This is a genomic window from Nocardia sp. NPDC059177, from assembly GCF_042755165.1.
In the GTDB taxonomy this organism is placed as follows: domain Bacteria; phylum Actinomycetota; class Actinomycetes; order Mycobacteriales; family Mycobacteriaceae; genus Nocardia.
Map to the genome: position 1 here is coordinate 132,285 of NZ_JBHZBX010000014.1, position 42,567 is coordinate 174,851.

At 68.9% G+C, this 42,567-nt stretch carries 48 protein-coding genes (1 of these 48 cut by a window edge); 21 read left to right on the forward strand and 27 right to left on the reverse strand.

Annotated elements, in window-relative coordinates; translation table 11 throughout:
• The 6 genes from ACFXK0_RS19010 to ACFXK0_RS19035 form a co-directional block, all read right to left on the reverse strand.
• Window positions 1–624: the 5' portion of an NADH:flavin oxidoreductase gene (locus ACFXK0_RS19010; RefSeq protein ID WP_379411838.1), read on the reverse strand. 549 nt of this gene lie to the left of the window's left edge; only the first 624 of its 1,173 coding nucleotides appear in the window; it begins with the start codon at window positions 622–624; its stop codon lies off the left edge, out of view.
• Window positions 624–1,205, reverse strand: coding sequence for a TetR/AcrR family transcriptional regulator (locus tag ACFXK0_RS19015; RefSeq protein WP_379411772.1), 582 nt, complete (start codon window positions 1,203–1,205; stop codon window positions 624–626). The genes ACFXK0_RS19010 and ACFXK0_RS19015 overlap by 1 nt, the downstream gene beginning before the upstream one ends.
• Before the next feature lie 197 nt (window positions 1,206–1,402).
• Window positions 1,403–2,578: a PLP-dependent aminotransferase family protein gene (locus tag ACFXK0_RS19020; RefSeq protein WP_379411773.1), complete on the reverse strand. Its 1,176-nt coding sequence runs from the start codon at window positions 2,576–2,578 to the stop codon at window positions 1,403–1,405.
• A 90-nt stretch (window positions 2,579–2,668) separates the two neighbouring features.
• Window positions 2,669–3,886 carry a hypothetical protein gene (locus ACFXK0_RS19025; RefSeq protein ID WP_379411775.1) on the reverse strand — a complete coding sequence of 406 codons (1,218 nt, stop codon included), beginning with the start codon at window positions 3,884–3,886 and terminating at the stop codon, window positions 2,669–2,671.
• A 72-nt stretch (window positions 3,887–3,958) separates the two neighbouring features.
• Complete coding sequence (locus tag ACFXK0_RS19030) at window positions 3,959–4,975, reverse strand: hypothetical protein (protein WP_379411776.1); 1,017 nt, start codon at window positions 4,973–4,975, stop codon at window positions 3,959–3,961.
• Between the two features lie 256 nt (window positions 4,976–5,231).
• Entirely contained in the window at window positions 5,232–6,632 is a 1,401-nt protein-coding gene (locus ACFXK0_RS19035) for an NAD(P)H-quinone dehydrogenase (protein ID WP_379411777.1), read from the reverse strand.
• 240 nt (window positions 6,633–6,872) lie between these two features.
• Here ACFXK0_RS19035 and ACFXK0_RS19040 point away from each other — a divergent pair, with 240 nt between their 5' ends.
• Window positions 6,873–7,334, forward strand: coding sequence for a gamma-glutamylcyclotransferase (locus tag ACFXK0_RS19040; protein WP_379411778.1), 462 nt, complete (start codon window positions 6,873–6,875; stop codon window positions 7,332–7,334).
• Between the two features lie 124 nt (window positions 7,335–7,458).
• On the opposite strand, the gene ACFXK0_RS19045 is transcribed toward ACFXK0_RS19040, so the two are convergent.
• From ACFXK0_RS19045 to ACFXK0_RS19055, 3 genes are all read right to left on the reverse strand, one after another.
• On the reverse strand, window positions 7,459–8,646 hold the full coding sequence (locus ACFXK0_RS19045; RefSeq protein ID WP_379411839.1) for a M20 family metallopeptidase: 1,188 nt from the start codon (window positions 8,644–8,646) through the stop codon (window positions 7,459–7,461).
• Between the two features lie 101 nt (window positions 8,647–8,747).
• Window positions 8,748–9,950: a M20 family metallopeptidase gene (locus ACFXK0_RS19050; protein WP_379411779.1), complete on the reverse strand. Its 1,203-nt coding sequence runs from the start codon at window positions 9,948–9,950 to the stop codon at window positions 8,748–8,750.
• A 49-nt stretch (window positions 9,951–9,999) separates the two neighbouring features.
• The gene (locus tag ACFXK0_RS19055) at window positions 10,000–10,701 is read right to left on the reverse strand and encodes an enoyl-CoA hydratase-related protein (protein ID WP_379411780.1); all 702 of its coding nucleotides are present in this window, start codon (window positions 10,699–10,701) and stop codon (window positions 10,000–10,002) included.
• 235 nt (window positions 10,702–10,936) lie between these two features.
• Between ACFXK0_RS19055 and ACFXK0_RS19060 the strand changes: the two genes are divergently transcribed.
• Genes ACFXK0_RS19060 through ACFXK0_RS19070 form a run of 3 tightly spaced genes read left to right on the forward strand, consistent with a single transcriptional unit; the run spans window position 10,937 to window position 13,446 of the window.
• Entirely contained in the window at window positions 10,937–11,716 is a 780-nt protein-coding gene (locus ACFXK0_RS19060) for a purine-nucleoside phosphorylase (RefSeq protein ID WP_379411782.1), read from the forward strand.
• Window positions 11,717–13,225, forward strand: coding sequence for a phospho-sugar mutase (locus ACFXK0_RS19065; RefSeq protein ID WP_379411783.1), 1,509 nt, complete (start codon window positions 11,717–11,719; stop codon window positions 13,223–13,225).
• Entirely contained in the window at window positions 13,222–13,446 is a 225-nt protein-coding gene (locus ACFXK0_RS19070) for a hypothetical protein (RefSeq protein ID WP_379411785.1), read from the forward strand. The genes ACFXK0_RS19065 and ACFXK0_RS19070 overlap by 4 nt, the downstream gene beginning before the upstream one ends.
• Window position 13,447: 1 nt before the next feature.
• Here ACFXK0_RS19070 and upp read toward each other — a convergent pair whose 3' ends face one another.
• Window positions 13,448–14,071 (reverse strand): uracil phosphoribosyltransferase, encoded by a 624-nt coding sequence (upp, locus tag ACFXK0_RS19075; RefSeq protein WP_379411786.1) that lies wholly within the window; start codon window positions 14,069–14,071, stop codon window positions 13,448–13,450.
• A 142-nt stretch (window positions 14,072–14,213) separates the two neighbouring features.
• On the opposite strand from upp, the gene ACFXK0_RS19080 reads away from it, so the two are divergent.
• Genes ACFXK0_RS19080 through ACFXK0_RS19100 form a run of 5 tightly spaced genes read left to right on the forward strand, consistent with a single transcriptional unit; the run spans window position 14,214 to window position 17,638 of the window.
• Window positions 14,214–14,543, forward strand: a complete 330-nt coding sequence (locus ACFXK0_RS19080) for a hypothetical protein (RefSeq protein WP_379411788.1) — start codon at window positions 14,214–14,216, stop codon at window positions 14,541–14,543.
• Window positions 14,540–15,679, forward strand: coding sequence for a C40 family peptidase (locus tag ACFXK0_RS19085; RefSeq protein ID WP_379411789.1), 1,140 nt, complete (start codon window positions 14,540–14,542; stop codon window positions 15,677–15,679). Before ACFXK0_RS19080 ends, ACFXK0_RS19085 begins: the two co-directional genes overlap by 4 nt.
• A gap of 11 nt (window positions 15,680–15,690) precedes the next feature.
• A complete protein-coding gene (locus tag ACFXK0_RS19090; protein WP_379411791.1) occupies window positions 15,691–16,029 on the forward strand; it encodes a hypothetical protein in 339 nt (112 codons plus the stop codon).
• Window positions 16,026–16,379 carry a YbaB/EbfC family nucleoid-associated protein gene (locus ACFXK0_RS19095; RefSeq protein WP_379411792.1) on the forward strand — a complete coding sequence of 118 codons (354 nt, stop codon included), beginning with the start codon at window positions 16,026–16,028 and terminating at the stop codon, window positions 16,377–16,379. The genes ACFXK0_RS19090 and ACFXK0_RS19095 overlap by 4 nt, the downstream gene beginning before the upstream one ends.
• A gap of 20 nt (window positions 16,380–16,399) precedes the next feature.
• The gene (locus ACFXK0_RS19100) at window positions 16,400–17,638 is read left to right on the forward strand and encodes a primosomal protein (RefSeq protein WP_379411794.1); all 1,239 of its coding nucleotides are present in this window, start codon (window positions 16,400–16,402) and stop codon (window positions 17,636–17,638) included.
• A 50-nt stretch (window positions 17,639–17,688) separates the two neighbouring features.
• Here the strand turns inward: ACFXK0_RS19100 and ACFXK0_RS19105 are convergent, their stop codons facing one another.
• The 3 genes from ACFXK0_RS19105 to ACFXK0_RS19115 all read right to left on the reverse strand — a co-directional run bounded on the left by ACFXK0_RS19105 (window position 17,689) and on the right by ACFXK0_RS19115 (window position 20,901).
• Window positions 17,689–18,786 carry an adenosine deaminase gene (locus ACFXK0_RS19105; RefSeq protein WP_379411795.1) on the reverse strand — a complete coding sequence of 366 codons (1,098 nt, stop codon included), beginning with the start codon at window positions 18,784–18,786 and terminating at the stop codon, window positions 17,689–17,691.
• 274 nt (window positions 18,787–19,060) lie between these two features.
• Window positions 19,061–20,347, reverse strand: coding sequence for a thymidine phosphorylase (locus tag ACFXK0_RS19110; RefSeq protein WP_379411797.1), 1,287 nt, complete (start codon window positions 20,345–20,347; stop codon window positions 19,061–19,063).
• Window positions 20,348–20,493: 146 nt separating this feature from the next.
• A complete protein-coding gene (locus ACFXK0_RS19115) occupies window positions 20,494–20,901 on the reverse strand; it encodes a cytidine deaminase (protein ID WP_379411798.1) in 408 nt (135 codons plus the stop codon).
• A 291-nt stretch (window positions 20,902–21,192) separates the two neighbouring features.
• Here ACFXK0_RS19115 and sdhC point away from each other — a divergent pair, with 291 nt between their 5' ends.
• The 4 genes from sdhC to ACFXK0_RS19135 are packed head-to-tail and all read left to right on the forward strand — an operon-like array spanning window position 21,193 to window position 24,589.
• Window positions 21,193–21,597 carry a succinate dehydrogenase, cytochrome b556 subunit gene (sdhC, locus tag ACFXK0_RS19120; protein WP_379303389.1) on the forward strand — a complete coding sequence of 135 codons (405 nt, stop codon included), beginning with the start codon at window positions 21,193–21,195 and terminating at the stop codon, window positions 21,595–21,597.
• A 1-nt stretch (window position 21,598) separates the two neighbouring features.
• The gene (locus tag ACFXK0_RS19125; protein ID WP_379411800.1) at window positions 21,599–22,033 is read left to right on the forward strand and encodes a succinate dehydrogenase hydrophobic membrane anchor subunit; all 435 of its coding nucleotides are present in this window, start codon (window positions 21,599–21,601) and stop codon (window positions 22,031–22,033) included.
• 16 nt (window positions 22,034–22,049) lie between these two features.
• Window positions 22,050–23,819, forward strand: coding sequence for a succinate dehydrogenase flavoprotein subunit (gene sdhA, locus ACFXK0_RS19130; RefSeq protein WP_379411801.1), 1,770 nt, complete (start codon window positions 22,050–22,052; stop codon window positions 23,817–23,819).
• Entirely contained in the window at window positions 23,819–24,589 is a 771-nt protein-coding gene (locus ACFXK0_RS19135) for a succinate dehydrogenase iron-sulfur subunit (protein WP_379411802.1), read from the forward strand. Before sdhA ends, ACFXK0_RS19135 begins: the two co-directional genes overlap by 1 nt.
• A gap of 64 nt (window positions 24,590–24,653) precedes the next feature.
• Here the strand turns inward: ACFXK0_RS19135 and ACFXK0_RS19140 are convergent, their stop codons facing one another.
• From ACFXK0_RS19140 to ACFXK0_RS19150, 3 genes are all read right to left on the reverse strand, one after another.
• Window positions 24,654–25,259 (reverse strand): dihydrofolate reductase family protein, encoded by a 606-nt coding sequence (locus ACFXK0_RS19140; RefSeq protein ID WP_379411804.1) that lies wholly within the window; start codon window positions 25,257–25,259, stop codon window positions 24,654–24,656.
• A gap of 103 nt (window positions 25,260–25,362) precedes the next feature.
• Window positions 25,363–25,743 (reverse strand): hypothetical protein, encoded by a 381-nt coding sequence (locus ACFXK0_RS19145; protein WP_379411805.1) that lies wholly within the window; start codon window positions 25,741–25,743, stop codon window positions 25,363–25,365.
• Window positions 25,744–25,854: 111 nt separating this feature from the next.
• Entirely contained in the window at window positions 25,855–26,829 is a 975-nt protein-coding gene (locus ACFXK0_RS19150; RefSeq protein WP_379411807.1) for a fructosamine kinase family protein, read from the reverse strand.
• A 184-nt stretch (window positions 26,830–27,013) separates the two neighbouring features.
• Here ACFXK0_RS19150 and ACFXK0_RS19155 point away from each other — a divergent pair, with 184 nt between their 5' ends.
• Both ACFXK0_RS19155 and ACFXK0_RS19160 read left to right on the forward strand, forming a co-directional pair.
• On the forward strand, window positions 27,014–28,243 hold the full coding sequence (locus ACFXK0_RS19155) for a cytochrome P450 (protein WP_379411809.1): 1,230 nt from the start codon (window positions 27,014–27,016) through the stop codon (window positions 28,241–28,243).
• Between the two features lie 28 nt (window positions 28,244–28,271).
• Window positions 28,272–29,006, forward strand: a complete 735-nt coding sequence (locus tag ACFXK0_RS19160) for a TetR/AcrR family transcriptional regulator (protein ID WP_379411810.1) — start codon at window positions 28,272–28,274, stop codon at window positions 29,004–29,006.
• Here the strand turns inward: ACFXK0_RS19160 and ACFXK0_RS19165 are convergent.
• Together ACFXK0_RS19165 and ACFXK0_RS19170 are read right to left on the reverse strand one after the other, a co-directional pair.
• Window positions 29,003–29,674: a RadC family protein gene (locus tag ACFXK0_RS19165; RefSeq protein ID WP_379411812.1), complete on the reverse strand. Its 672-nt coding sequence runs from the start codon at window positions 29,672–29,674 to the stop codon at window positions 29,003–29,005. The genes ACFXK0_RS19160 and ACFXK0_RS19165 overlap by 4 nt on opposite strands.
• A gap of 81 nt (window positions 29,675–29,755) precedes the next feature.
• A complete protein-coding gene (locus ACFXK0_RS19170; protein WP_379411813.1) occupies window positions 29,756–29,941 on the reverse strand; it encodes a type II toxin-antitoxin system VapB family antitoxin in 186 nt (61 codons plus the stop codon).
• Window positions 29,942–30,199: 258 nt separating this feature from the next.
• On the opposite strand from ACFXK0_RS19170, the gene ACFXK0_RS19175 reads away from it, so the two are divergent.
• From ACFXK0_RS19175 to ACFXK0_RS19185, 3 genes are all read left to right on the forward strand, one after another.
• Entirely contained in the window at window positions 30,200–31,096 is an 897-nt protein-coding gene (locus tag ACFXK0_RS19175; protein WP_379411814.1) for a phenylalanine 4-monooxygenase, read from the forward strand.
• A gap of 155 nt (window positions 31,097–31,251) precedes the next feature.
• Window positions 31,252–31,932: an ester cyclase gene (locus ACFXK0_RS19180; protein WP_379411816.1), complete on the forward strand. Its 681-nt coding sequence runs from the start codon at window positions 31,252–31,254 to the stop codon at window positions 31,930–31,932.
• Window positions 31,933–32,091: 159 nt separating this feature from the next.
• On the forward strand, window positions 32,092–33,414 hold the full coding sequence (locus ACFXK0_RS19185) for a D-alanyl-D-alanine carboxypeptidase family protein (protein ID WP_379411817.1): 1,323 nt from the start codon (window positions 32,092–32,094) through the stop codon (window positions 33,412–33,414).
• On the opposite strand, the gene yhjD is transcribed toward ACFXK0_RS19185, so the two are convergent.
• The 3 genes from yhjD to ACFXK0_RS19200 are packed head-to-tail and all read right to left on the reverse strand — an operon-like array spanning window position 33,411 to window position 36,472.
• Window positions 33,411–34,433: an inner membrane protein YhjD gene (yhjD, locus tag ACFXK0_RS19190; protein WP_379411819.1), complete on the reverse strand. Its 1,023-nt coding sequence runs from the start codon at window positions 34,431–34,433 to the stop codon at window positions 33,411–33,413. The two genes, ACFXK0_RS19185 and yhjD, sit on opposite strands and share 4 nt — an antisense overlap.
• Window positions 34,434–34,474: 41 nt before the next feature.
• On the reverse strand, window positions 34,475–35,506 hold the full coding sequence (gene trpS, locus ACFXK0_RS19195) for a tryptophan--tRNA ligase (RefSeq protein WP_379411820.1): 1,032 nt from the start codon (window positions 35,504–35,506) through the stop codon (window positions 34,475–34,477).
• Window positions 35,507–35,527: 21 nt separating this feature from the next.
• Entirely contained in the window at window positions 35,528–36,472 is a 945-nt protein-coding gene (locus tag ACFXK0_RS19200; protein WP_379411822.1) for an oxygenase MpaB family protein, read from the reverse strand.
• A 103-nt stretch (window positions 36,473–36,575) separates the two neighbouring features.
• Between ACFXK0_RS19200 and ACFXK0_RS19205 the strand changes: the two genes are divergently transcribed.
• A complete protein-coding gene (locus ACFXK0_RS19205; RefSeq protein WP_379411823.1) occupies window positions 36,576–37,214 on the forward strand; it encodes a TetR/AcrR family transcriptional regulator in 639 nt (212 codons plus the stop codon).
• Window positions 37,215–37,231: 17 nt separating this feature from the next.
• Here the strand turns inward: ACFXK0_RS19205 and ACFXK0_RS19210 are convergent, their stop codons facing one another.
• The 3 genes from ACFXK0_RS19210 to ACFXK0_RS19220 all read right to left on the reverse strand — a co-directional run bounded on the left by ACFXK0_RS19210 (window position 37,232) and on the right by ACFXK0_RS19220 (window position 38,734).
• Entirely contained in the window at window positions 37,232–37,612 is a 381-nt protein-coding gene (locus ACFXK0_RS19210; protein ID WP_379411825.1) for a hypothetical protein, read from the reverse strand.
• 136 nt (window positions 37,613–37,748) lie between these two features.
• On the reverse strand, window positions 37,749–38,243 hold the full coding sequence (locus tag ACFXK0_RS19215) for a barstar family protein (RefSeq protein ID WP_379411826.1): 495 nt from the start codon (window positions 38,241–38,243) through the stop codon (window positions 37,749–37,751).
• Window positions 38,243–38,734, reverse strand: coding sequence for a ribonuclease domain-containing protein (locus ACFXK0_RS19220; protein ID WP_379411828.1), 492 nt, complete (start codon window positions 38,732–38,734; stop codon window positions 38,243–38,245). The genes ACFXK0_RS19215 and ACFXK0_RS19220 overlap by 1 nt, the downstream gene beginning before the upstream one ends.
• Window positions 38,735–39,021: 287 nt before the next feature.
• On the opposite strand from ACFXK0_RS19220, the gene ACFXK0_RS19225 reads away from it, so the two are divergent.
• Window positions 39,022–39,261, forward strand: a complete 240-nt coding sequence (locus tag ACFXK0_RS19225; RefSeq protein WP_379411829.1) for an antitoxin — start codon at window positions 39,022–39,024, stop codon at window positions 39,259–39,261.
• Window positions 39,258–39,689: a TA system VapC family ribonuclease toxin gene (locus ACFXK0_RS19230; protein ID WP_379411830.1), complete on the forward strand. Its 432-nt coding sequence runs from the start codon at window positions 39,258–39,260 to the stop codon at window positions 39,687–39,689. Before ACFXK0_RS19225 ends, ACFXK0_RS19230 begins: the two co-directional genes overlap by 4 nt.
• A 136-nt stretch (window positions 39,690–39,825) precedes the next feature.
• Here ACFXK0_RS19230 and ACFXK0_RS19235 read toward each other — a convergent pair whose 3' ends face one another.
• The 3 genes from ACFXK0_RS19235 to ACFXK0_RS19245 are packed head-to-tail and all read right to left on the reverse strand — an operon-like array spanning window position 39,826 to window position 42,345.
• On the reverse strand, window positions 39,826–40,575 hold the full coding sequence (locus tag ACFXK0_RS19235; RefSeq protein ID WP_379411831.1) for an ESX secretion-associated protein EspG: 750 nt from the start codon (window positions 40,573–40,575) through the stop codon (window positions 39,826–39,828).
• Window positions 40,572–40,853 (reverse strand): hypothetical protein, encoded by a 282-nt coding sequence (locus ACFXK0_RS19240; protein ID WP_379411833.1) that lies wholly within the window; start codon window positions 40,851–40,853, stop codon window positions 40,572–40,574. Before ACFXK0_RS19240 ends, ACFXK0_RS19235 begins: the two co-directional genes overlap by 4 nt.
• A complete protein-coding gene (locus tag ACFXK0_RS19245) occupies window positions 40,834–42,345 on the reverse strand; it encodes a hypothetical protein (protein ID WP_379411834.1) in 1,512 nt (503 codons plus the stop codon). The genes ACFXK0_RS19240 and ACFXK0_RS19245 overlap by 20 nt, the downstream gene beginning before the upstream one ends.
• Between the last annotated feature and the right edge of the window lie 222 nt (window positions 42,346–42,567).

Genomic DNA, 42,567 nt, shown 5'->3' on the forward strand with positions numbered 1-42,567 from the left:
GCCGACCGCCTCGCGCACCGCCTGCGCGACCTCGCGGGCCAGCCGGGCGCGGTTGGCCAGGCTGCCGCCGTAGCCGTCCCTGCGATGGTTCAGCAGTGGACTGAAGAACGAGCTGATCAGGTAGTTGTGCCCGAAATGCAGTTCGACGGCGTCGAATCCGGCCGATTCGGCGGTCAGCGCGGCCTCGGCGAACAGCCGGATGACGCGCTGGAGTTCGGCGGCGTCCGGGCGGACGGTGAACGCGTTGCCCAGCGGGCTGTACAGCCGGCTCGGCGAGAGCGCGGGCATCCGGTTCGACGCGGCGTTCGCGACCGGTCCCGCGTGCCCGATCTGCGCGCAGGCGGCGGCCCCTTCGGCGTGGATGGCCGCGGTGAGCCGCCGCAGACCGGGGACAGCTTCCGGACGCATCCAGATCTGGTGGCGATCGGTGCGGCCCTCCGGCGCGACCGCGCAGTAGGCCACCGTCGACATCCCGACTCCGCCAGCGGACGGCGCGCGGTGGTATTCGATCAGGTCGTCGGTGACGAGCGCGTCGGGCGTGCGGCCCTCGAAGGTCGCGGCCTTGATCACCCGATTGCGCAATGTCACCGGCCCGAGCTGGGCCGGGGTGAATACCTTGTTCATCATGACTCCTGGTCCGCGGACAGGCCGGCGGTGACGAACGCGCACAGCGTGGCGACCGTGCGCGCGGACAGCACCCGGTCGGCGGCCAGCGGTGCGCCGAACTGGCCGAGGATGAGATCGAAGGCCAGCATCCAGCGCGTGCGCGCCTCGGCCTCGGACATCGCGGGATACCGCCGCAGCAGCAACCCGACGAACGGTTCGAGGGAGAACCAGCGCGCGGTGAAGCCGAGGTCCTGGCGGGCGAGCACCAGCCGGGCCAGCAGCCGGATGTGCAGCCTGCCGATCGGGTCGGCGGCCAGCTCCGCCAGCGGATCGACCACCGCGGCCACACACTGCGCGACGGTGGCGCCACTGCGGTCGAGCCCGTCCATCGACGACTCCCACAGCGGCCCGAGCCGGCTCTGCAACAGGGCCGCGACCAGGGCTTCCTTCGACCCGAAGTGGTAATGCACAGCTGCCGGGTTCGCCTCGGCGGCGGCACACACCGCCCGGATCGACACCCGCTCGTACCCTGACTCGAGCAGCAGACGCTCCGCCGCGGTCAGCAGCTTCTCCCTGGTGGTGTGATCGACTTGTCGCACTCAGCCAGTAGAACACGTTTCAATCGCTGATTCAATCACTGATCCAACGGTGATCGCACGGGAACCAGGAACCACGGAATCGGCGAGCTGGCGTAGTCGTGCATTCGGTCGCGGTTCGGTCCGAAAAGTGGGCCCGAGGCGTGAGGATTGCACGTTCTCGCCACCCGGGGGCTACGAGTCAGGCAGCCGTGTCGCTGTCAGCGGGCGGCGGCCGACAGCCGGGAGATCGCCTCGGTGAGGGTCGCCTCGTCGGAGGTGGTGAAGCACAGGCGCATCGCGGAGCGGTAGGCATCGGAGACGGCGAAGGCGGCGCCCGGAACGTACGCGACACCGGCCTCCAGCGCGGCTGGCAGCAGCGCGGAAGTGTCTGTGCCGTCGGTGAATTCGGCCCACACGAACATGCCGCCCGCGGCGTCGGTACAGGTGAGGCGGTCGCCGAAGGTGGTGCGGACGGCGGCGACGAGGGCGCGGGCCCGGGCCGCGTAGCGGGCGCGGACCGACTTGATATGGGCGGCCAGCCATTCGGTGTCGGTGAGCAGGGTCGCGGCGGTCTGCTGGGTGAGGGCGGAGCCGCAGAGGTCGGCGCCCTGTTTGAGCAGTTCGACGGCGCGGCAGACGCGGTCGGGGGCGGTCATCCAGCCGACGCGCAGGGCGGGGGCGAGGATCTTGGAGACGCTGGAGAGGCGGATCACCTGGGACGAGTAGGCGGCCACGGGGGCTGGGGCGGGCTGGTCGAACCAGAGTTCACCGTACGGGTCGTCCTCGATGATCCAGAAGCCGTGCGCCTCAGCGAGTTCCGCGAGCCGACGACGCCGCTCGGGCGCCAGGGTGACACCGCCGGGGTTGTGGAAGTTGGACACGGTGTGCACCACGGCCGGGCGTTCACCGGCGGCCAGCAACTCCTCGAGCAGGTCGACGCGCAGCCCGTCGCCGTCCAGCGGCACCGCGGCGATCCGCGCGCCCGCGGCCCGGAACACTTGCAGCGCACCGACATACGCGGGATCTTCGACGATCACCAGCGCGCCGGGATCGAGCAGCACCTCGGCCAGCAGCGACAGCGCCTGCTGGGACCCGTGGGTGACGAACACCTCCTCGACCGGCACCGTCCGGCCGATGCGGGCCGACTCGCGCGCCGCGAGCACCGCACGCAGCGCGGGCCAGCCGGGCGACTCGGTGTACTGCAGCACCGCCGGGTCGGCCAGCGCGGCCGCGGTGGCGGCGGCGATCCGTTCGCCCGGCATCAGCTCGGCGTCGGGCAGGCCGCCGGCCAGGCTGATGATGTCGGCGCGCGCGGTGAGTTTGAGCAGGTCCCGGATCGCGGAGCTCTGCAGGCCGGCGAGTTTACCGGCCAGGGCAGGGGTGGTCAGCGACATGGGAACCTCCGGGAACGCCAGGGGACGTGTTTACCGACGATCGCATATCGCAAACCAGAATATGAAATTTGAGTCCCAGAAAGTGAGACGCTAGCGAGTGAAGATGTGCTTCACCTGCCACTTTCCATCGATGGTGGTGGTCATGATCACCTGTGGATAGGTGATCTGGGTGCCGTCGGGATGCCATTCGGTCAGGTCGACGTCGAACCGGTCCGGTCCGGTTTCCCGGATCTGCACGCAGTGTTTGGCGCCGACCGGGATCTTGCCGTCGATCGCTCGCTGCAGCCGGTCGGCCTGCGAGATGTCGCCCTCGGGCGAAGCGAACTCGCGCACCTTCACCCCGGAGCGCTCGACATAGAAGGCGTACTGGAAGCCGAGAATCGCCCGGGGACCCGAGGACGTGTCACCGGGGCCGTTACCCACCGTCAGCCCCTGCTCGGACACCGCCTGGCACTCGAAGCCCGGAATCACCGCCGACGTGGTCGGCGCCGCGGTGGTCCCCGGGTCGTCACCGCCTCGTTTGACCAGGCTGATCGTCGTCACCAGAGCCACCACGATCACGACAGCGGCGACGGTGCCACCGATGATCCAGGGCAGGCGGTTCTGCGTTTCCTTCTGCTCGCTGACCGGCGCGACCGGCGACTTCGGGGCCAGCCGGCGCGCGATCGGATCGTCGGCCCAGGACAGACCGGGCTCGGCGGGCGGTTTCGGCACACCGCCGTCGTCGTCCGGGCTGTTCCACCAGGCCTTGTCATCGTCTTTGCGCTCCGCGGCAGGCAGCGGCGCACGCGTCGTTTCCGGGGCGGGCACCCGGACCGTCTCGGGTGCCCGCACGATATCGGGCTCGGGATCCCGGCGCGGCGGACGTTCCCGCCGGATGACCTCGGTCATCTCACCGCCGGAAGCCACCGGCACCGAGTCACCGAACGGCGAGGCGTCCCGCCCACCCGGCGGCGGGGTGGCCACGGCATCGCCGAAGACCGAGGTCGGCGCGGACTGCGAACGCGGCGGCACCGGGCCACGCGGCGGCGCGACCGGCGGGCCGGGCGGCGCGGCAGGCTGATTCGGCGGCGGCGCGACCGGCGGCGGACCCGACACCGGCGCACCGAACGGACCGGCCGCACCCGCGGGCGGACCGAACGGGCCGGGCGCGGCGGGCGGCGCGGCGGCAGGCTGCCACCCGCGTTCGGGTAGCGCGCCCGGCGCAGGCGGCGGCGTCGCGGCGAGCGGTCCACCGAAACTGGTGGTCACATCGTCGACCGGCGGGCCGAAATCGCCGAAATCGTTCTCGTCACCCTCGGTGCCCAAGTCCAATCCTTTCCCCAGGACACACGTGTGGGGCGGTCGTCAGCCGACCGCCCCACACGTCGTAGGTGTGTGTCAGTACTGGAGCGAGCCACCCCACTGGGTGGTGACACCAGCGACGTGCACCGTCTGAAGCAGCTCCCCCGGCACCGGCAGTGTAGCCTTCGCCGCCGCTTCCATGGCGGCGGTGCCACCCGGCTGCGCCTTGATCCAGTTCTCGACCGCCGCCTTGGCCAGGTTGGCCTGGGTGGTGTCGAGGACGGTCACGGTGGTGTTGTCGGCACGGCCGTCGCCACCGTTGAAGGTGGTGACCTTGACCGAGTTCTCGCCGATGTACTCCACCGAGACACCGGCGTCACCGAAGCCGCCACCGGGCGCCCGGTAGCCGATGGTGCCGACGTAACCGTGCTCGTTGTTGTAGTGGTGGGTGTTGGCGAGCGCGCCGGGCAGCAGGCCGCCGGCATCGATCGTGGCACCGACCTCCTGGTGCGGGCCCTCCATCGCGACCACGGGAGCGGCCGGGGCGTTCGCCAGACGCGGCGCCTGCCACGCGGGCTCCTCGGGCTCCTGGATGAGGGTTTCCGGCGACTCGCTGTCGGAGTCGTCCCCGGCGCCCTGATCGGACGGCGCGGTCGGCTGGTTCTGCGACGGCTGCGCGGGGTCGGTCGTACCCGGCTGGGCCGGAGTGGTCCCGTCCTCGCCCGGCGTGGTGGCACCGGTCTCCGGGTGCACCGCAGGCTGGACCTCGGACTGACCGGGCACCGGCAGCGGCGCGGTGCGCGGCGTGGTGACACCGGGCTGCGACGGCGTCGGCTTGACCGGATCGCTTTCCGGCTCGCCCGGCTCCGGGCTGGTGACACCCGGCTGCGACGGCGTCGGCTTGGTCTCGCCCGGCTTCTCGTTCTCCGGAGTGGCCGGAGTGGCCTGCTCAGGAGTGGCCGTCTCCGGCGTCTCCTGGCTTTCGGTACCCGGCTGCGCAGGCGCCGGTGTCGCGGGGGTGGTCGGCTGGTCACTGGGGACCGCGCCGGCCGGCGCCGCGAGGAGAGTTGCCACGGCGGCCGCAGCAGCCAGGGGCAAGGATGTGCTGGCCATCGCTCGCTGCGCCCGACTCGGCTTACGATGCTTCACTTTTCGCTGTTCCCTTTCCCGGAGGGAGTCCCCCACTGCTCCACCACGCGACCTGAACAGATCGCGCCTCGGCGGTGAGTCAACCACACGAGCGCGAGACAGGCAACGCGGCAGTAGTTTTCATGACCGCCGCTGCCGTGAACAGCCGGGTCGTTCGGCAAGCCGGACATTTTGAAACCCGAAATACCAGTGATGCGTCTCACATTCGAGCGCGGGCCGGTCAGTCCAGATCGTCGTGGCGCATCAGCAAACGCCCGGCTTCGGTGACCGAACCGGTCAGCGACGGATACACCGAGAAGGTCTGCGCGAGATCGGTGACGGTGAGGTTGTTCTGCACCGCCAGCGCGATCGGCAGGATCAGTTCCGAGGCGATCGGCGCGACGACCACCCCGCCGATCACCACACCGGTCGCCGGGCGGCAGAAGATCTTGACGAAGCCGCGGCGCAGCCCCGACATCTTCGCGCGCGGGTTGGTGTTCAGCGGCAGCATCACCGTGCGCGCAGGCACCTCACCGTTGTCGATGGCGGTCTGACTGACCCCGACCGTCGCGATCTCGGGCCGGGTGAACACCGCCGAGGCCACCGTCTTCAACCGGATCGGGCTCACGCCCTCGCCCAGCGCGTGATACATCGCGATCCGGCCCTGCATGGCGGCCACCGAGGCCAGCGGGAGCAGGCCGGTGCAGTCACCGGCGGCGTAGATGCCGGGCACCGAGGTGCGCGAAACCCGGTCCACCCGAAGGTATCCGCCGCGATCGAGTTCGATGCCGACCCGGTCCAGGCCGAGCTCGGCGGTGTTCGGCGTCGAGCCGACGGTCATCAGCGCGTGCGAACCGGTCACCGTGCGCCCGTCGGACAGCTTCACCACGATGCCTTCGGCGGTGCGCTCCACCGCGTCGGCGCGCGCGTGCTTGACCAGTTCCACGCCGCGTTCGGCCAGCGCCTCCTCGAGCACCAGCGCGGCGTCGGCATCCTCGCCGGGCAGCACCCGGTCGCGGCTCGAGACCAGCTTCACCCGCACACCCATCTCGGTGTAGGCGGAGACGAACTCGGCACCGGTCACGCCGGAACCGACCACGACCAGCGTCTCGGGCAGCTCGGGCAGGTCGTAGAGCTGGCGCCAGTTCAGGATGCGCTCGCCGTCGGGTTCGGCGCCCGGCAGCACCCGCGGGCTGGCGCCGGTCGCGATCAGCACCACCTCGGCCTCGAACTCCTCGCTGCTGCCGTCGGCCACGGTCGCCTTGATCCGATGCGCCAAACCGGTTGCCGGACCGACCAATTCGCCACGCCCCGCCAGCACTTGCACACCGGCGGCCTGGAGTTTCGCGCGGATGTCGGAGGACTGGGCCAGTGCGAGCGCCTTGACGCGGCCGTTGACCTCGGGCAGATGGACCTGCGCCTGGCTGGCGTCGATGGTGATGCCCAGATCGCGCGCGCGGCGCAGATCGGTGCGCAATCCCGTCGAGGCGATGAAGGTCTTGGACGGCACGCAATCCCACAGCACACAGGCGCCACCGATACCGTCGGCGTCGACCAGGGTCACCGAAGCCCCGTGCTGGGCGGCCACCAGCGCCGCCTCGTATCCCGCCGGTCCGCCGCCGATGATCGCAATCCGTGCCACAGTCACGCTCCTGTGTTGTTGGCGGCGCGGGCGCCGCGGGTCGCGGGCCGGGCCGCGAAGGCTCGTCGGGCTCGCCCTTGTGGGGGTCACCTCGGGTGTCGATGTTCATCATTTCAGGTGTGCCGTGTCGGTATCGCGTCGGCTCGGTGAACAGGTTCGGCGTGTTCGCCGAGTGTGACGGTCAGCCGATCTGGGTGGGAGACGGGAATTCCGCAGCTGTTATTGGCTACAGTTCCTCAGGTGCCGATCTATGCCGCTTACGGGTCCAACATGGACTCGACGCAGATGCTGGAACGCTGCCCGCATTCGCCCATGTCCGGGACCGGGTGGCTGGAAGGTTGGCGCCTGACCTTCGCCGGTGACGACATCGGCTGGGAAGGGCCGTTGGCCACCGTCGTCGAAGATCCCGGCTCCCGGGTGTTCGTCGTGCTCTACGACGTCTCCCCCGAGGACGAGGAGAGCCTCGACCGCTGGGAAGGCTCGGACTTCGGTATCCACAAGAAGATCCGGATCCGCGTCACCGGCAACCAGGGCGAAGCCCGCCTGGCCTGGCTCTACGTCCTCGACGCCTACGAAGGCGGCCTCCCCTCGGCCCGCTACATCGGCGTCATCGCCGACGCCGCCGAAAAAGCAGGCGCCCCCGAGGATTACGTCCACGCCTTGCGCACCCGCAACAGCAAAAACGTAGGCCCCGGCGCTTGACCGCCTCTCCGCGATTTCTGGCCGGACTCGTCGGCCACTGACTGTAACGTCGGCGGCCGGCGGTTCCGGGGTGGGTGCGTCAGCCCGTTCCCGGTGAGTTACCCATGTCCTTCTGCGCTGCTGTTCACGCCTGCAACACGATATTCGTCAACGTCCGCACCCCCACCGCCAGCGCCCGCTCATCGATATCGAACGTCGGCTGATGCAGGTCCAGCTGATCACCGACCCCCGACCACACACCAAGCCTGGCCATCGCCCCCGGCGCCTCCTCCAGGTACCAGGAGAAGTCCTCGCCACCACCGGACTGCGGAGTGTCGGCCAGCGCGTCGGGCCCGATCGCCAGCACCGCGTTCTCGAACATCAGCGCCGAGGTCGGATCGTTGACCACCGGCGGCACCCCGCGCTTGTAGTTGAGCTGGTAGCGCACGCCGGTGGGCGCGAGCAGCCCGTCGATGATCTCGCGGACCAGCGGTTCCAGCATCAGCCAGGTGGCGTGGTCGCCGGTGCGCACCGTGCCGGTGAGCATGCCGGTCTGCGGGATGGCGTTGGGTGCCTTGCCCGCGCTGACCGCGCCCCACACCATGATCGTGCTGGTCCGCGGGTCGACGCGACGGCTGAGCAGTCCGGGCAGGCCGGTGATGACGGTGCCGATCGCGTACACCAGATCGCTGGTCAGATGCGGGCGCGAGGTGTGTCCGCCGGGTGAGTCGAGCACGAGTTCGACGGTGTCGGCGGCCGAGGTGATGGCCCCGGTGCGCAGCCCGACCTTGCCGACCTCGAGCCGCGGGTCGCAGTGCAGTGCGAAGATCCGGTCGACGCCGTCCATGCCGCCGGCCGCGACCACGTCCAGCGCGCCGCCGGGCATCACTTCCTCGGCGGGCTGGAACACCAGCCGCACCCCGACCGGCAGGTGCGCTTCGGCCTCGGCCAGCGCCAGCGCGGTGCCGAGCAGCACCGTGGTGTGCGCGTCGTGGCCGCAGGCGTGCGAGACGCCGGGCACGGTGGAGGCGAAGCTCAGGCCGGTGAACTCCTGCATCGGCAGCGCGTCCATGTCGGCGCGCAGGGCGATCCGCGGCGCGCCGGTGGGGCCGAGGTCGCAGAGCAGGCCGGTGCCGCCGGGCAGAGTCTGCCAGGTCAGCCCGGCTTTGGTGAGCCAGCCTGCGACGAATTCGGTGGTGGCGAACTCCGCGCGCGACAGTTCGGGGTTGGCGTGGATGTGTCTGCGCCATTGCACCAGGTCACCGGTGTGTTCGGCCAGCCACGCGTCGACGATCTCGGTTCCCGGCATCCCGTCTCGTTCGGCGTCCGGCATGGTCGGGACCACCGCGTTCGCGCGCGTCATCGGCTGGGCGGTCAGGCCCACCGATAGTGCGTCCTCGCCTGCGTGGGTGGTGCCCGGATGGCCGGAGATGCTCACCGAATGTCCTCCTGTCGTTCGACCAGAGTTTGCAACAACCTGTCCCTGTGTACTTCATCGCGTGCCGTCGCGACAGCGGTACGCGCGAGCGCGAGCGCGCCGTCGAGGACCGCACGGTCGGCCGAGGCGTTCACCGCGGCGGCGGCGAAGTCCGGCTGATGGGTGACCGCGCCACCGGCGTCGATGCCGATCACCGGGTGGATGCCGGGGATGACATTGGTGACGTTGCCCATGTCGGTGCTCCCGAGCGGCCGTGCGCCCTCGAGCTCGGGTGCGATCGGCATCCGTCCCAGGCCGGTGATCTGCGCGCGGTAGAGCGCCGACAGCATCGGATCGGGGGTGAGCTCGGTGTAGGTGGGCGCGAGCGTCCGTATGTCGTGAGTGCAGCCGGTTGCCAGGGCGCCCGCTTCGAAACACGCTTTCGCCCGGCGCATCAGGTCGTCGAGGGAGGCGGAATCGGTCGCACGGAGGTAGTACAGCAATTCCGCGCGGCCGGGCACGATGTTGGGGGCTACGCCACCGTCGGCGACTATACCGTGCAGTTGCTGGCCGGGCCGCAGGTGCTGGCGCAGCAAGCCGAGAGCAACCTGAGTGACGGTGACCGCGTCGCCGGCGTTGCGGCCCATTTCGGGCGCGGCGCTGGCGTGGGCCTCGCGGCCGTGGAAGGTGATCGCCAGGTCGGCCAGCGCCAGCGAGCGCGCGCCGACGATGTCGCTGGGGCCGGGGTGCACCATCATCGCCAGCGCGAGGTCGTCGAAGGCGCCCGCGTCCAGCATGAGCACCTTGCCGCCGCCGCTCTCCTCGGCCGGGGTGCCGAGCACGACGACGGTCAGGCCCAGGTCATCGGCGACTTCGGCCAGGCCGAGTGCGGCGCCGACGGCGGCCGCGGCGATGATGTTGTGCCCGCAGGCGTGCCCGATCTCGGGCAGCGCGTCGTATTCGGCGCAGATGCCGACGGTGAGCGCGCCGCTGCCGTAGACGGCGCGAAAAGCGGTCGGCAGTCCGGCGACGCCGGTGGTGATGTCGAATCCCCGCTCGGTCAGCGGGGCCAGGATCTTGGCGACGCTGCGCGTTTCGGCGAAGGCCAGTTCCGGTTCGGCATGAATCGCGTGCGAGAGCCCGATCAGCTCGGCCGAGGCCGCGAGGATCGCGGTATCGGATGCGGTGGCCGAGAATTCGCCGGTGCGCGAGGGTGCCATACCAACCAGTCTCGCATCAGTCCTGGTTCCGGGCGCACCGGCGAGCGGCTCAGTTGCCGAAGGGCAGGTTCTCCGGGGTGACCGGGGTGGCCAGCGCGGCCAGGGTCTCCGCGTGCAGCGCGGCCTTGATGATCGGGGTGATCGGCTTGCGCAGGCTGGTGAGCGCGGCGGCGCGCGCGATGGCGGCAGGCAGCACCTGCTCGGCGTCGGCCTTGGCGTCGACGATGCCGGCGGCGATGGCCTCGTCGGCGGCGTAGCGGTGCCCGGTGGTCATCGCCTGCACGCACACCTGGTTGCTCAGGCGGCCCTTGAGCAGCCCGTTCATGCCGACGGTGAAGGGCATGCCCAGGTGCACCTCGGGCAGCGACCAGAAGCCGCGGTCACCGCGCATCACCCGGAAGTCGTGCGAGGTGGCCAGCATGGCGCCCGCGCCGAAGGCGTGGCCGTTGATGGCGGCGACGGTGGGCAGCGGGAAGGTCAGCAGGCGGGTGTAGAGGGTGTGCACCCGGTCGAGGTAACCGTGGATCTTGTCCAGGTTGCCGAAGACCCAGTCGGTGTCGAGGCCGTTGCTGTAGTACTTGCCGGTCGCGACCGTGACCAGCGCGGCGGCACCCTCGGCGGCCTCGACCTCGTCGAGCGCGGCGTGGAAGGCCTCGATCCAGTCCGGCGAGAAACGGTTCTCGTTGTCGGTCTCCCCCTCGTTCCCGAGGTACAGGACGAACACATCACCAGAGCGCTCCAAATACGGCATGCAGGGAAGAATAAACCGCAGCTGAACCCCTACCTACTCGCGGGTAGGCGCGACCGCCGATGTCGCCGACCACCACCCCCGACCCCGAGGAGGGGCGGCCGCGCAGCGGCCGGTTCGCGGCCGGGTCGCCGGTCAGGTGCCGCGGCGTAGGCGACGAAGGAGCAAGCCGCGGTGCCTGACCGGCGGCCCTGGCGGGGCCGCGAACACGCGGCGCCCGCGCCGCTAATATCACAGCATGCTTGCCGAACAGGCCGCTCAGGCGATTGCCGAACGTACGGGAGTGCCGCGTCATCGCGTGGCCGTGGTGCTGGGATCGGGGTGGCAGGAGGCAGCCGCCGAGATCGGCGCGCCGCACACCTCGATCGCCATGCCGGAGTTACCCGGCTTCGGCCGACCCAGCGCGCAGGGCCACGGCGGCATGGTGCATTCGGTCTCGGTGAACGACACCGACGTACTGCTGCTGATGGGCCGCCAGCATCTCTACGAGGGGTACACCCCGCAGCAGGTGGTGCATCCGGTGACGGCCGCGATCGCCGCGGGCGCCGAGATCGTGCTGCTCACCAATGCCGCGGGCGGGATCCGGCCCGGCCTGCAGGTGGGTGAGCCGCTGCTGATCGCCGACCATCTCAATCTCACCGCGCGTACCCCGCTGGAAGGCGCGCGGTTCGTCGACCTGGTCGACGCCTGGGATCCCGGTCTGCGGGCGCTGGCCAGGGAGATCGACCCCAGCCTGCGCGAGGGCGTCTACGCGGGCCTGACCGGGCCGCAGTACGAGACGCCCGCCGAGATCCGCATGCTGGCCACCCTCGGCGCCGACCTGGTCGGCATGTCGACGGTGCTCGAGGCGATCGAGGCGCGCTCGCGCGGGGCCAGGGTGCTCGGCATCTCGCTGGTCACCAACCTCGCCGCTGGCGTGACCGGTCAGCCCCTCTCGCACGCCGAGGTACTGGCCGAGGGGCAGGCCGCCGCGCCCCGGTTGGGCAAGTTGCTGCGCGGCATTCTGGAGCGGGTGTAGATGCTGCGCTTCGGGACGGCGGGCCTGCGCGGACCGCTGCGGGACGGTCCGGACGGGATGAACGTGGGCACGGTGTCGCGGGCGACGGCCGGGCTGGCGGACTGGCTGCGCGGGCGGTGTCTGGGTGGCGGCGCGGTCGTGGTCGGGCGCGACGCCCGGCACGGGTCGGCCGAGTTCGCCACCGCGACGGCCGAGATCTTCACCGCCGCCGGCTTCCCGGTGACGCTGCTGCCCGAACCGGTGCCGACCCCGGTGGTGGCGTTCGCGGTGCGCGAACTCGGCGCGGTGGCCGGGGTGCAGATCACCGCCTCGCACAATCCGCCCGCCGACAACGGCTACAAGGTGTACCTGGACGGCGGTTCGCAGCTCATCGCGCCCGCCGACACCGAGATCGAGCAGTGCATCGAGCAGGTCGGCGAACCGATCGAGCGGGCGGCGGTGGCACCGTCGGGCGCCGAACTCGTCGACCGGTATCTGGCCAGGATCGCCGCCCTGCCCCGGCTGCTCGGCGGATCGGGTGAGCGGGCCGACGTCCGGATCGCGCTGACCGCGCTGCACGGCGTCGGCGGCGAGCTCGCGGTGCGCGCGCTGGCGGCGGCCGGGTTCGCCGATGTGCACGTCGTCGAGGAGCAGTACGCTCCCGACCCCGACTTCCCCACCGTCGCCTTCCCCAACCCGGAGGAACCCGGGGCCGCCGATCTGCTGCTGGCCCTGGCCGCGAAGGTCGACGCCGATCTCGCGATCGCCCTTGACCCCGACGCGGACCGCTGCGCCCTCGGCGTGCCCGGCCCCGGCGGCTGGCGGATGCTGCGCGGCGACGAGACCGGGGTGCTGCTGGCCGATTACGTGCTGCGCTCGCGGCCCGCCGATCCGCTGGTGGCGACCACGCTGGTGTCTTCACGGCTGCTGTCGAAGCTCGCGCGGGCGCGCTCGGCCCGCTACGCCGAGACACTGACCGGCTTCAAATGGCTGGCCAGGGCGGGCGATGGCCTGGTGTACGCCTACGAGGAGGCGATCGGTCACTGCGTCGACCCGGCCAGGGTCCGCGACAAGGACGGCATCTCGGCCGCGGTGGCCGCCGCCGACCTGGTCGCCCTGCTGACCGCCGAGGAGGGCTCGCTGCTGAGCGAACTCGACTCCTACGCGGTCGAATTCGGGCTGCACACCGGCGACCAGGTGTCGCTGCGCCTGCCCGACCAGGCCGCGGCATCGGCGCTGACCGCGGCCCTGCGCGCCGACCCACCCAGCGAAATCGCCGGTACCCCGGTGAAATTCACCGACCAGTCCCTGGTCCGCGGCCGGATGCGCACCGATGCGCTGATCTTCGAGGCCGAGGACTTCCGCATCGTCGTCCGGCCATCGGGCACCGAACCGAAACTCAAGTGCTATCTCGAGGTCGTCACCCCGGTCGCCGACGCCGCCGCCCTGCCCGCCGCGAGGGCCGCGGCCACCGCGCGGCTGCGCGCGCTCGCGGACTACTGCCGCGGCCTCGATACAGTCACCGGGTGACGGCACGACACTGCACCCACTGCGGCGGTACCGACCTACGGCTCGGTCTGCTCGAGGACACCGGCCAGCAGGCGAACGGCGAAAGCCGCTGGCTGGAAGGCCCGTTCGAGATCGGTTTCTTCGGCGGCAGGCGCCGCTCCCGCAAGACCGCGCGGGCGGTCGACGCCTACCGCTGCGCGGCGTGTGACCACCTCGAACTCTTCCTCGGCGCGGCGGACTAGGTCAGCGCGGGCCGAACTGGCGGTCGCCCGCGTCGCCGAGACCGGGCACGATGTAGGCGTTCTCGTTGAGTTTCTCGTCGATCGCGGCGGTGACCAGGCGCACCGGGTGGCCCGAATCGGCGAGGGCGGCAACACCTTCCGGGGCGGCGACCACGCAGACGGCGGTGATGTCGGTGGCGCCGCGGGCGGCCAGCAGGTCGAGGGTGTGCAGCATCGAGCCGCCGGTGGCGAGCATCGGGTCGAGGACGAAGACGGGCAGGCCGGCCAGGTCATCGGGCAGCGATTCCAGGTAGGGCACCGGCTGGTGGGTCTGCTCGTCGCGAGCGATCCCGACGAAACCGACGCGGGCCTGCGGCACCAGATCGGCGGCCGCGTAGACCATGCCGAGGCCGGCGCGCAGCACCGGGACCAGCAGCGGCGGGGCCGCCAGCCGGACGCCCTGGGTGGTCGCGACCGGCGTTTCGATCGGGGACCGCACGACGGGCGCGTCGCGCAGCACTTCGTACATCAGGATGCCGGTGAGGTCGGCCAATGCGTTGCGGAAGGTGGCGTTGTCGGTGCGGGCGTCGCGCAGGGTACTGAGCAGCGTCGCGGCGAGTGGGTGGTCGACAGTGTCGGTGCGCATGAAAAAACGATAGGGTCGCCAGGCGCCGCCGTGCGGCTGCTGGGGAAAATTTCGCGGACGTGGGAACCGAATGCGGCGTCGGTGCGTCCAAACTGATGAATGACGTACTCTGCCCGGAAACGTGAGGATTGGGGGAAGTTCGATGCGCAAGATGTCGGCCGATGCCGAGGGCATCATCGCCTACAGTGCGACAGCTGGGGTCATGTCGACGGACCTGGCGACGGCGGCAGCCGGTTCGGCGGCGGCCGCTCCCGGTCTGCTCGGCCCGGTCATGGGCCTGATCGGCGGTGACTTCGTGACCGCCTATTCCGCGGCGCACGCGGGCCACGTCGCCTCCATCGCCCAGCTCTCGGCGGTCATGGCGAGCATGGGCACGGCCACCGCCAGTGCCGCCACCACCCTGGTCGACACCGACCTCAACAACGCCGCCCCGCTCACCTCGGCGGCCGGCGATCTGGGTGCCGACGCATGATCGACCTCACCGGCCTGGCCCAGCCCCTGCTGGATCTGCTGTCGAGCTTCGGCACCGGTGTGCTCGGCACCGGCGGCGCCTCCGACGGCCTGCGCTCGACCTCGACCAACCTCGACCAGATCTATCAGCTCGGCCGCAACAGCATCAACCAGGTGAACTCGGCGTGGGACGGCCAGGCCGTCGACGCGGCCACCTCCAAGGCGCTGCGCGTGCAGACCTCCTCGGCGCTGCTGTCGGACAACGGCAACGAGATGGCGACCGTGGTCGACCAGGCCGCGGCCTACGTCGAGACCGGGCAGAAGGATCTCGACACCATCGTCAACTCCTTCCTCGCCGACGTCTCCGCGCTCAGCCCCACCCTCGGCACACCAGCCGGCCTGACCGCGGTGGTCGCCTCCGCGATCGAGCACATCGGCGAGGGCATGGGCGTCGTCGGCCGGGTGCAGGACGAGCTGGGCACCCAGACCGCCGCCATCCAGGAACTCACTCCCGCGCCGTCGAGCACCTCACTGGCGAGTGTGTCCAGCGGCGCGACCAACCTCGTGTCCTCGGCGAGCTCGGGCCTGCTGTCCACCGCGGCGAGCACGGGCAGTTCACTACTTAGCACGGTCGGGTCGTCGCTGTCGTCGGTGATGGGCTCGACCACTACCGACGGCTCCAAGACGACCACGCAGGGCACCACCACCAACAACAACGGCACCAAGACCAACACCGGGTCGTCCACCGGGTCCGACGGCACCGGCGTCAAGATCACCCTGCCCGACGGCAGCGTGGTCGAGGCGCCCAACGAGGAAGCCGCCACCGCGGTGCGCGCCGCGATCGGCGCCTGCGGCACCCCGTACGTCTGGGGCGGCAACGACCCCAACTCGGGCATCGACTGCAGCGGCCTGACCAAGTACGCCTACGGCGAGGCGGGCGTCGAACTGCCCCGGCTCGCCCAGGAACAGCACATCGGACATCCTCAGGTTTCCCCCGGTGACCTGCAGCCGGGCGACCTGGCCGTGTGGGACGGCCACGTCGCCATGGTGGTCGGCAACGGGCAGCTCGTCGAGGCCGGCGACCCGGTCTCGATCAGTTCCATCCGAACGGAGAACAGTGGTATGGAGTTCTACGGCTTCTACAGGCCTACCGAATGACCGGCGCGCCGATGCCCGAGGTTCCCAATGTGGAATCGGCGGTCAGCAGCAACCGATCAGGCACCATCTCGGTCCGCGCGACCAGCATGGGCCTGCCGATCGCGATCAAGTTCGAGCGCAGCGAATACCAGTACGGCGCGCAGGCGCTGGCCGATGAGATCCTGCGCCTGACCAAGCGCTCGACCATCGCCGCCGCCGCGCGCCTGCGCGAGGTCTACAGCGAGCAGGCAGGCATCCCCGATCAGCTGCTGGACCGGATGAACCTGCCGACCCGGCGTCAGGCGGTCGAGGAACTCGACCGCATCGACGACGCCGATACCGGTCAGACGAGCTGGATGAGGCCACTGTGAGCGCGGAAATGGACGCCCTGGTCGCCGGGGTGACGGGCAAACTCGAAGCGCTGGAGGCGGCGCTGTACGGGTTGAAGCAGGTCAACGGGCGTTTCACCACCGAGGACGGGCTGGTCACCGCCGAGGTGAACAGCGACGGCGCACTGGTCGCGCTGCGGCTCGACGAGGGCATCACCGCCCTCGCCCCCGCCGAGGCCGCCCAGCTGATCCTGACCGCCTGCAAACAGGCCACCGAGACCGCCGGCGCGCAGCGTTCCAACATCATTGCGACACTGAACGAATCGCTCACCGGAGCCGCCGCACAGCCCGACGGGCAATTAGCACCCGGGCCGGATAGTGCCCGGCGCTGAAGCTCGATAGGCTTCGCGTCATGGCTTCTGGAGACATCGTCCCGATCGAGCTCGGTCTGACCGATGGCGATCTCGTCACCCTGTGGGCACCGCGCTGGCGCGACGGTGACGACGAGTGGGAGGCGTTCCTCGGTCACGAGGACGACCTCTACGGTTTCGAGTCCGTGGCGGAGCTGGCGGCGTTCATCCGCACCAACTCCGACAACGACCTCGTCGACCACCCGTCGTGGGCGGTCATCGCCGGTTTGTCGGCCGCCGAGCTGGAGCCGGAGGAGAACTTCAGTTTCGATCTGGTCGCCGTGCCCGAGCTGGCCGCGGGCGACCCGGACGTCGAGGTCGTCGGCGAGCTCGAAGACACCCTCGCGATGGTGCGCAATATCGGCGAGGTGTGCGAGCTCGACGTGGTGACCGAGTTCTTCGGGAACAACCCGGTGCTCGACACCCTGGCCGGCGGTGTCCGCACCTTCGCCGGGCGCGAGGGCGAAGAGCTGTGGGACCAGGTCGGCGCCGCCATCGTCAAGAGCTGGGACGACGTGCTCGACGCGATCGACGGCGTGGTCACCACCCCCGAGGTCGACGCGGCCGCGGTCGCCGTCGCCGAGGCCGAACTGCTGGCCGCCGAGGAGAACGAGGTCGACGCCGACGACGCCGCCGAGGAGGACGAGGAGTTCGAGAACGTCGACCTCTCCGCCGACGACGAAGACGAAGACGAGTCGTTCTGGCACGAGGTCGGCATCGACCCGGTGAAGATCGTCACCTCCGACGGCGAGCAGTACACCCTGCGCTGCTACCTCGACGACGAGCCGATCTTCCTCGGCGACGGCCGCTCCATCACGGTCTTCGGCTCCGAGCGCGCGCTGGCGCGCTACCTGGCCGACGATCACGAGCACGAGCTGGCCCGGGTCTCCACCTTCGCCGACGTGCAGACCGCCGCGGTCGACGGATCCATCGAGGTCGAGGTCACCGACGAGAACGTCTACGTGCTCACCGGCCTGGTCGACGATCTGGCCACGGGCCCCCAGTCGGTCGATGTCGAACAGCTCGATCTGGCGGTCGAACTGTTCAGCGACGCCGCCGACTACGCCGACGACGACAGCGTGGAACAGGCGCTGGCGCCGTCGAACCCGCTCGGCTGGTACGTCTCCTACCTGCTCAACCCCGACCCGAACCGGATGGCGCCGAACCCGCCCTTCGCCGCGGAAGCCCAGCAGTTCCGTGACCTGCAGAGCGCGTTCGAGGCGCGCTTGGTCAAGGAATAGACCCAGCGACGGCAGGGGCGACGCCGACCGGCGCCGCCCCTGCCGTCGTTTCACCCGAGCAGCACCGCGTAACCCGGCTTGATCACCTCGTCGATGATCTTCAGCCGATCCGGGAACGGGATGAACGCCGACTTCATCGCATTGATGGTGAAACGCTCCAGATCGCTCCAGCCGTAACCGAAGGTGTCGACCAGCTTCAGCATCTCCTGGCTCATGGTGGTGTCGCTCATCAGCCGGTTGTCGGTGTTGACAGTGACCCGGAACCGCAACCGCGCCAGCAGATCGAACGGATGCTTGTCCAGCGAGGGGACCGCGCCGGTCTGCACATTCGACGACGGGCACAACTCCAGCGGCACCCGCGTATCGCGCACATAGTTGGCGACCAGCCCGAGCCGGGCATCCTCGATGGCACCCGGAACACTGATGTCGTCGGTGATCCGCACACCGTGGCCCAGCCGGTCGCAACCACAGAACGCGAGAGCCTCGTGGATCGACGGCAGCCCGAACGCCTCCCCCGCGTGAATCGTGAAGTGCGCGTGATTGGCTCGCAGATACTCGAAGGCATCCAGGTGACGGGTGGGCGGGAACCCGGCCTCGGCACCCGCGATATCGAAACCGCCGACCCCGCGATCACGGAAACGCACCGTCAGCTCGGCGATCTCCCGCGAACGGGCGGCATGGCGCATCGCGGTCAGCAGACACGTCACCCGGATGGCATCGCCGCGCTCGGCCGCGATCGCCTCGCCCTCCCGGAAACCGGCCAGGGTGTGCTCGACGACCTCGTCGAGACTCAGCCCCTTCTCCAGATGCTGCTCGGGCGCGAACCGCACCTCGGCGTAGACCACACCGTCGGCGGCGAGGTCGATCGCGCACTCCCGCGCCACCCGCCGCAACCCCTCAGGGGTCTGCATCACGGCGACGGTGTGGGCGAAGGTCTCCAGATACCGCTCCAGCGAGCCGCTGTCGGCGGCATCGCGGAACCACGCCCCCAAGCTCTGGGCATCCTGGGCGGGTAGTTCGTCGTAGCCGCAGTCAGCGGCGAGTTCCAGCACCGTCGCGGGCCGCAGACCACCGTCGAGGTGATCGTGCAGCAAAGCCTTCGGTGCGCGTCGGATCGAAGCAAGGTCAAGAGCCGCCGGTCCAGTCATGTAAGAACGGTAGCCGGTTCCGCCTCTCCGCGTTTTCTGGCCAGACCAAGTGCCGCGACCGATTCGTTGGCGGCCGGCGGAATCGGAGGGTCGAGTTAGCCCGTACCCGACGAGTTACCCATGTGCTCCCCCGCCTCTCCGCGTCTTCTGGCCAGACCAAGTGCCGCGACCGATTCGTTGGCGGCCGGCGGAATCGGAGGGGTCGAGTTGGCCCGTGCCCGGTGAGTTACCCATGTGCTTGCGAGATCTGTCGGGACGTGGGGGTGGGGGTGGGTCAGTCGATTCGGGCGAGGATCAGGGCGGCTGGGTTCGGTTCGGTGGTTGGGTTGATCGTCAGGGCGTCTTCGAGGGCGGTCAACGCGGTGGGGAAGGCTTCGGGGGTGTCGGTGTGCAGGGTTAGGAGGGGTTGGCCTGCTTGCACGGGGTCGCCTGGTTTGGCGTGCATTTCGATGCCGGCGCCGGCCTGCACGTTCTCGCCCTGGCGGGTGCGGCCTGCGCCGAGGTGCCAGGTGGCGAGGCCGACGGACATGGCGTCGAGGCGGGTGAGGATGCCGGTGGATTCGGCGCGGAGGATCTCGGTGTGGCGGGCTGTCGGCAGGGGGGCGTCGGGGTCGCCGCCCTGGGCCTGGATCATGGCGCGCCAGTGGTCCATGGCGCGGCCGTCGGCCAGGACGTCGGCCGGATCGATGTTCAAGCCCGCCTGGGCGACCATTTCGCGGGCCAGGGTGAGGGTCAGTTCGACGACATCGGCGGGGCCGCCGCCGGCCAGGACCTCGATCGACTCGGCGACCTCGAGTGCGTTGCCGGCGGTGCGGCCGAGCGGGGTGTCCATGGCCGTGAGGAGGGCGACGGTCTTCACCCCGGCGTCGCGGCCGAGTTCCACCATCGCGGTGGCCAGGTCCCGCGCACCGTCGACGGTCTTCATGAACGCTCCCGAACCGACCTTCACGTCCAGGACCAGCGCCGCGGTCCCCTCGGCGATCTTCTTGCTCATGATCGAGCTCGCGATCAGCGGAATCGACTCGACCGTGCCGGTGACATCGCGCAACGCATAAAGCCGCTTGTCGGCGGGAGCCAGGTCGGCGCCCGCCGCGCACACCACCGCGCCGATCGCGGGGTCGGCCAGGATCTCGCGCATGCGCGCCACGCTGACATCGGCGCGCCAGCCGGGAATCGACTCGAGTTTGTCCAGGGTGCCGCCGGTGTGCCCGAGCCCGCGCCCGGACAGCTGGGGCACCGCCGCGCCGCAGGCCGCCACCAGCGGGGCCAGCGGCAAGGTGATCTTGTCGCCGACGCCGCCGGTCGAATGCTTGTCGACGGTGGGGCGGGGCAGGTCGGTGAAGTCCAGCCGGCTGCCCGAGGCGATCATCGCCGCGGTCCACCGCGCGGTCTCGCGCCGGGTCATCCCGCGCCAGAGAATCGCCATGGCCAGCGCCGACATCTGCTCATCGGCGACGATCCCCCGAGTGAACCCGTCCACCACCCAGTCGATCTGCGCGTCGGACAGCTCGCCCCCGTCGCGCTTACCCGTGATAACCGATACCGCGTCCAGTGCCGCCATCCGGCCAGTTTTGCATGCGGATGCCGTCACGGCATGCGGACACCATTGGCCGACCAGCTGTCCCCACGGCTATCGGCACCACCCCGGTTCCCGGCACCGCACGGCATACTTCGCGGTTAACCCGGCGCGCGAGCAGCCCCGGCTCGTTACCTCACCCGCTGACCGGCCGCCAGATCGTCCGGCCCGAACGCGTACGGCAGCAGCTCGCTCAGCGCTTTGGGGCCCGCGACATGAGCGACGAGCAACTCGCCCCCACCATGCTCGAACAGCAGCTGCCGACACCGCCCACACGGCATCAGGATTTCGCCCCGGGAATCGGTCACCGAGACCGCAATGAGCCGTCCCCCACCCGTCGCGAATAAGTTACCGACGAGTACACATTCGGCACACAGCGTTAGTCCATATGAGACATTTTCCACATTGCAACCGCTCACAATTCGGCCGTCCGCCGTGAGAGCAGCCGCGCCGACCGGGAAACCCGAGTACGGCGCATACGCGCCAGCCATTACCTGAATCGCCTTGTCATGCAAGGTATTCCAGTCGATTTCGGACATCGCGAACCTCCAGCCGATCCCGCCGAACGCGTCGACGAACGGACCTTCGCACCAGTATCCGACATCGAGAAAGGTAAACCTAACTCGCTGGATTCGCACGCAACGCGCGGCACGCCGAATTAGTTCCGCGAAACAGAGAGGATTAGAGTCAGCCGAAGATCGGTTCAGGTTCCCGGCGGCGGGCCAGCGCTCGAGAACACAGCGCAGCCACCTGGGCATTTTGCCTCTCCACGCACGTCGGCGTCGGATCTGTGACCGGGTCCATCAACGACGTTGGAGGCACCGCACTCTATGACCACGATAGAAGCTCCGGCTCCGGCCCAGCCGAAGCGGAAGAGCCTGTACCGCGGCGACCCCGGCATGTGGTCGTGGGCGCTGCACCGGATCACCGGTGTCACGCTGTTCTTCTTCCTCTTCGTGCACGTGCTCGACACGGCACTGGTTCGGGTGAACCCCGACACCTACGACCACTCGATCGCGATCTACAAGAACCCCGTGGTCGCGCTGATGGAGATGGGCCTGGTCGTCGCCGTCCTGTTCCACGCGCTCAACGGCGTCCGGGTCATCCTGGTCGACTTCTGGTCGCAGGGCCCCCGTTTCCAGAAGCAGATGCTCTGGATCGTGCTGGCCATCTGGGTCCTGGTCTCTGCCGCCGGCATCGGCCGCCAGTTCTTCTACCTGCTGACGGAGCACTGATATGTCTGCACCTGTCCTCGGCAAGTCCTATGACCGCCCGGCCAGCTTCGACGCACCGCGCTCCCCGCGGGCGAACTCGAACAGCAACTTCGAGAAGTACGCGTGGCTGTTCATGCGCATCTCGGGCCTGTTCCTGATCATCCTGGTGCTCGGCCACATGTTCATCATGCTGATGATCGACGGTGGCGTGAACCGCCTGAACTTCGCGTTCGTGGCAGGCCGCTGGGCCAGCCCGTTCTGGCAGTTCTGGGACCTGTCCATGCTGTGGCTGGCACAGCTGCACGGCGGCAACGGTCTGCGCACCGTCATCGACGACTACGCCCGCAAGGACTCCACCCGGTTCTGGCTCAAGGCCATCCTCGTGGTCTCGATGATCCTCATCGTGAGCGTCGGTACGTACGTCATCTTCACCTTCGACCCCAACATCACCGGTTAGGAACAGGCCACCTCGCATGAGTGAATCCCGTCCGATTCAGGAGCATCGCTACGACGTCGTCATCGTCGGCGCCGGTGGCGCGGGTATGCGCGCGGCGATCGAGGCAGGCCCCCGGGCTCGCACCGCGGTCCTGACCAAGCTGTACCCGACGCGCAGCCACACCGGCGCGGCCCAGGGTGGCATGTGCGCCGCGCTGGCCAACGTCGAAGAAGACAACTGGGAATGGCACACCTTCGACACCGTCAAGGGTGGCGACTACATCGTCGACCAGGACGCCGCCGAGATCATGGCCAAGGAGGCCATCGACGCGGTGATGGACCTGGAGAAGATGGGTCTGCCGTTCAACCGCACGCCCGAGGGCAAGATCGACCAGCGCCGTTTCGGTGGCCACACCCGTGACCACGGCAAGGCGCCGGTGCGTCGCGCGTGTTATGCCGCCGACCGCACCGGTCACATGATCCTGCAGACGCTGTACCAGAACTGCGTCAAGCACGACGTCGAGTTCTACAACGAGTTCTACGTGCTCGACCTGGTGATGACCGAGTCCGAGCGTGGCCCCGTCGCCACCGGCGTCGTCGCCTACGAGCTGTCCACCGGCGAGATCCACGTCTTCCACGCGAAGTCGATCGTGTTCGCCACCGGTGGCTCGGGCCGCATGTACAAGACCACCTCGAACGCGCACACGCTGACCGGTGACGGCATGGCGATCGTGTTCCGCAAGGGCCTGCCGCTCGAGGACATGGAGTTCCACCAGTTCCACCCGACAGGCCTCGCGGGCCTGGGCATCCTCATCTCCGAGGCGGTCCGTGGTGAGGGTGGCATCCTGCGCAACGCCTCCGGTGAACGCTTCATGGAGCGCTACGCCCCCACCATCAAGGACCTCGCGCCGCGTGACATCGTCGCCCGCTCGATGGTGCTCGAGGTGCTCGAGGGCCGTGGCGCCGGGCCGAACAAGGACTACGTCTACATCGACGTGACCCACCTCGGCGAGGACGTGCTCGAGGAGAAGCTGCCCGACATCACCGAGTTCGCGCGCACCTACCTCGGCGTCGACCCGGTGACCGAGCTGGTGCCGGTCATGCCGACCTGCCACTACGTCATGGGCGGTATCCCGACCAAGATCCGTGGCGAGGTGCTGCGCAACAACACCGACGTGGTCCCCGGCCTGTACGCCGCGGGCGAGTGCGCGTGTGTGTCGGTGCACGGCGCGAACCGGCTGGGCACCAACTCGCTGCTCGACATCAACGTGTTCGGCCGTCGCGCCGGTATCGCCGCCGCGGAATACGCCGAGCGCACCGAGTTCGTCGAGATGCCGGAGAACCCGGCGCAGATGGTGCAGGACTGGCTGGCGCTGATCCTGTCCGACCACGGCAACGAGCGCGTGGCCGACATCCGCACCGAGCTGCAGTACTCGATGGACATGAACGCCGCGGTGTTCCGCACCGAGGACACCCTCAAGCAGGCCCTCACCGATATCCACGCGCTCAAGGAGCGCTACACCCGGATCACGGTGCAGGACAAGGGCAAGCGCTACAACAGCGACCTGCTCGAGGCCGTCGAGCTGGGCTTCCTGCTCGAACTGGCCGAGGTCACCGTCGTCGGCGCGCTCAACCGCAAGGAATCGCGCGGCGGCCACGCCCGCGACGACTACCCGAACCGTGACGACGTCAACTTCATGCGGCACACGATGGCCTACAAGGTCGGTCCGGAACTCATCTCCGATATCCGCCTCGACTTCAAGCCGGTGGTGCAGACCCGCTACGAGCCGATGGAGCGTAAGTACTGATGACTGCTGTAGCCGAACCCACCACGCAGAAGCCGGCGCCCGTTCCCGAGGGCTCGGTCATGGTCACCGTCAAGGTGGCCCGGTTCAGCACCGAGAACGACAAGGGCGCGTACTGGGATTCGTTCCAGGTGCCGGTCCTGCCGACCGACCGCTTCCTCAACGTGCTGATCTACATCAAGTCCTACCTGGACGGCACCCTCACCTTCCGGCGCTCCTGCGCCCACGGTGTGTGCGGTTCGGACGCGATGCGGATCAACGGTGTGAACCGACTGGCCTGCAAGGTGCTGATGAAGGACCTGCTGCCCAAGGGCGACAAGGCCCTCACCATGACCGTCGAGCCGATCCGCGGCCTGCCGGTGGAGAAGGACCTCGTCGTCGACATGGAGCCGTTCTTCGACGCCTTCCGTGCCGTCAAGCCGTACCTGATCACCTCGGGTAACGAGCCCACCCGCGAGCGCATCCAGTCCCAGCACGACCGTGCCCGCTTCGACGACACCACCAAGTGCATCCTGTGCGCCTGCTGCACCACCTCCTGCCCCGTGTACTGGAGCGACGGCAGCTACTTCGGCCCGGCCGCGATCGTGAACGCCCACCGCTTCATCTTCGACAGCCGCGACGAAGCCGCCCGCGACCGCCTCGACATCCTCAACGACGTCGAGGGCGTCTGGCGCTGCCGCACCACCTTCAACTGCACCGATGCCTGCCCCCGCGGCATCGAGGTCACCAAGGCCATCCAGGAAGTCAAGCGGGCCCTGCTCTTCGCCCGCTGAGTTCTCCGAAGCCCCGAAGGCCGCCTTCATCTTGCGATGGAGGCGGCCTTCGTCGGCTACGCGACTATTCCTGCACGAGATGAGCTTTCGCCTCGTCGTAGGTACCGCTGGGCGCGGCGGCGTCGCGGGTGTAGACCAGGTGCAGCACGCCGGTGCCGAAGGCCTCCGACGAGAGCAGGCGCAGCGGGATCGTCGTTCCGTCCTCGAACAGCCGCTCCCCCTTGCCGACTGCGATCGGGTGCACCAGGAGGTGGAGTTCGTCCAGCAGGCCGGCGGCCAGCAGTTGCCGCACCACCGATACCGAACCGCTGATGGCGATGTCGCCGCCCGGCTCGTCGCGCAGCGCGGCCGCGGCCGCGGTCAGTTCACCGTCGAGGCGCTCGGAGTTGCGCCAGGGGAAGTCCCGGTCGCGGTGGGTCACCACGAGCTTGCGCGCGTCGCCCAGCTTCTTCGCGAACACGGCGTCGGGTCCGCCCTCGGCTTCCCGGTCCGGCCACGCGCCGGCGAAGCTGTCGTAGGTGCCGCGGCCGAGCAGCAGGGTGTCCGCGCTGCCGAGCTGCGCGTCGACCGCAGCGCCCATGGCGTCGTCGAAGTAGGGGAAGTGCCAGTCCTGCGGGTCGCCGATCACCCCGTCGAGGGACATGAACAGGCCGGCGGTGATCTTCCTCATCGAGATTCTCCTCGTGTGAGCGGGTGCGGTGGGGTTGGTCATTGATAAGGACGGGACGGGGCCCGCGAACTCATCGCAGGGGTGATGTCGGCGGCAGTGCCGTTCACACCCAGGCGGCCAGAGTCCAGATCACCAGTACGGGCAGGGTGATCAGGTAGGCGATCGCGCAGTACCGGAATACTTTGTCGGCCATGAGGCCACCGTCGTGTCCGGTGAGCACGTTCAGTGGGTTGGTGGATTTGTTGTCGCCGCCGTCGTCCAAGGTCAGCGCGCACACCAGCAGCAGGGTGTCGGCGGCGATGAGCAGCGGCCAGACGGTCGGTGCGGCGGCGAATCCGGCGAAGATCAACGGGCCGAACGTGATTGCCGGGAGCAGGCCGAGCGAGAACCAGCTGAAAATGAGGTAGAAGATGGCCCACCAACCGAACGCTGTGAGCCGCAGGAGCAGCGCGACGGCGACGACGCCGACTTGGATGTAGCCCATCGACCGTGCCTCCCCGGATGAACCGACTGCGTATGCAGCTGATCAGCCAGGGTACTGGAGCAACGCACGATCGACTTCCCGTGTGATGGACCGAATCCCTGTCCTCGCCGTCTAGTAGTGCGCCGCCGCGGCCAGGACCGCGGAGCGGTAGGAACGGCCGAAGAGGATGGCGTGTACCAGGAGGACGGGGAGCTGGTGGAGGGGGATCCTGGTTCGCCAGTCGGCAGCGAGGGGGCGGATCTCGTTGTAGGCGGCGATGATTCGGGGTAGGTGGGGCGCGCCTCCGAAGAGGTGGAGGGTGGCGAGGTCGGTTTCGCGGTGGCCTGCGTGGGCGGCGGGGTCGATGAGCCAGGGCGTGTCGGCCTGGCCCCAGAGGATGTTGCCGGGCCAGAGGTCGCCGTGGATGCGGGACGGGGGTTCGGTGGGGGCGTCGATGTGGATGGATTCGACGACGGTGGCGTCGGCGGGGTCGAGGGCGCCCGCGTCGACGGCGAGTTCCAGGTACGGGAGGATGCGGTGCTCGCGGAACCAGGTGGGCCAGTCGTCGCCGGGGGTGTTGTCCAGCGGTAGGCCGGCGAGGAATCCGGCTCGAGTGGGGACACCCGGCGCGTCGGTGGCCGGCGGCGCATCGGCCGTGGGGGTCGCGTCGGCGGCGGGCCGCGCATCGGCGGTGGATGCTGCCGCGCCGAAGTGGGGTGCGCCCGCCCGGTGGGTGACGGCCAGCGCGGCGCCGAAGCGTTCGGCGGCGGCGAGGGTCGGCTCGGCGTGGTCGATCCAGGACAGGAGCAGCAGGTCGTCGGTGGCCGCGTAGACCTCGGGCACCGCGACACCTCCGGAGACCCGCAGCCAGTCGAGCCCCGCCGCCTCGGCGGCGAACAGTCCCGGAGGTGCTGACTCGGGGGCCGCGGTGGGTGGCGAGGAGACTCCGCCGGGCCAGGTCTTGAGGAACAGCTGGGTTCCGTCGTCGAGCACGATCCGCTCGGCGACCGCGATCGACCCGCCCGGGACCGGCGTGGTGCGCAGCCGTTGATGGGCCAGGAAGGTCGGCAGCAGGTGCGGGTGCGCACGCAGGAACGGCAGGTCCACCCGGATATCTTGACCGGCCCGCGCGCCCGTGGTCGCCGAACGAGCCGATTCACGCCGTCGCGGCAGATTATTAACAGGTATTACTAAACGCTGTTCACAAACTGGGGTCGGTGTGGTTTCATGGTCGTCGGAACGTGTTCCACATCACGTGCGAGTGCCGCGTGACGGACCGGAGGAGAGACCCGTGATCAGCCCGAACATCCCGGCAGGATTCGATTTCACCGATCCCGATCTGCTGGCGAGCCGACTGCCCGTCGAGGAGTTCGCCGAGCTGCGGCGCACCGCGCCGGTGTGGTGGTGCGCCCAGCCCGACCGGGCCAGCGGGTTCGACGACGGCGGATACTGGGTGGTGTCCAAACTGGCCGACATCAAGGACATCTCGAAGCGGCCGGAGGACTTCTCCTCACACGAGAACACCGCGATCATCCGGTTCAACGAGGAGACCACCCGCGAGCAGATCGACATGCTCGGCAACATGCTGATGCTGAACCTGGATCCGCCGCAGCACACCAAGATCCGCCGCATCGTGTCCAAGGGGTTCACCCCGCGCGCGGTGGAGGGCCTGCGCGCGGCGCTGACCGAGCGGGCCGAGCGCATCGTGCACGAGGCCAAGAAGTCCGGCCGCGGTGACTTCGTCGAACAGGTGGCCGTCGAACTGCCGTTGCAGGCGATCGCCGAACTGCTCGGCGTGCCGCAGGAGGACCGCCGCAAGATCTTCGACTGGACCAACCAGATGATCTCCTACGACGATCCGGAGTTCGAGGGCAACCACCACACCGCCACCGCCGAGGTGATGGGCTACGCCTGGAACATGGCCGAACAGCGGCGCGGCTGCCCGGCGGCCGATATCGTCACCCAGCTGGTGAACGCCGATGTCGACGGTGAGCACCTGGGCTCGGACGAGTTCGCGTTCTTCGTCATCCTGCTCGCCGTCGCGGGCAACGAGACCACCCGCAACTCGATCACCCACGGCATGAAGGCCTTCGTCGACAATCCCGAGCAGTGGGAGCTCTACAAGCAGCAGCGCCCGCGCACCGCGCCCGACGAGATCGTGCGCTGGGCCACCCCGGTGACCGCCTTCCAGCGCACCGCCACCCGCGACCTGGAGCTCGGTGGGCAGCAGATCAAGAAGGGCCAGCGGATCGGCCTGTTCTACAGCTCGGCCAATTTCGACGAAGACGCCTTCACCGACCCGTTCCGCTTCGACGTGCTGCGCGACCCGAACCCGCACGTCGGCTTCGGCGGCACCGGCACCCACTACTGTGTCGGCGCCAATCTGGCCCGCCTGGAGATCGATCTGATGTTCAATGCCATCGCGGACGCGATGCCGAATCTGCGCCAGGTCGCCGACCCGGTGCGGCTGCGGACCGGCTGGCTCAACGGCATCAAGCGCTGGGAAGTCGAATACGCTTGAGCCGGCGGCGAATCGAGGAGGGGGCCGGGTGACCGCGGAGCGAACACGGACCAGAGGCCGGGCACCCACGGTGACCGACCCCGACATCCGGCGCGTCGCGCGCACCCTGCTCGCCACCAACGGCCCCGACGGCGTCACCCTGCGCGCGATCGCCCGCGAGCTGGGCGTCACCGCCCCCGCCCTCTATCGCCACTACGCCTCGCGCGACGAGCTGGTCGAGCGGCTGCGCCTGGAATTCTGCGCCGACCTGGCCGCGTTCCTGTCCGCCGAGATCGACCAGCTGCCCGACGACAGCGCCGCGCAGTTCCTGGCCATCTGCCGTGGCTTCCGTCGCTGGGCGCTGGCCAATCCGCGCGAGTTCACCCTCGTGTTCGCGGCACCGTCGGATCAGCGCACGATCATGCGCCGCTTCGACGAGCCGTTCGGCCGCATCTTCCTGGCCGCCGCTGGCCGGCTGCTGGCCGGATTCGACATCGCCACCCCGCCCGGCGACACCATCCCCGCCGAGCTCCGCGACGATCTCCTCGACTTCCAGACCGAACTGCTCACCGTACTGTCGGAGACCGGCCAGAAGTTCCCCGCCGAGAAGCTCGATCTCGGCGCCACCTACCTCATGGTGCAGACCTGGGCCCGCCTGTTCGGCCACGTGACACTCGAGGTCTTCGGCAACTACCCCATCCCCTTCGCCTCCCCCGAGATCATGTTCGACGCCATGCTCGCCGACCTCGCCCACTCCGCGGGCTTCGACCGTCCCACCGGCTAGACCAGCGGCGCCGCGGTGGCCCAGCTGTCGCCCGCGATGACGACGTGGTCGAGATAGCGCAGGCCGACGGTGGCGGCCGCCTGCTGGAGCAGGGTGCTGGCGCGGCGGTCGTCGATGCTGGGTTCCGGGTCGCCGGAGGGGTGGTTGTGGACGACGGCGAAGGCGCGTCCGTCGTGGCGCAGGACGGTGTTGAGTATTTCGCGGACGGGGACGGCGACATGGTCGATGGCGCCCTCGGCGACGAAAGCGCGGTGGCGCAACCGGTTCTGGGTGTCGCAGATCAGCACGAGCAGCCGTTCCACCCGCGCACCGGCGAACAGCGGGAGCGCGACGGCGGCTATGCCGTCGGGGGCGGTGAGCTGGGGCAGCGCGTCGGCGCTGGTGCGCGAACGGGTGCCCAGGTGGAAGGCGGCGACCACCGTGGCCGCCTTGGCAGGCCCGATGCCCGCACGCGCCGCGAGCTCCTCCGGCCGCGCGGCCGCCAGTTCGGCCAATCCGCCGTAGTCGCCGATCAATTGGGCGGCGACCTCCAGCGCGGATCGGCCGCGAGTACCCTGCCCGAGTAGCAGCGCGAGCAATTCACTGTCGCTGAGCGCGTGCGGGCCGAGCAGGCGCAAGCGCTCACGTGGACGTTGCGCGACAGGCAGACTGGCGATCGGTACCGACATCGTTTCCCCCCGTGGATCGGCGACGACACCGATGATGCCAGGGGGCACCGACAGATTCGAGCTACCGCTCAGCCAACAGTCTCAGGCGGTCGATTCTGTGGTGAAGATCGAATCTGCCATCAGGCGCTCCAGATTGCGTAGTTGGCGTTCGTGCACCACGATGCGGCGCAGCGCCTCGTTGACAGTAGCGTTGCTGTCGGCAGTGCCCATGATGTCGGCAGCAGCGGCCAGCAGTTGCTGGTCCAGATCTATCCGCAGGGTTCGCACACATCCTCCTCGCCTACGAACGCAATCTTGCGTGATGGTCCGCGCGCGCGTGCGCGGATTCACCGGCTCGTTACCGAATCCGGCCTTCGCAACCGCACACAGCAAACCGGCCGCAGCGCGGTGACCTGCGACAGAATGCGTGGTGGAAAGCGCTGGTGATCGTCGGAATCAGGGCGGTGACCACGCCCGAACTGTGCAGTTTGCGCAGTTGTGCGCTTCCGTGTTGTCGCTGCGGCTCCGCGGTGCTTGCCTGGAAGCATGTTCACCGAGGCACAGCTGTACTCGCCGGTGACGCGCGAGCGCGACGGCGACGTGACGGTGCATCTGAGCGCCGATCACCCAGGTGTCGGCGACGAGCAGTACCGCGCGCGCCGCAATGCCATCGCCGCGCTCGCCCTCGACTACACACCGGGCGGGCCGACCCCGCATATCGACTACACCGACGACGAGCAGGGCGTGTGGCGGATCGCCTCGGCCGAACTGGCCCGCAAACACGCCGTGTACGCCTGCGCCGAGGTGCGCGACGCGGCGCGGCGCCTCGCGCTGCCCGGCGATCACATCCCGCAGCTCGACGAGGTGTCGGCCCTGCTCGGGCCGTTGACCGGTTTCAGCTACGTGCCGGCCGCAGGACTTGTCCCGCTGCGCGAGTTCTTCGGTTCCTTCGCCCAGCGCACCTTCCATTCCACCCAGTACATCCGCCACCATTCGGCACCGCTGTACACCCCGGAACCCGACGCGATCCACGAGATCATCGGCCACGCCACCCAGATCGCGAGCCCGCGCTTCGCCGCGCTCTACGAAACGGTCGGCGCCGCGGTCACCCGGCTGGACACCGATACCGCACTGAAATTCCTCGCCGATGTGTTCTGGTTCTCGCTCGAATTCGGGGTCGTGCGCGAGGCCGGGGAAATTCGCTGCTACGGCGCGGGATTGCTGTCGTCCTACGGCGAGATCGATGAATTCCGGCACGCGCAGCTACGTCCGCTCGATGTCGCCGCGATGGGCACCATCGCCTACGACATCACCCACTACCAGCCGGTGCTGTTCTGCGCGGATTCGGTGGACCAGCTCGTCGACGTGCTCGGCGAATTCTTCGCGACAATGGACGACGAGACACCGGCGCGCCTCGGTCATCATCCGCACGCAGTTTCTTAGCAAACTCCGAATACATTGTCACAGAACACAGTTCACAATTTCGCACATCTCACATGTTGAGATCCCGATGGGCATCGGCGACCGGTCGACTGTTACTTTCGACCGGTTCTTCAAGCTTTGCGAAAGGGTCGGGTAGACCGAAAATGACTGTGGACGTGACCGATACACATGCCGCCGAACCTGCGCCGGAAGCCCCGTTGTGGCTGCAGGGCCGGGAAGCGGTGATCGCCGCGGCGACACCGGACCAGTGGCGTGGCAACGTTCCCGACTACCACCTCAGCCACGAGGTGATCCCGCGTGAACGGGTCGCCGAGCACGCGCCCGGATCACTCGAGGAAATCGTCGAAGAGCTGGTGAAGGTCTTCGAGATGGAGGTCTCGCACAAGGCCGACCCGGCGACCTGGCTCTCGGTAGTGGCCGAGCAGTACCGTGGCCGCGTCAACGGCGGGGTCTGGCAGGACGCCGAGGAGTTCGCCCGGATCGGCAGCTACAACATCCTCATCGGCGACAACCCGTACTACGAGTCCGCCGACGAGACCTTCGAGTCCTCGCACAAGATCTTCCACACCGCCTTCCCCGGCGGCTTCTTCTGGGAGGTGCTCGAGGTGCTGTCGGGCCCGCCGACGGTGAGCTTCCGGTGGCGGCACTGGGGCAAGTACGACGGCGAGTACAAGGGCCACCAGCCCACCGGTGAGCAGATCGAGATGTTCGGCGTGACCATCGCGCGCGTCAGCGAGGACCTGCGCATCGTCGAGCTCGAGCATTTCTACGACAACAGCCAGCTGCTCGGCCCGCTGGCCCACGGCTGCCCGATCCAGCGCGGCAAGACGGAGTGATCAGGCCCGATCCTCGAACGGCAGGAATGCCAGGGCGCCGGTGACATTCATCGCCGGTGGCGGGCGCGATGGCGAGCATCGCGCCCGCGGCCACCCTGCGGCGGGTGCCGTCGGTTCCTCGCGTTGTGCCGGCGCGAAAGCTCGCTAGGCTGCCACGTGATGAAGATCCGTGAACACGGCGCGCGCGCCGCCTGCTCGTTCGGCGCGCTCGCCGCGGTCGCCGCCATCGCCGCAGCTCCAGCCATCGCCGCAGCTCCCGCCCTCGCCACCCCGCCCGCCGAGCCGTATGCCCCACCCACCAGCGGGTCGAGCACCACCACACCCCCGTTCAGCACCCCGAACACCGACAGCTGCCCGCAGCGGACACTGCCGCCCGCGCCGATCGACACCTCCGAGGTGCCCGCGCCGGGCGAGCCGACCCCGAGCCCGCTGCCGGTCCCCTCCCCCGCCATCGGCGGCGAACGGATGGGCGAATGCGGTGTCGTCACGCCCAAGGGCGCCCCGGCGCTGCCCGCCGACATCTCCGCCACCTCGTGGCTGGTCGCCGATCTCGACACCGGGCGGGTGCTCGCCGCCAAGGACCCGCACGGCCGCTACCGGCCCGCCTCCACCATCAAGGTGGCCCTGGCCATCGTCGCGCTGCGCGAACTCGACCTGGACAAGGTCGTCATCGGCACCCAGGCCGACGCCGATGTCGAAGGCACCCGCGTCGGCATCGGCCCCGGCGGGCGCTACACCAACCGCCAGCTCATGCAGGCCCTGATCATGTGCTCGGGCAACGACGCCGCCCACGCCATCGCCGCCCAGCTCGGTGGCGACGAGGCCACCGTGGCGAAGATGAACGACGTGGCGAAGTCGTTGCGCGCGATGGACACTCGCGCCGCCACCCCGTCCGGGCTGGACGGCCCCGGCATGAGCACCTCGGCCTACGACCTGTCGGTACTGTTCCGCGAGGCGATGAGCGTCCCGCTGTTCGCCGAACTGATCCACACCGAACAGGTCGACTTCCCCGGCTACCCGGCCGACCCGAAGATCCCCGACGACAAAGATCACCCCGGCTTCCCGATCGCCAACGACAACCAGCTGCTCTACAACTACGAGGGCGCGATCGGCGGCAAGACCGGCTTCACCGACGACGCCCGCCAGACCTTCGTCGCCGCCGCCGAACGCGACGGGCACCGGCTGGCCGTCACCCTGCTCCAGGCCGACGTCCGCCCGATCCGGCCGTGGGCCCAAGCGGCCCGGCTGCTCGACTACGGCTTCGCCCTCGACACCGACGCCCGGATCGGCAAACTCCCCGAGACCGGCAGCGCGGCAGTGCAACCCAGCGTGCCACTGGCCTCACCCCCACCGCGCGCCGACGGCGCACCCGATGTCGAACAGTCCGCGCACCAGGGCGCCCGGGTGGCCACGATGATCGGCATTCCACTGGTGGTCGTCGTCGCACTGCTGTGGGGACGCAGGCTGATCCGGCGGCGTTAGCGGCGCCTGCCCACCACCAGCAGCGCCAGCGCGGCCACCGCCCCGGCACCGAAATAGGCCGCGCCCGCACCGGTCGAGACACCCCGATCGACCACGCGCGGCCGGATCACCACCGGGTTCGGCGGGGCGATGCTCGCGGCGCGTTCGTTGTCGGCGGAGGTGGCCGCCCAGGCGGTCGCGAACAGCAGGATCCGGTAGGTGATGTAGCTGAACACCATCAGGCCGATGATCGAACCGAAGGTCGCCCCGGCCGGGCTCGACAGCACCATCTGCAGATAGAAGGCGGCGACCAGCTTGAACACCTCGAAAGCGATCGCCGCCAGCGCCGCCGCGCGCGCGGCACTGCGCAGCGAGACCGGCTCGCGCGGTAACCGCGCGATCATCCAGGCGAACACCGCCCAGGAGGCCAGCAGGCCGAGCGCGACCGAGAGCAGCGTCAGCAACACCCCCGCGCCGGTCAGATGGTCCATCCCCAACTGCTCGAGCACCTTCCGGCCCAGCCCGCCCGCCGCCACCGCCGACAACCCCAGCGAGACGGCGAACGCCAGCCCGAGACCGATCAGCGCGCCCAGATCGGAGAGCTTGCTGCGCCACCACGGCTTGTCGGGGCTCTTGCTCGCCCACTGCTCGGTGAGCGCGGCGCGCAGGTTGGCGATCCAGCCGAGACCGGTGTAGAGACCGACCAGCAGACCGAGCACACCGACCGTGCCGCGCGAACGAATGGCCTGGTCGATCAGGTCGTTGATCTGATCGCCGAAGGAACCCGGCACCGTCTCGACGACCTTGTCCTGCAACTCGGCCAGCCACTCCGGATGCCCCGCCAGCACGAAACCGGCCGCCGAGAAAGCGACCATCAGCAACGGAAACAGCGACAGCACCGTGAAATAGGTGATGCCCGCGGCGAAGAAGTTACCGCGACTGTCCTGGAACCGGCCGCCCGCCCGGACCAGATGATCCAGCCAGGGCCTGCGCCCGATCTGCTTCTCGACCGCGGCCGAGATGTTGTCGACGACCTGCATGACACGCGCCCCTTCAGCGAAAACCTCAGGGGCGCGACGGGTCAGCGAGTGAGGAAGCCTACCCGGTCGTACACCTGAGCCAGTGTGTTGCCTGCGATCTCGCGCGCCCGCTCGGCGCCCGCCGCGAGAATCCGGTCCAGTTCGGCCTGATCGGCCAGATACTCCTGCACCTTCTTCTGCACGGGCGTCACGAATTCGACCAGCGCGTCGGCCACCTCGGCCTTGAGATCACCGTAGCCCTTGCCCGCGAAATTCTCCTCGAGGTTCACGATCGGGGTCGCGGTCAGCGAACTCAGGATGACCAGCAGGTTGCTCACGCCCGGCTTGTGCTCCGGGTCGTAGCGGATCTCGCGCTCGGTGTCGGTGACCGCCGAACGCACCCGCTTCGCGGTGACCTTCGGGTCGTCGAGCAGGTTGATCAGGCCGGCGTCGCTGGAGGCCGACTTGCTCATCTTCGCGGTCGGATCCTGCAGATCGAAGATCTTCGCGGTGCCCTTGACGATGTGCGGCTCGGGTACGACGAAGGTCTTCTTGAAGCGGGTGTTGAAGCGCTGGGCCAGGTTCCGGGTCAGCTCCAGGTGCTGGCGCTGGTCCTCGCCGACCGGCACCTGGTGCGGACGGTAGAGCAGGATGTCGGCTGCCATCAGCACCGGATAGGTGAACAGGCCGACGGTCGCGTTCTCCGCGCCCTGCTTGACCGACTTGTCCTTGAACTGGGTCATCCGGCCCGCCTCACCGAAACCGGTGAGGCAGCTCAGGACCCAGGCCAGTTCGGCGTGCTCGGGCACCTGACTCTGCACGAACAGGGTGGACTTCGCCGGATCGATACCGAGCGCGAGCAGCTGGGCCGCGGCGGCCTTGGTGCGTCCGCGCAGCGCCTTGGGATCCTGGCTGACGGTGATCGCGTGCATGTCGGGGATGAAGTACAGCGCGTCGTAGTCGTCCTGCATGGTCACCCAGTACTGCAACGCCCCCAGGTAGTTACCGAGGTGGAAGGAGTCGCTGGTGGGCTGGATGCCCGACAGCACCCGCTGCTTGCGTTCGGCCGTCGCGGCCGGGGCAGGACTGGACATACCCCGATCTTTCCATGCCGCTCAAGCGGAATTGCGCTCCACCCAGTTGCGCGGATCCACACCTGGCATGCTCGGCTTGCCCGCCCGCACGAACTGCCGCTCACGCTTGGCCAGCAGCTGATACGAGGGCGTACTCGGCCCGGCCAGCGCACCGGTGAACACGCGCGGGGCCAGTGGCCGGGTGCGGTGCGCGGTGCGCAGACTGCGGCACAGCGTGCGATAGGCGAGCTCGTCGGCGAAGCTCCAGTCGATCCCGTACAGCTGCTTGATCCGCTCCGGGAGGCTGCCCTGGACCAGGGAATACAGGGCAGCGCCGACCTGCTGCGCCGGTGGGTTCATCCGGTACGGCTTGCGCACGCCGGCCAGGTAGGAGCCGACCAGCCGGGCCTCGTCGGTGAGGAACAGTTCGCCGGAGCCGAGGTAGCCGTCGAAGTACTCGCGGAAGGCCGGGTAGTCGGCCGGGGCCGCCGTACGCGGCATCCCGAACAGTTCGCCCCAGCGGACATAGTCCTGGTAGAGGTCCTCGCGTTCGGTGGGGGTGAGTTCGCGGACCAGCCGGTCATACATCGCCTCGGCCGAGTCGAAGGTGAAGGCCATGGTCATGAACATCAGGTGCGGGTCGTTGGCCGAGTAGGCGGTGCCCGCGGGGTGATGCGCGCCCGCGTCCTCGGGCAGGGCGCCGACCACCGGCGCGTGCTTGCGGCGGGTGAACGCCAGCGCCCGGTCGGCCTCGGCCTTGCTGCCCAGGAAGACCGCCTCGAACATCGCGCCGGTGATGGCCAGGCGGGTGTACGGGGTGGCCCGGTGGGCGGTGTTCTCGCTGGTCCCGACGAACAGCAGCGGATGCACCGCGCCGATCACCAGCGCGCGCACGCCGTAGGTCAGGCCGACGGCGCGCTTGCTCATCACGCGTCGGATCATCGAATCGTCGGCGAAATATCCGGGTTCGCCCTGCCGTGCGGCCATGCTGCGCCTCCTCGTCGAGTGCATCTGGCAATAGAATCCCCCAGATTTGATAATCTGGCAAGAGTCACTACCAAAAGACCTGAGGCAGGCGACAGGACGCAGAATGGAAGCCGTGACAGCACAACGGACGTATGGCGGCGTCTCGGCGGCGCAGCGCAAGGCGCAACGACGCACCGCGCTGCTGGACGCGGCGCTCGAGATCGTCGCCGAGGACGGGCAGGCCAAGCTCACCGTCGCCGGACTGTGCGCCCGCGCCGGCCTCAACGAGCGCTACTACTACGAGAATTTCGAGCATCGCGACGCGGTGCTCGCCGCCCTGCTGGACCGAATCGCCGAGGAGCTCGCCACCGCCATCGCCGCGGCGCTGGCCGCCGCACCCGCTGATAGCCGCGCCCAGGCGCACGCCGCTATCGACGCGGGCATCGCGGTGCTCATCGACGATCCACGCAAGGCGCGCACCGCGCTGATCGCGGGCATGGCGACACCGGAACTCCAGGCGCGCACCGCCCGGACGGTGCGCGCCTTCGCGCGCCTCGTCGCCGCCGAGGGCATCGGCTTCTACGGCGGCGACATCCCACAGAACCTGGTCGACTTCCGGGCGATCTACCTGGTCGGCGGCCTCACCCAGACCCTCACCACCTGGCTCGCCGGCGACCTGGACCTCACCCGCGCGGAACTGATCGAGCAGATCACCGAGATCTTCGTCCTGCTCGGTGACGATCTGGCCGACCGCCACCGCTGAGCCGCGGCCTCAGCCGATCAGCAGATTCCGACCGGGCCGTAGCACGGCTCAGACGAGCCGTTGGCCAGCCAGCGAATCGCCTGGTTGATGGTCAGGACCAAGTCGTCGGACAGGATCGCCGACCCGCTGTCGGCGATCGGCCGCGCCACCGCGCCCGGCAAGGGCGAGCACATGTCGAGCTGGATGCCGTCGCACGGCTGCGAGGAACCGAGGCCGAGTGCCCGCAGCAACGCGACACCGGGGAAATCCTCGGTCGACCCGACCGGACCGGCGATCTGCTCGACCGCGGCGGGCTGGGCATAGATCTGCGGGCTCAGCTGCGCGTTGGCCGCGGCCATCCCGGTGGTGGCGGTCATGATCGCCGCGCAGATGCCCGCACTCGCCAATACTCGCTTCATTGTCTCTCCTCACCGTCACGGCCTCCACAGACCACGACGGTGAGGACATTAGGGGGCCCGAACAGATGGGGGCAGACCTCAATTCCGCTGGCACCGTCCCTGTCGGCGACGCCGCGCGCGTCCGACATGGGCAGCCCTATGGAATCGGTCGGTCGATCAGCGCGACGGCGCCGCCGACCGCGCCCGGTTCGCCCTGCAGCACCACCCGGAACACCACATCGCGGCGGGCCCAATAGGCAGCGCAATCCTCGACCGCGCCGACGAACCATCCGCGCTCGGTGGGCTGATGGGCGAGTAGTTCGGCGGCGGACCGGATCACCGCGACGTAGCCGGGGGCGTCACCCACGAAATCATCCAGGTCGCGCAGGCATTCGTCGAAGGCGTCCTTGTTGGCGCCGAAATAGTACGGGAACTGGAAGGCCGCGGCGAACTCGTCGAACAACGCGGCGACGGTGCGCATCTTCGGGCCGCGTAGCTCGCGCACGCGGTAGTCGGCGGGTGCGTCGTAGCGCACGCCGCTGAACTGGGCGGCATCCACCGCCAGCGCGCCGAACACCGGCCGGGGCGCGGCCGGCGCGTCGGCGGCGGCGGGACGAGCGAGGAACTGCGACAGCGGCATTCGCGACGTCATCAGCGCATCCTCGTGAAGGTCTCGTAGTGGTCGCCGGTGTACCAGGCCGAGCCGTCACTACCGGTGACGATGCGTTCGGCATCGCGCCCCCGGTTGCGCTGCTTGGGATTGACATCCCACTCCTGATACTTCACCGGATTACCCGCCGAATCCTTGCGGGGCAGCTTGGTCCCCCGGTTCATCCACTGCTCACCCCCCTTGGTCCCCGGCGCGTTCGCCGAACCCGGCCACCGCCCCGCATCGATCTCGACGAGCGTGGCATAGGCCCGATCAGGCACCCCCGCTACCTTGGTGACCGGCGCCGCAGACGAATTCCCCGCAGTCACCTTGGGCGCGATGGTGCCACCCGGCTTCGGCGCGGTCGAAGTGACCCCCGCGACCGGCTGCGTGGTCGTGGTTTCGCTCTTACTCCCGAACAGCGACAGCCCGACGGCCACCAGCACGAGAACGAGCCCACCGATCAGCCCGACCGTCTTCCGCGAAATGTTCACCGGAACCGCGCCGCCCTCGGTGCGCGGCCGACCCAGCGCTGATCGTGAGAATCGGTGACACCGCTATCCATCATGGCGAAGAACCTACGTCATCGAATCGACCGCCCATGGTCGACGTATCGCGCCAAGCGCACCGGCTGCAGGTCCGTCGAGAACAGAGGCCTCGGCGTGACCATGGAAACACCTGCCGAAGCGGGTACGCCCGTGACGACACCCGACCAGCTCCTCGAGCCACCATGACCTGAACCGCCTGGCAGACGGGCAGTTGATGCACTAGCATCAGATGCATGCGCACCACATTAGCGATCGACGACGATGTGCTTCTCGCTGTCAAGGAGCGCGCACGTCGCGAGAACCGAACTACCGGCCAGGTCCTGTCCGAGCTGGCAAGGAAGGCCTTGTCGTGCTCCGCGTCGCCACGTCGCGAGAGCGCCACGGCTTTCCACGGTTTCGAACCACTCCCCCGGCGCGGAGCAACGATTTCCAACACCCTGATCGACCAGCTCCGCGACGAGGAGGATGTGTGAAAAGAGCACTGCTGGACGTCAATGTCCTCCTTGCACTGCTCGACCAAGACCACATCGACCACACAAGGGCCCGGCGCTGGCTGGAGGCCGAGATCGAATACGGCTGGGCGTCGTGCGCGATCACCGAGAACGGATTCGTTCGGATCCTGAGCCAGCCGAAGTATCCGAACGCGGCCAGCGTTGTCGAAGCCATCGACCTACTCGAACGCGCGGCCGGAACACCACATCACGAGTTCTGGCCTTGTTCGATCAGCCTGCTGGACAACAAGGTGATCGATCGCAGCCGGCTGCACGGTCATCGTCAGCTGACCGACGCCTACTTGTTGGCAATCGCTACCGCAGAGGGGGGCAGATTCGTCACATTCGATACCGCGATCTCGACCACTGCCGTCCGGCAGGCCGATGCGTCGAACCTGTTGGTCCTCTGATCGCGGGAGTTCAGCGCTGTGCACCGTGACCGGGGCGTGGTCGCATCCGGCTGACTCGATGCCCGTCTGCGCACGCCGCGCTTGGACGGCCATCCACCAGCGAAGCCTAATCCGACCCGATCCCGCGCAGTACGGGCTACGCGGGCTGAAGTCGCCGGCGCAGCTCCGCAGCGATCGTCTCGATGCCGGCCGGAAGAACGACTGTGTCCGTTCCAGTTTCGTTCACGGTGATCAGATACCGACCGGTCGCTCGGTAGCCATCGGCAACATCGACCCAGCTGATATAGGTCGGCTGGGTCGAACGAGAGTGATCTATTCGAAAGGCGCCCTCGGCCGAACGCGGCAGTCGCAGCAATGCGCGAATCCGCTCCTCCACCGGCGAACGCCCGTCGGCGGCCACGCGCCACGACGACGGTTCGGCTTCTCCACGGATGCGCGGTGTGTACCCGACCATCTGCTCCGCGCGTCCAGCGGCCGCTGCCGGAAGCGTCAACGAGAAGTATCGCAGCAGGTCGCCACGCGGAACGACTGCCAGCCGCACGTCGCCACCGAAATCCGGGTCGGTCGAGGAATTCTGGGTCACGATGACGTTGAGCCCCGGCGTCGCGGCGGCGATCGACCGGACACGATCGGATGTTCGATGTATCCGGCCGCTGGCAGTGATACGAATATTCGCCTCGGCGATCGCGCGCAGTGCTGGGCGCGGATCGTCGACAGCTCCGCGCGGGAAGCGGACACTGTGAGCCTGGACCAACTGGTGGTATTCGTCTGCGGTGGCGGCGGTTTCGATGATCGCGATCGGATCCAGATACCGGTCGAGCCCCGCGTCGGACCACAGCCAGGCGAACTCATCAGGGCTGAACACCCACGATTGGCGGATGGTCACTGGCGCGGTGCCGTCGCTGGGAAATCGTCCATGACAGGGCCAGTGCCGGAGTGCTGGAAGAACTGCTCATCGGCGGGTGCCGCCGGACTCTCCGCGGCATCCATGACCGGACCCGTGCCCTCGTAGGTGAAAGTCTGCTCTGCCGATGCCGGCGCGTCGTCCATGACCGGGCCGACGCCGGAGTGCTCGAAGAACTGTTCGGCAGCCTGCTCGCCCGTGCCGGTGTCAGCGGCCGCTGGCGTAGTCGAGGTCGCCGAGTCACCGGGTGCCGAAGACACTTCCGGCCGTCCGTGCCGAGTAGCTGGAATCGACGCAGCTGTAGTGGAAACAGTCGTGCCCGGCTCTCGGGTGGAATCCTGCGGAACGGCAGCTGACGACGAAACCGCCTGTTGGCGTGGAACTTCCGTCGATGTTGTAGCCGCCGTCGTCGCAGAACCGCGTCGGCGCGAACGGTTCCGCGTCGGACATCAGGTCTACCTCGCCGCCCAGCACACCACCGTAGGTGATGATGCCGTCGGTCCATTCCGGCTGGACACCCCGCAAGTACTCCGGCGCGTAATGCTCCTCGGATTCCTCGGTCTTCCCACCGCGACCGGCACCCGCTCCCGGCATCATCCCGTGACGCATTCCGGTGCCCGCGCTACTCCCCGCGCCGGCGGCGGTACCAGTTCCTGCGGCCGTGCCGGCCCCTGGCACACCGCGACCGAGAATGGCGCCCGGGCTGCCACCAGCGGCTCCGCCTGGTCCCCCGATGCCCGGCGATCCGGCGCCGGGGCCGCCACCGTTCGGCGATCCGGGCCCGGTGCCGGTGGGGGTACCGCTCGGGCTCGCCGGCTGAGTACCCGCCGGAGTCGTCCCGGCGGGCGTAGTCGATGACGGGTCGGTCGAGGGATCCTCGGCGTCCTGACTCCCGCCCGTGTCGTCATCCGATGGCTGACCGCTGTCCTGCGGTGAGTCGTCGGTGTCGGCAGGCTCGGGTGTAGTCGCCGGATCGTCGGTCTGGGGAGTGCCCTGATCGGCGCCGGGACCATTGTTGTCGCCGTTCGGTCCACCGGCGCCGGGATCGTCAGCACCTGGGCTACCACCGGTCGTCGGCATGTCGACGTAGGCGGGTACCCCGGCCCCAGACGGCGGGAACACCGGCGTGTAAGTCGTGTCCAGCGCCTGAATCGTCGCATCGCGTGCCGCCGCCTGCGCGACCCTGGTTTGCTCGTCGGTCGCCGGATTGCTCAAACCGGGCAGGATCGACTGCACCGGATCGTCCGGGTCGAGAGCTCCCACCGAGACCGGCTGCCGCTGCACGGCCAATTTCACCGCTTCGGCCGCGTACCCGACCGCCTCGACCCGGTTACCCACCGACCCGAACACCTGCCCCACTTCGTTGAGCGCCCTCGCGAACGCCTCGGTGGCGGCTTGACCCGCATCGGCCGTGACCCCCTGCCACTGACCTTCGTTGAAGAGCCGAGTCATCCCCAGCAGGTTGAACGCGGACAGGTTGAGTACCTCGGTAGAGCCCTCTTTCCAGACTCCAGCCTGCCCCAGCAAACCACTCGGATCGAGCCCACCCTCGCCGTGCACAGCCTGAACCAACTGATCGAGAGTCATGCTCTGGAACCGGTCATCGGTGGTCACGTAGTCGGGGTCGGTACCGTGCCCCGCGTTCGCCAACCTGCTGTCCGCGGTGGACGTCCGCGCCTGCGCGTTCTCCGCCTTCTGCACGACTTCGGCGAGGTTGACGAGGTTGAGCGGATTGTTCGGCTGTGGTGTCATGCTGCTATCCCCCCGGAGGTGCGGCTGGTCCCGGTCGGCACAGTAGCACGGACCGCTGACCAGCCCGCCGGAGTTTGTCAAGGTGAATGAGTCCAGCGGGAGTTATGCGGCGGTCTGAGCTCGGTCCTCCTCGATAGGCGGGTTGATCGATGCCGCGGTCGGTAGGTCGATGATCTTCGGGGCCGTCGTCGTGCCGCTGAATCGGTTCGGATGTCGTGCTCG

Bases quoted from the DNA above. Each gene is read 5' to 3' on its own strand.
- upp (WP_379411786.1), bottom strand. From the start codon at position 14,071: ATGCGCACCGACACTGTCGACCACCCACTCGCCGCGACGCTGCTCAGT.
- sdhC (WP_379303389.1), top strand. From the start codon at position 21,193: ATGACCACGATAGAAGCTCCGGCTCCGGCCCAGCCGAAGCGGAAGAGC.
- yhjD (WP_379411819.1), bottom strand. From the start codon at position 34,433: ATGCAGGTCGTCGACAACATCTCGGCCGCGGTCGAGAAGCAGATCGGG.
- ACFXK0_RS19210 (WP_379411825.1), bottom strand. From the start codon at position 37,612: ATGAAGCGAGTATTGGCGAGTGCGGGCATCTGCGCGGCGATCATGACC.
- ACFXK0_RS19045 (WP_379411839.1), bottom strand. From the start codon at position 8,646: ATGCCGGACGCCGAACGAGACGGGATGCCGGGAACCGAGATCGTCGAC.
- ACFXK0_RS19085 (WP_379411789.1), top strand. From the start codon at position 14,540: ATGATCGACCTCACCGGCCTGGCCCAGCCCCTGCTGGATCTGCTGTCG.
- ACFXK0_RS19185 (WP_379411817.1), top strand. From the start codon at position 32,092: ATGAAGATCCGTGAACACGGCGCGCGCGCCGCCTGCTCGTTCGGCGCG.
- ACFXK0_RS19105 (WP_379411795.1), bottom strand. From the start codon at position 18,786: ATGACTGGACCGGCGGCTCTTGACCTTGCTTCGATCCGACGCGCACCG.
- ACFXK0_RS19110 (WP_379411797.1), bottom strand. From the start codon at position 20,347: ATGGCGGCACTGGACGCGGTATCGGTTATCACGGGTAAGCGCGACGGG.
- sdhA (WP_379411801.1), top strand. From the start codon at position 22,050: ATGAGTGAATCCCGTCCGATTCAGGAGCATCGCTACGACGTCGTCATC.
- ACFXK0_RS19125 (WP_379411800.1), top strand. From the start codon at position 21,599: ATGTCTGCACCTGTCCTCGGCAAGTCCTATGACCGCCCGGCCAGCTTC.
- ACFXK0_RS19090 (WP_379411791.1), top strand. From the start codon at position 15,691: ATGCCCGAGGTTCCCAATGTGGAATCGGCGGTCAGCAGCAACCGATCA.
- ACFXK0_RS19140 (WP_379411804.1), bottom strand. From the start codon at position 25,259: ATGAGGAAGATCACCGCCGGCCTGTTCATGTCCCTCGACGGGGTGATC.
- ACFXK0_RS19050 (WP_379411779.1), bottom strand. From the start codon at position 9,950: ATGGCACCCTCGCGCACCGGCGAATTCTCGGCCACCGCATCCGATACC.
- ACFXK0_RS19245 (WP_379411834.1), bottom strand. From the start codon at position 42,345: ATGACACCACAGCCGAACAATCCGCTCAACCTCGTCAACCTCGCCGAA.
- ACFXK0_RS19215 (WP_379411826.1), bottom strand. From the start codon at position 38,243: ATGACGTCGCGAATGCCGCTGTCGCAGTTCCTCGCTCGTCCCGCCGCC.
- ACFXK0_RS19030 (WP_379411776.1), bottom strand. From the start codon at position 4,975: ATGGCCAGCACATCCTTGCCCCTGGCTGCTGCGGCCGCCGTGGCAACT.
- trpS (WP_379411820.1), bottom strand. From the start codon at position 35,506: ATGTCCAGTCCTGCCCCGGCCGCGACGGCCGAACGCAAGCAGCGGGTG.
- ACFXK0_RS19145 (WP_379411805.1), bottom strand. From the start codon at position 25,743: ATGGGCTACATCCAAGTCGGCGTCGTCGCCGTCGCGCTGCTCCTGCGG.
- ACFXK0_RS19065 (WP_379411783.1), top strand. From the start codon at position 11,717: ATGCTGCGCTTCGGGACGGCGGGCCTGCGCGGACCGCTGCGGGACGGT.
- ACFXK0_RS19175 (WP_379411814.1), top strand. From the start codon at position 30,200: ATGTTCACCGAGGCACAGCTGTACTCGCCGGTGACGCGCGAGCGCGAC.
- ACFXK0_RS19115 (WP_379411798.1), bottom strand. From the start codon at position 20,901: ATGTCCGAAATCGACTGGAATACCTTGCATGACAAGGCGATTCAGGTA.
- ACFXK0_RS19060 (WP_379411782.1), top strand. From the start codon at position 10,937: ATGCTTGCCGAACAGGCCGCTCAGGCGATTGCCGAACGTACGGGAGTG.
- ACFXK0_RS19100 (WP_379411794.1), top strand. From the start codon at position 16,400: ATGGCTTCTGGAGACATCGTCCCGATCGAGCTCGGTCTGACCGATGGC.
- ACFXK0_RS19135 (WP_379411802.1), top strand. From the start codon at position 23,819: ATGACTGCTGTAGCCGAACCCACCACGCAGAAGCCGGCGCCCGTTCCC.
- ACFXK0_RS19165 (WP_379411812.1), bottom strand. From the start codon at position 29,674: ATGTCGGTACCGATCGCCAGTCTGCCTGTCGCGCAACGTCCACGTGAG.
- ACFXK0_RS19055 (WP_379411780.1), bottom strand. From the start codon at position 10,701: ATGCCGTATTTGGAGCGCTCTGGTGATGTGTTCGTCCTGTACCTCGGG.
- ACFXK0_RS19205 (WP_379411823.1), top strand. From the start codon at position 36,576: ATGGAAGCCGTGACAGCACAACGGACGTATGGCGGCGTCTCGGCGGCG.
- ACFXK0_RS19225 (WP_379411829.1), top strand. From the start codon at position 39,022: ATGCGCACCACATTAGCGATCGACGACGATGTGCTTCTCGCTGTCAAG.
- ACFXK0_RS19020 (WP_379411773.1), bottom strand. From the start codon at position 2,578: ATGTCGCTGACCACCCCTGCCCTGGCCGGTAAACTCGCCGGCCTGCAG.
- ACFXK0_RS19200 (WP_379411822.1), bottom strand. From the start codon at position 36,472: ATGGCCGCACGGCAGGGCGAACCCGGATATTTCGCCGACGATTCGATG.
- ACFXK0_RS19080 (WP_379411788.1), top strand. From the start codon at position 14,214: ATGCGCAAGATGTCGGCCGATGCCGAGGGCATCATCGCCTACAGTGCG.